Here is a 56,860-nt window from a genome sequence, read left to right on the forward strand (position 1 = left end):
CCCGCGCCCCCCCCCGCCCCGCCCCCGGGGGTGGTGGAAGCGCTGACCGGGGCGGTTGGGGGCCGTGTGGTGGCGCGGCGCCCCGGGGGGTGCGCGGCCCGCCCCCCCCGCCGGTGCCCCACGCGACCGCCCAATCGGACAGCGTGGCCCCCGGGGGTTGGAAATTCCGCTCCGGGGGCCCCGTCCGGCCCTCACTCCGCGTACCGTCGGGGACACGGGAGGGTGGCATGTCGACGGTGGCGATTACCGGGATCATCGAGGCGCACGCTGTCGACGTCTGGCGTCTGCTGACCGACCTGCCCGGCCGCGCGGCCCGGCTGACCGCAGCCGGCCCGATCAAGGTGCTCACCCCGGGTTCGTTCGGGCCGGGCACCTCCTGGCGCGAGGAACGGGTCCAGCCGGGCGGCGCCACGCTGACCGAGGAGTTCCTGGTGGTCGAGGCGCTCGCACCGCAGCGACTGGTGCTCTGCTCCTCCGGCACCGGCGCCGACTACCGCATCACCTGGAGCCTGCGGCCGGTCCGCCGCCGCCGTCGGGGTTGCACAGCGGTCACAGTGACCCACGAGGCGGTGCCGACCGCTCCGTACGGTCGGGTGGTGGCGCTGCTGCTCGGCGGGCTGGCCGCGCGGGCGGTCGAGGCGGCGCTCTGGCGTGATCTCGCCGACCTCGCCGTCGCGGCCGGTGCCGCCGGCTCCGTCGAAGCCGCCTGAGCGCCGGGCGGTCAGCCTTCGCCGTGACCTGAACGGGGTCCGGCCCTCTCCGCTGGGTAGGGTGCCGGGCGGAGGTGCGGCATGAGGTTCCCGAGAGGCCGGCGACGGCTCGCGATCGCGGTCGCGGCGCTGCTCGCGACGGCAGCCGTCGCGGTCATCGTCCACCGGGTCCTCGCACCGGCAGAGGTGAGCACCGTGGCGCGGGCCGACTATCCGGCCCCGGCCCAACCGGCCGCCGGAGTGATCGGTCGGTTGCCGGTCGCCCCGTTGATCGTCGACGGGAGACTGCGGGTGTACGCCGCACACCGTCAGGTCTACGCTGACCGGCCGGTCGACGGCCGGTACCGGACCAGCCCGTTCTGGTCGTACCGGCGGTGGCCGGCGGAGCTGACCGGGGTGGTCGCCAGCGGTCGTACCGTGGTCAGCCGTTGGTCCGACGGGCAGCTCGTCGCACTCGACGCCCGGACCGGCGGGGTGCTCTGGCGAGCCGACGGCCCGGAGCCTGTCGAGAGCACGGCGCCGGTACGTCGTACCTGGGCGGCGACCGTCTGGGATGCGCCCGGGCTCCAGCTCACCGACCTTCCCGACGGGCGGATCGTGCTGGTGGTGACCGGGGATGCCCAGGCGCGTGGGGTCGAGCTGAGCGGCGGTAGGGAGCTGTGGCGGGTCGAGTTGCCCGGCAGGTGCCGCAGCGATGTCGGCACCAGCGCCACCGGGCTGCTGATCGGTCTTGACACCTGCGCCGGGGCGGCCACTGTCGAGTTCCGGGAGGCTGCCACGGGCGAGGTGCGGGAGCGTTGGCGACCGCCGGGCGGCCCGGACGGGTTTGTGGTGACGCCACTCGGCTGTCGTACCGGCGGCTCGGACTGTCTGGGGTTGCGGACCGCCGGGCCGGGTGACGAGGGCGGCCAGGGCTGGTTGTTGACTGCGGGTTCGCCGGTCGCCGCTCCCGCGCTGGATCCGGCCGGCGTCGCGCTGGTCGGTGAGCAGTCCGTCGCCGTGCTCGACGGGGTCGTTGTGGGTCGATCGGCGCGTACGGGCACCGAGCTGTGGCGCTCCGCGGGCCTGGACGGGGCTCGGGTGCTGGCGGGGCAGCCTGGCCGGGTGCACCTGCTGACCGAGGCGAACGATCTGGTGACGCTGGATCCGGTGACCGGTAGGCAGTTGTCCCGATTCGCGCTCAATGTTGGGTCGGACGGGACCGGCTGGGCGCCGGGGGCGGTGACTGCCGAGGACGGCTTCGTCGCGATCGAGCGGCTCCGAAGGCCGGTCGACCCCACCGGCGATGACCGGCGCTACTTCTACACCGGCGAGACGGTGATCCTGGCCGCCACCTGATCGTGGCGTCTTCCGGCTCGGAACACCGAACCATTCCATTCCCTTTGTCATGAAAGGGTACGTTTTTCACGGTTCAGGTTCCCGGTGGAAGGGGTCGGCGCATGGCCAGGACAGCAGCCAACTACTTCGTGGGCGGGGCACTCGCCGCCACCGCGAGCCTGGCGTTGGCGGTGTCGCCGGTGCTGGCCGCCGGCCCCGCCTCGGCGCAGGGGTTCGGCGTCGTCCGGGCCGAGCCGTCGGCGGACACGGGCGTCACCTTCGAGATCCTGCCGGCGTCGCCGACACCGCCTCCGACTCAGCCGCCGCCCACGTCCACACCGACGGCACCGCCCCAGCCCACGCCGAGTCACGGCGGTGAGTTGCCGGTCACCGGGTCGGGCGGGTCGGCGCTGCTCCTCGCCGTCCTGGGCGCGGCTCTGATCGTCGCCGGTTGGTTCGCCGCCCGCCGCAACAGGCTGAGCTGACCGGCCGGTCGGAGACGGTGGTCGGGCTGGCCCGTTCGCGATCAACGGCCGGCCGGGGTGTGCTCCCTCGGGCGGCTGGTGCGAAGCCGAGGTCGACCGGACTGGCGGGACCGGCGGGCCAGCATGGCGAGGCCGACGACCAGCAGCAGCCCCACTGCTGTCGCCACCACGGTCCACCCGGAAAACATCCGGGAGACGACATTGCCCCGTTTCCCGACCTGACCAGCGTCGGGGAACGTGACCTGCGCGGCGATGCTCCGCTTCACCAGGCCGCTCTCCAGGTTCACCTCCGCCTTCCAGGGACCGTTCGGCAACGTGTTCGGGAGTCGGGCGATGACCTGCCCGGAGGCGCCCGGCGCCAGCGTGACGCCCTGCCCGACCGGAAACGGGCCGGCCCGACTGCCGGCCGGACCGTCGCTCAGGATGACCGCGCCGGTCAGGTCGATGGCACGGCCTCCGGTGTTGCTGACCTGGACGGTCAGCGACGGTTCGCCCTCGGGGCTGCGGGCCGGGCGTACCTCGCCGATCGAGAAGTCGGAGGCGGGTTCGCCACCGGGTCCGATGTCGAGGTACATCCGGACTCCGACCCGGTGGACCTGCGTGATCTCGCCACCGGCCCGCGGGGCTGAGGCGGTGGATGCCCAGACCACCCCGTACCGCTCGCCCTGCGAGGCGGTCGGCGGCACGGTGATTGTCGCTCGGACCCGGGTCTCTCCCCACGGTTCCAGCTCGACTGAGCGCTCGTCGAGGGTGACCCAGGAGGTCAGCTCGTTCTCGGCGCGACCATCGCCGAAGCGGAACGCCGCATCCTCCAGGGTCGCGGCCGCCGGATACACGTCGACCCGACGGGTCTGGTCGGTGCGATTGACGATCAGCAGTTGCCGCCTGATTGTGGTGCCCGGCGGTAGGTGGTCGACGATGTAGCGCAGCGCCCGGGGGTCGCTGCGGCGTTCGGTCGGGGCTTCCCACAACCGGATCCCGATGGTGCCGTCGTCGGATCCCGCTTCCGGTTCGACCGCGCCGGCCCGGGTCGACAGACCCGGACCGGCGAGGCAGAACAGGGCGAGGGCGACAGCGATGGTCGACCGCCCCCGGCGGCTATGCCACCGAATGTGTCACCGTGCCGGTGTAGACGCCCGCGATGCTGTCCAGCGGGACGTTGACGTCCAGGGTGGGGTTCCAGCTGGCGGTGTTGCCCCCGGTGCCGCCACTGTGGGTGAACGCGGTGAGCGGGGTGACGCTGGACAGCGGCTGGGCGTCGCCGGCGGCGGCCTGCCCCGGCGTGAAGGTGCCCGTGCCGGTGGTGGCCGTTGCCGGGCCGGACCAGTAGTCGATCTCCTCGGGGAGGACCGTCTCGGGCGGTGAGCCGCCGCCGGTCTGGAAGACGCTCGCGGTCACCGAGGCGACCCAGGAGGCGTCGGCGGCACCTCGCGAGTCGGTGACCGTCACGACGCCGAGCTGGCCGGTGATGACGCCACCGGGGGCACCGTCGCCGAGGTCGGCGGTGGCCGGCGCGACGATGTCGAGGGTGCCGGCGAGCACCTCGAAGGTGGTGTCGGTGGTGTCGGTGGGCGCGGCGGCGGCCGGCGCGGCGAGGAAGCCCACCATCGCCGCTGCGGCCGCCCAGGCCAGACAGATCTTGGCAGTACGCACTGTTCGTTACCCCGTTTTCTCGAAGTGAGCGGGCGTGACTCCTCGGCACGGCCGGCTACTTCGGAAGATAGGGCAGAAACAACGCAAAGTTGGACAAACGGCGCTTACTTCTCGCAGCTTGACGACCGAGGTGAGGTTCAGCAAGCTCGTCGGGCCTGGATTGGAGACGCGAGATGCGCGCTAGTCGTTCCGCCGTATGCCTGGCCATCGGCACGGTCGTCCCCCTGCTGATGGTCAGCGGCTGCACCGGTGACACGGCGAGACGATCGGCGGCGCCGACCAACCCGCCCGCACTCACCGGGCCGAGTCGGCCTTCGCCCACCACTGAGGCGCCCACGGGATGGTTTCCGCCCGGCCGGGTGCTGCTGGCCGGCCCGCTGGTGGAGCAGAAGGAAGCAACCATCGCAGATGTCGTTCCCAGCGGGGCCAGCTTCACCGTGTATTTCGTCTGCACCGGAGGAGGCCGGATCGCACTGGACGTGAAGACCGCGGCTCCGCTGCGATATCCCTGCGACGGGGTGCCCAACCTGTCGCAGGTCTTCGTCGACAAGGGCGTCTCGACCGACCTTGCCGTCGGAGTCGAGGGTGAGGCGCAGTGGCGACTGGCGGTCATCGACGGAGCGCCCTAGGGGCGTCGGCGGGCGGAGCAGTTGTGCTCCGCCCGCCCGCCCGCCGCTCGTTCCCTGCCTGTGAGTCGGTGCGCTACCGCCGGCGACGGTCAGGCCAGCGCGGCCTCGGCCGCAGCCAGGAACGCGTCGTTCTCGGCCGGGGTGCCGATGGTGACCCGGACCCCGTCCCCGGCGAACGGCCGCACGATCACCCCGCGCGCCTCGCACGCCTTGCCGAACGCCACGGCCCGCTCGCCCAGCGGCAGCCAGACGAAGTTGGCCTGGCTCGTCGGCACCTCGGGCACGAACTTGCGCAGCGCCTCGGTGACCCGGTCCCGATCGGCGACGACCAGGGCGCAGCGGCGCTCCATCTCCGCCACCTGGGTCAGCGCGGCGAGCGCCCCGGCCTGAGCTGCCGTGCTGCTGGAGAACGGGGTCGCCACCTTGCGGATGGCGGCGGCCACCACCGGCTGGGCAACGAGCCACCCCATCCGCAGCCCGGCGAGCCCCCACGCCTTCGACAGCGTGCGCAGCACCGCCACGTTCGGCCGGTCCAGGTAGTCGAGACCGTCCGGCACCTCCGCGTCGGTGACGAACTCCCGGTACGCCTCGTCGATGACCACCAGCACGTCGTCCGGCACCGCGTCGAGGAACCGGTCCAGTTCGGCGCGGCGTACCGCCGTACCGGTGGGGTTGTTCGGGTTGCAGACGAAGATCACTCGGGTCCGGTCGGTCACCGCCGCCGCCATCGCCGCCAGGTCGTGCCCGTGCCCGGCGTCGTTGGGCACCCGCACGCTGGTCGCGCCGCTGGTCGCCACGATGATCGGGTACGCCTCGAAGGACCGCCACGAGTAGAGCACCTCGTCGCCGGGCAGGCAGGTGGCACGCACCAGGTGCTCGGCCAGCGCCACCGAACCGCAGCCGGTGGCGATCCGGTCGGCGTCCACCCCGTACCGCTGGGCCAGCGCGTCGCGCAGCGCGACCACGCCCATGTCCGGGTAGCGGTGCGAGGTGGTGATGGCCTCGGTGACCGCCTCCACGACGCCGGGCAGAGGGCCGTACGGCACCTCGTTGCTGGCCAGCTTGATGGCCTCCGGCAGGCCCAACTCGCGGGCCAGGTCGGCGGGGCTGCGCCCCGGCACGTAGCTGGGCAGGGCGTCCAGGTCGACGCGGGTCAGCCGCAGCGCCGGCTGGTGACGTCCGGAGTCGGTCATGGGGTGTCTCCCGGGGGCTGGTTACGGTCGTTCGAGGGGACGGTGTCGGTGTGTTGGGGGACTTCGACGACCACCGTCTGTGCGCGCTTGTCGTGCAGCGCCTGGCGCAGGGGGTGGTCGAAGAGGGGGGAGAGGGCGTCGACCAGTTGCAGCACCAGGCCGAGCCCGGCGCAGTACCAGAGCAGTGTCGGCAGGCCCATCGTGCTCCAACGGCTCAGCGCCCGGCGGACGCCCAGCGGCTGGTCGGCGGCCATCGGCACCGCCCGGATCCGCATGACCCGCTTGCCGACCGTCTGCCCGCCGGAGGCCATCGTCGGCACCTCGTACGCCAGCCAGAGCGCGGTGGCGATCAGCAGGATCGCCACCAGCAGAGAATTCGCCTGCTCACTGGGGAGCGGAAGGCCGTCGGCGGAGGTGTCGCCGCGCGACGCGCGCCGGAAGACCTCCTGCCAGTACGGCGCCCACTCCTGCGCCCAGCGCCAGACGAACCAGCCGTTGACGACCACGTTCAGTGCGAGGACGAGACCGAAGTCGATCAGCCGGGCGACCAACCTACGGCCGTAGCCGGCCAACCTGAAGCCGTGCGGTCGCGGCTCCGGCGGACGTCCGGGCCAGCCGGGGTGACCGGCCGGGGGCGCCCAGCCGGGAGGGGCACCCGGTGGTGCCCAGCCCGACGGACCGCCCTGCGGGCCCCAGCCGGGAGGGCCGGCCTGTGGTCCCCAGCCCGGGCCGTGCCCCGGTTGCGGGCCGTACCCAGGAGGTGGGCCCTGCTGGGGCGACCAGCCCGGAGCGCCGGTCGCCGACTCGGGGGTCGTCGACGCCGCTGGCGCGGCCGGGGTGACCGGCGCGGGCGGCGGCTCGGCCGGCGGCGGACCGTCCGGCGGAGTCGCGTCGACGGGAATGGGCGCACCGAGCCAACCCTCGCCGTCCCAGTAACGCCGGGTCTCGGTGTCGGCGGGGTCGACGTACCAGCCGGGTTGCACACTCACGCCGTCGCTCCGCTTCGCTCGCTCACTGGGACACCTTAACGACGGCTGTTCCCTCGAACTCGGCATGGCGGTACCGCGGGGCGTACCCCTGGAGGTTTGGTCCGGGCGGCGGCGCGAAGCCGCCGGCGGTGGGTCGGGGCCCACCGGCCGGCGGCGTCGGGTACGACGGAGGTTGCGTCACGCTCGCAAGTGTTACAGGTTGCCGCGGGCTTCCTGCTCCCGCTCGATCGCCTGGAAGAGCGCCTTGAAGTTGCCCTTGCCGAAGCCCAGCGAGCCGTGCCGCTCGATCAGCTCGAAGAAGACAGTGGGACGGTCCTGCACCGGCTTGGTGAAGATCTGGAGCAGGTAGCCGTCCTCGTCCCGGTCGACCAGGATCTTGCGGGCCTTCAGCTCCTCGATCGGCACCCGCACCTTGCCGATCCGCTCACGCAGCTCGGGGTCGTCGTAGTACGAGTCCGGGGTGTCCAGGAACTCCAGGCCGGCAGCGCGCATCGCGTCGACGCTGGCAAGGATGTCGTTGGTGGCGACGGCGATGTGCTGCGCGCCCGGGCCCTGGTAGAACTCCAGGTACTCGTCGATCTGGGACTTCTTGCGGGCGATCGCCGGCTCGTTGAGCGGGAACTTCACCTTGCGGGTGCCGTTCGCCACGACCTTGCTCATCAGCGCCGAGTAGTCGGTGGCGATGTCGTCGCCCACGAACTCCGCCATGTTGGAGAAGCCCATCACCCGCTTGTAGAACTCGACCCACTCGTCCATCCGGCCCAGCTCCACGTTGCCGACCACGTGGTCGACGGCCTGGAAGAAGCGCTTCGGCTGGATGCCGGCGTCGATCATCGGCTGCCGGTCCACGATCGGGCCCCGGGCCACGAAGCCGGGCAGGAACGGGCCGGTGTAGCGGGACCGGTCGACCAGCGTGTGCCGGGTGTCGCCGTACGCGGCGATGGCGGCCATCCGGACGGTGCCGTGCTCGTCGGTCACGTCGTGCGGCTCGACGACGCTGGCGGCGCCCTGCGCGATGGCGTGCGCGTACGCGGCGTCCACGTTCGGGACCTCCAGCGCGATGTCGCTGATCCCGTCGCTGTGCCGGGCCACGTGCTCGGCGCCCTCGGCGTCCGGGCGCACCGCGCCGGTCAGCACGAACCGGGCCGAGCCGCTGGTCAGCACGTACTGGGCGTGGTCCCGGTAGCCCTGCTCGGGGCCGCGGTACGCCACGCAGGTCATGCCGAAGGCGGTGGAGTAGTAGTGGGCGGCCTGCTTGGCGTTGCCGACCAGGAAGTGCACGTGGTCGAGGCCCCGGACCGGGAACGGGTCGTGGCTGATGTCGTGGTCGACAGCGCCGACGAGCCGGTCGACGTCGACGTCCTCGGTCGACTTGGGTCGGTCGATCGCCTGGGTCATGGTGGGCTCCCTCGCGTACCGGCCGGCCTTGTGGGCCGCCGTGGTCGGTTCTTGAGGCGAGGATCGCTGGCCCGGCATCGAGTGGGCAACTGTTGGCAGAAATGCTGGTCAGGTTGCGCATTCGGTATGGTCGTCACTCATGAATGGTGAGCAGAATGTACAGCTCGACGCGCTTGACGTGCGCTTGATCGAACTGCTCGCCGAGGAGCCGCGGATCGGGGTGCTGGAGTGCTCCCGGCGGCTCGGGGTGGCCCGGGGCACCGTGCAGGCGAGGCTGGACAAGCTCGTCGAGCGGCAGGTCATCAAGGGCTTCGGCCCCGAGATCGCGCCGGCCGCGATCGGGTTCGGGGTGACCAGCTTCGTCACCCTGGAGATCACTCAGCGGCACGGTCACGACCCGGTCACCGCTCACCTCGCCGCCATCCCCGAGGTGCTGGAGGCGCACACCATCACCGGCTCCAGCGACCTGCTCTGCCGGATCGTGGCCCGGTCGAACACCGACCTGCAACGGGTCATCGACCAGATCGTCTCGTCCGCCGGCATCACCCGGGCCTCGACGATCATCGCGCTGGCCGAGCAGATCCCCTACCGCACGCTTCCGCTGGTGCGCAGCGCTGTTCGGCTGGACGGAAGGGCGCTGTAACACCTCCGAGCGCAGAAAGCGCGGCGACACGGCGGCGCGGGCGTACGGAAGATCCGTGATCGTGGCTACGGTGTGCGGGTGGCGAAGGGGAGCGTGCGCGGTGGGCTGCTGCTTGGCCTCGCCGTGGTCGTCGCGCTCGCCGCGACCGGCGTGTGGAACCCGTTCCCCGGCCTGTGGGACTGGGTGGACCGCAGCGAACCCATCTCCGAGCCCGACGTGGTCTGGCAGCAACGGGTCGGCGGCACTCCGCGCAGCGTGACCATCGCCGGCGACGCCGTGGTGGTCGAGCAGCGGACCCGGGTCGAGGCTCGCAGCCTGGCCACCGGTGCCCAGCTCTGGGAGCGCAAGGCGGACTGGGCGGCGGTCGCGGGCGGCGACCGGGATCCGGTCGTGGCCGTGGGCAAGCTCCTGGTCAAGGGGTACGAGCTGCTCGACCCGACGACCGGGGTGACCCGTCGGCGTGACGATGACGCGGTGGCCGTCTGGACGTACCGCAACCTGCTCCTCGACGCCAGCTGCACGGACGCCACCGACTGCACCCTGAGCGCCTGGGACCCGCGTGGCACGACGCCGCTCTGGACGGCCTTCCTGCCCGGGGTGCACAGCGGCCTGCTCGCCGACAATCCGGGTCTGCGCGGCACCCGCCGGCTCACCGCCACCCGGATCGACGACGGCGTGGCCGGGGCGGAAGCCGCACCTCCGCTGCTGGGCTTCCCGGTCGACGGTCGGGTCCACGTGGTCGACACCGCCACCGGTCGGGTGCTGCAGAACGTCGAGCCCGGCCGGGAGGAGCGGCTCTCCGTGGTGGGCGGCCGGCTGTTGCGCATCTCCGCCCGATCCCAGGACGGCACCTGCTACTTCGCCATCTCCGCCCGGGACTCGGCGACCGGGCAGGAGGCCTGGCAGCGGGCCGGCATCAACCTGCGCACCGCCGACTCCGCCGGCTGCGTGCAACGCGAGGACCCGCAGGGTGCGCGGAACGTGCTGATCGGCGTCGCACCGGACGGCCGCGAGACCGTCATCGACGGGTACGACGGCCGGCTGCTCTGGGTCGGTGAGCCGGGCACCAAGCTGATCGCGGTGGACGACCGTTCGGCGGTGTTCCGGGCCGCCGACAAACGCTCCGTCATCGCCCGTGAGCTGGGCACCGAGAAGGTGCTCTGGACGCGGCAGGCCAGCGGCAAGGCCGGGGCCGCGCTCACCCCGTACGCGGCGGTGGTGGCCGACGAGAAGCCGTCCCGGCTGGCGGCACTGGACCCGCGCACCGGCCGGGAGTTGGCCGTTCTGCGTACCTCGGCGAACGCCCTCGCCGTCGGGTCACAGGGCATGATCATCGGTGAGGGGCGGGAGATCGGGTACGTCCGCTTCGGCGCGTCCGGAAACTCGCCCGCCCGACCTCCCAACGATGGTGGGAATCCCGGGCCGGGCGGCCCCGGCCCCGGCGGGCCGGACAACGACGACGACTGCGGGCCGAAGCGGGAACTCTGCCCCGACCCGGGTGGCGGCAAGGACGGCTGAGCGGGCCGTCCGCCTCATGATCCGGATGGCGGTCGGGCCCGGCGCGCCCGGTGGATGAGAGCGGCGTCCCAGGACCCGCCCGGCGGGTGGGAGTGATCGACCGGTCTGCCCTAGGCTTGCCGCTCATGAGCAGTGCCGCCGCATTCTCGTACGCCCCTCTGCTGCCGACCGGTCCCGACCAGACGGACTATCGCCTGGTCACCGACGAGGGCGTGGACGTCGTACACGGCCCGGGAGGCCGTCGGTTCCTCACTGTGGAACCGGCAGCGCTCACCGCGCTGACCGCCGAGGCGATGCACGACATCGCGCACTTCCTGCGCCCCGCGCACCTGGCGCAGCTCCGGGCGATCATCGACGACCCGGCCGCCTCGCCGAACGACAGGTTCGTCGCGCTGGACCTGCTGCGCAACGCCAACATCGCCGCCGGCGGTGTCCTGCCCATGTGTCAGGACACCGGCACCGCCATCGTGATGGGCAAACGTGGTCGGCACGTGCTGACCGACGGTGCCGACGCGGAGGCCATTTCCCGGGGCGTCTACCAGGCGTACACCAAGCTCAATCTGCGCTACTCCCAGCTCGCCCCGCTGACCATGTGGGACGAGCGGAACACCGGCAGCAACCTGCCCGCCCAGGTGGACCTGTACGCCGAGGACCCGGACGGGCACCCCGACGCGTACAAGTTCCTGTTCATGGCCAAGGGCGGTGGCTCGGCCAACAAGTCGTACCTCTACCAGGAGACGAAGGCACTGCTCAATCCGACGCGGATGATGCAGTTCCTGGAGGAGAAGCTGCGGCTGATCGGCACCGCGGCCTGCCCGCCGTACCACCTGGCCGTCGTCATCGGCGGCACCTCCGCCGAGTACGCGCTGAAGACCGCGAAGTACGCCAGCGCCAAGTATCTCGACGCGCTGCCGACCGCCGGCTCGATGAGCGCGCACGGCTTCCGCGACCTGGAGCTGGAGGCGGAGGTGCTGGAGCTGACCCGCAACTTCGGCATCGGCGCGCAGTTCGGTGGGCGGTACTTCTGCCACGACGTACGGGTGGTCCGGTTGCCCCGGCACGGCGCGTCCTGCCCGGTGGCGATCGCCGTCTCCTGCTCGGCGGACCGCCAGGCCGTCGCCAAGATCACCCCGTCGGGTGTGTGGCTGGAGCGGCTCGAAACCGACCCGGCGCGGTTCCTGCCCGACATCACCGACGATGCGCTCGACGCCGAGCTGGTCGTCCGGGTCGACCTGAACCGGCCGATGGACGAGATCCGCGCGGAGCTGTCGAAGTACCCGGTGAAGACGCGCCTCTCGCTCTCCGGGCCGCTCGTGGTCGCCCGGGACATCGCCCACGCCAAGATCGCCGAGCGGTTGGACGCCGGGGAGCCGATGCCGCAGTACCTGCGTGACCACGCGGTCTACTACGCCGGCCCGGCGAAGACCCCCGAGGGGTACGCGTCCGGATCGTTCGGCCCGACCACGGCCGGCCGGATGGACGCCTACGTGGAGAAGTTCCAGGCCGCCGGCGGCTCCCAGGTGATGCTGGCCAAGGGCAACCGGTCGGGTCAGGTGACCCGCTCCTGCCAGCAGCACGGTGGCTTCTACCTCGGCTCGATCGGCGGCCCCGCAGCCCGCCTCGCCCAGGACTGCATCAAGCACGTCGAGGTCCTCGAATACGCGGAGCTGGGCATGGAGGCGGTCTGGAAGATCGAGGTGGAGGACTTCCCCGCGTTCATCGTGGTCGACGACAAGGGCAACGACTTCTTCGCCGAGGTCACCAAGCCGGTGCTCACCGTCGGCCGCCGCTGACCCGACAGGTACGCGAACGGGCGCCGGGCGAACTCGCCCGGCGCCCGTTCTGTCGCCCGTGCTCTGCCGACATCGGTACGCCCGCCCCGCTGGGGTGGGACGGGCGCACCGCCCCCGTCGGATGCCGTCACCGACAACCCACAGTGAGTGTGCTGAGCACCGCTGTTGATCCGCTATCAGATCGCTATCGCCTGACCGAAGCGAACTGTCACACCGGGACTACGCTGCTGGAAGTTGCACAGTGAAGCGGGGGAGTAGATGCGTTTCGGGATCCTGGGGCCCCTGCGGGTGGGCGGTGGCGAGTCCACTGTCACCGCAGGACGCGACCGGATCGTGCTCGCCACGCTGCTGTTGCGGGCCGGCCGCCTCGTGCCGGTCGACGAGTTGGTGGACGCCGTGTGGGAGGACAATCCCCCAGCCACCGCCCGGGCTCAGTTGCAGACCTGCGTGTCGCGGTTGCGCCGCCGGTTCACCGAGCTGGGGCTGGCACCGGAAACCATCATCACCGATCCCGTCGGGTACGGCGTCCGGACCGCCCCGGGTGTCCTGGACGCCGAGGTTTTCGGGCGTACGGTCGAGGCGGCCCGCACCGCCGTCGCGGCCGGCCGGGAGGACAAGGCGAGTGAGCTGTTCCGGGCGGCCCTGGCGCTCTGGCGAGGGCCGGCGCTCGGCGGCATCCCCAGCCGCAGCGTCCGCCGCCGCGCACAGGCGCTCGACGAGCAGCGCCTCACCGCCCTGGAGGAGTGCGTCGACGTCGAGATGCGCCTCGGGCGGGCCGCCGAACTGATCGAGGAGCTTGCCGAGACCGTCGACCAGCATCCCCTGCGGGAGCGTCTGCGTGGCCAACTGATGCTCGCCCTGTCCTCGGTCGGTCGGCAGGCCGACGCGCTCGCCGTCTACCGTGAGGGCCGGCGGTTGTACGCCGACGAGCTGGGTATCGAACCCGGTGCCGAGCTTCAGGAACTGCACCAACGCGTACTCGCCGGTGACCTGGCACTCGGCGGCTCGGAGGAGCGGACCTTCACCCCGGTCCGGGCACTGCCCCGGGCGATCGACGATTTCATCGGACGGCAGGAGACGCTCGCCCGGCTGGTGAAGGAGATCGAGGAAGACGACGCCCGGATCCAGCTCGTCGACGGCATGGCGGGCAGCGGGAAGACGACGCTGGCCGTGCACGTCGCCACCGCGCTCGCGGACCGTTACCCCGACGCGCATCTCTTCATCGACCTGCACGGACACAGCGATCGGGAGCCGATCCCGCCCGCCGTCGCCCTTGCCACGCTGCTTCGTCAGCTCGGTGTTCCGGGTGACCGGATCCCCGCCGACACCGACGAACGTGCCGCCCTGTGGCGGAGCAGAATGTCCGGACGCCGGGCGATCGTGGTGCTCGACAACGCCGCGAGCGCCGCTCAGGTCGCACCGCTGCTGCCCAGCGGTCGGGACAGCCTCACCCTGGTCACGAGCCGCCGCCGGCTCACCGGTCTGGACGGTGGCAAGCCGTCGTCGCTGGCCGTGCTCGACTCGGAGGAGGCGGTGGAACTGCTCGGACGGGTGGTTGGCACCGACCGGGTCGACGCCGAGCCGGAGGCGGCCATCGAGGTGATCACCCGCTGCGGGCACCTGCCGCTGGCCATCCGGCTGGCGGGTGCCCGACTCGCGCACCGGCCTCGGTGGCGGGTCCGCGACCTGGCGGACCGGCTCGCCACCGGACGGGACACCCTGACCGAGTTGTCGGCCGGCGAACGCTCCGTCGGGCAGGCCTTCGCTCTGTCGTACGCACAGCTCGACGTCGACCAACAGCGGATGTTCCGGCTGTTGGCGCTGCATCCCGGGGGCTTCTTCGACGATCGGGCGGCGGCGGCGGTCGCCGACCTGCCGCTGCCGGACGCCCAGGACCTACTGGACAGTCTCGTCGACGCGCACCTCGTCGACGAGCCCGAGGCCGGCCGTTTCCGCTTCCACGACCTGATGCGCGAGTACGCCCGGCAGTTGCTGGGGACCAGCGAGACCGCGGCGAGCCGGACGGCCGCCACCGTCCGACTCCTTGATCACTACCTGCACGTGGCCCACGCCATCTCCAGTCGAATGGAGCCGGTGGCCAGCCGATCCGCCCTGGTGCTGCCGGAACCTCCCCGAGCCGATCTGGTGCGGGCGTCCGTCTCGGATGGTGCCGCCTGGTTCGACGCCAACCGCGCGGCGCTTCCGGCGCTGGTGCGGATGGCCGCCGACGAGGGGCACCTGGAACGCTGCTGGCAGCTGGCCCGCACAGCCTGGTTCTATCTGTTCAGGCACGGCCACCTGGACGAGCTGGTGGACACCCACACCGTCGCGCTGGGCGCCGCCGAGCAGCTCGGCGACGCGGGAGCCATCGCCACAGTGCGCAACTACCTCTCCTCGGGCTACTTCCGGCTCGGGCGGTACCCGGAGGCCATTGAGCTGATGGAGGTCGCGCTCCGACTGCGTCAACGGCTCGGCGACCGGCGTGGTGAGGCGACGGTCCGCCGGAATCTGGCCGTCGCGTACGGCGCGAACTGGCAGCTAGCTCCCGCCATGACCCACTCCGCCGTGGCACTGTCGCTTGTCTCCGGCGGTGACCAGCCGGCGGAGGTCATCGCGATGCTCAACAATCAGGCGTTTCTGCTGCTGGCATCGGGTCGCTACGCGGAGGCCCGGCTGGCCTCGCGGCGGCAGTTGCGCCTGGCCCGCGAGATCGGCGACATGAACAGCCTGTGCAACGCCCTCGGTCACCTTGGGGCGGTGCGGGCCCGGCTCGGCGACTATTCGGGAGCGCGCCGGTTCCTGCGGCTCGCGTTGACGTTCAAGCGCCGGCAGGGCAACCGCTTCGGCGAGGGCGAGGTCCTCAACGAGCTGGGCACCATCGAGCGGATCATGGGCCGGCCGGAGGCCGCCGCGACGCTGCACCGCGAGGCGCTCGCTGCGGTGACGAAGTCCGGGGACCGCATTGCCGCCAGCATGTCGCGAAACCTGCTGGCCCGCGCTCTCCTCGACCAGGGGGACGTGGCCAGCGCGCTGGACCTGCACCGGCGGGTGCTCGCCGATGCCATCCGGATGGACGCCCGGCACGAACAGGCCGGTGCGCTGGACGGTATCGCCCGCTGCTTGCGGGAGACCGACCCGGCGGCGGCCCGGTCGCACTGGCTCCGGGCGCTGTCCCTGTTCCGCCAGATCGAGTCGCCGGAGCAGCACGAGGTGGAACGGCTGCTGGCCGAGTTGGGCTGACGGATCATCTGCGAGTCGGCCACGGGCGCGGCAGGATGGTACGCGTGACGACTCCAGAGGCGACCGGTTACCGCATCGAACGCGACTCGATGGGCGAGGTGGAGGTGCCCGCCGAGGCGCTGTGGCGGGCACAGACCCAACGCGCGGTGCAGAATTTCCCGATCTCCGGCCGGGGTATCGAACCGGCCCAGATCAAGGCGCTCGCGCAGATCAAGGGCGCGGCGGCCCAGGTCAACGGCGAGTTGGGCGTGATCGACGCCAACGTGGCCGCCGCGATCGCCGCCGCCGCCGCGCACGTGGCCGACGGTGGTTACGACGACCAGTTCCCGGTGGACGTGTTCCAGACCGGCTCGGGGACCTCGTCGAACATGAACACCAACGAGGTGATCGCGACCCTGGCCACCCGGGAACTGGGCTCACCGGTGCACCCCAACGACCACGTCAACGCCTCCCAGTCGAGCAACGACGTCTTCCCGTCCTCGATCCACCTGGCGGCCACCCAGTTCATCGTCGAGGATCTGCTGCCGTCGCTGGCCCACCTCGCGTCGGCGTTGGAGGCAAAGGCCGCCGAGTTCGAGACGGTGGTCAAGGCCGGGCGTACCCACCTGATGGACGCCACCCCGGTCACACTCGGCCAGGAGTTCGGCGGGTACGCAGCTCAGGTCCGCTACGGCATCGAACGGTTGGAGGGCTCCTTGCCCCGACTGGCCGAGCTGCCCCTGGGTGGCACCGCCGTCGGAACCGGGATCAACACCCCGCTCGGCTTCGCCGCCGCCGTGATCGACAAGCTGCGCGAGTCGACCGGGCTGCCGCTGAGCGAGGCGCGTAACCACTTCGAGGCGCAGGGCGCGCGAGACGCGCTTGTGGAAACCTCGGGGCAGCTGCGGACCGTGGCGATCGGCCTCTACAAGATCGCCAACGACATCCGCTGGATGGGCTCCGGTCCCCGCGCCGGTCTGCGCGAGCTACGCATCCCGGACCTCCAGCCCGGCTCGTCGATCATGCCGGGCAAGGTCAACCCGGTCGTCGCCGAGGCGATGCGGCAGGTCTGCGCCCAAGTCGTCGGCAACGACGCGACGGTCGGCTTCGCCGGCTCACAGGGCGACTTCGAGCTGAACGTGATGCTCCCGGTGATGGGCCGCAACCTGCTGGAGTCGATCCGGCTGCTCTCCGCGGTGAGCCGGCTCTTCGCCGACCGGCTGGTGGTCGGCCTGGTCGCGGACGCCGAGGTCTGTCTGGCGTACGCCGAGGGCTCACCGTCGATCGTCACCCCACTCAACCGCTACCTGGGGTACGACGAAGCCGCGTCGATCGCCAAGGAGGCGTTGGCCAAGCAGGCATCGATCCGCGAGGTGGTCATCTCCCGGGGCCACGTCGACTCCGGCAAGCTCACCGAGACCCAACTGGACGAGACGTTGGACCTGCTCCGGATGACCCACCCCTGACCCGTTCTGGCCTGCTCAGTACAGGTGTAGCGGTCTCGCCCAGCCGAGGAAGCGGGTGAAGAGCGCCGCAGGGTCGGGGCCGTCGTGCGGGTTGAGTAGGTACAGGTCGTGAGCCGCCTCGTGCAGCACCGTGCACAGGTAGATGCTCAGCCCGATCCGGTCGTGCGCGTACTCCTGCCGCAGAGCAAGTCGGGCGATGGGGCACGGCCAGGGCGCGGCGCAGACCCGGCAGAGCCAGAGTGGGCGCAGCGGCAGGTGCGGCCGGCAGGAGCGTGTGGTGAGCCCGCCCAGGGCCGCTCCGGGGCATGGTGGGGTCCTCCTTTGGAGCTGAATCGTTCGTGACATCACCCCCCGGCTCGCGCCGGCCGGCGTCGCGCTGGCCGCGCCGATGGTGCCGCGCTGCGCCGACTGCGCTGACCGCTCTGCGCTGCGTTGCTCGTGTCAAGATCGCGCTCGATCCTGGATGTAGTGGCCTTCGTGCGCGAGGAGACCACTGTTTCCAGGATCGAGCGCGATCTTGGTGGATGGTCGGCTTCGGTGGGGTTGGGACCGCCCGGCACGGGGGAGCGGGCGGTCCCGTGCGGCGCCGGCAGATCCCGGGGGACGGGGAGCGGTGCCGCACTTCACAGTCTGGTGATCAGGCGACTACGGTCGGAAGGGTTTGGCCGCGTCGTCATAGTCGCCCTGTTCTGGGTGGCACCGCCGCTGGCGGCCGGCTGGAAATGGTCGTCGGCGGGGTGGAGGGCGGGCACGGCATGGCCGATGGACAGATGACGGCGGCGGCGTTCCTGGTAGCGGAGCTGCGCCGGGCGCGGACTCGGCGCGGCTGGAGTCAGGACGAGCTGGCCAAGGCGGTCAACTACTCGGCGTCGATGGTCAGCGCCGTCGAGCTGGGCCAGCAGGTGCCCACCGCCAAGTACCTGGAACTCGTCGACCGGGCCCTCGACACCGGCGGCCTCTTCGGCCGCATGTCCACCGAACTGGTCAGCCTGGACAAGGCTCAGGTCTGGCTGCGCGGTTGGCGTGCGATCCTCGCGGAGGCGCGGGCGCTGCGATGGTTCGACCCGCTTCACGTCCCTGGCCTGCTGCAAACCGAAGACTATGCTCGCGCGATCTTCGAGTCGGACCGACTGCTCGATGCCGATGAGGTCGAGCGTCGGCTGACGGACCGAATGGACAGCCAGCGGGTCCTCTACGGGGATCGCCCGCCGCATGTGGTCGCGGTGCTTGACGAGTCGGTGCTGAGGCGACGCGTCGGCGGTCGGAAGGTCATGTGCGAGCAGTCTCTGCACCTGGCGCGCTTGGCGACCGAGCATCCGCGGGTTCAGCTCCATGTGGTGCCTCGCTCGGCCGAGGAGTATCCCGGCCTGAACGGGCCATTCATCCTTGCCACCGTGAACGACCATAGCGATCTTGCCTACCTCGGTGGCCAGATCGGCGGCCAGGAACTCGATCTACCTGCGGATCTGTTGCGTCTACAACGGACCTGGGAAGCTACCCTCGGGCAGGCGTTGCCACCGCAGGAGTCGATCGAGTTGCTGAGGGAAGTGGCAGAGTCGTGGAGTTGACCCGAGCCCGGTGGCGTAAGAGCAGCCGGAGTGGTTCCAACGACCAGTGCGTCGAGGTGGCTACGAATCTTGGGGAGGTGGTCGGGGTGCGAGACAGCAAGGACTCGGACGGGCCCGTGCTCGTTGTCGACGCGTACTCCTGGCGGCTCTTCGTGGTCGCGCCCCCGCGCTGACGCGACCGCCTGGCCCGCGACGGCGGTCGGGTTCTCCGCGCAACTGGCCCTGATAAACGGGTCGACGGGGACTTGAGCGGGACGGATGATCCGGGCTATGGGTGACGATGGCGTGGGTGTGCCGGCGGGGACCGAGCGGCTGCGGTTGCGGCGGCTGACGATTGCCGACGTGGACGCGCTGGTCGAGTTGGACAGCGACCCCGAGGTGATGCGTTTTCTCACCGGTGGCGTCGCGACCCCGCCGGCCACCGTGCGGGAAGAGCAGTTGCCGAGGCTGCTGGCCCAGTACGACAGGCATCCCGGGCTGGGCCGGTGGGCAGCGCACGATCGGGCGTCCGGCGAGTTCCTGGGTTGGTTCGCGTTGGACCCGTCGGCGGACGGCACCGAGGCCGAGTTGGGCTATCGGCTGCGCCGCCCGACGTGGGGGCGGGGGCTGGCCACCGAGGGGGCACGGGCGCTGGTCCGGTACGCCTTCGACACCGTCGGGGTGCGCCGGGTCTGGGCCGAGACGATGACTGTCAACGAACGCTCCCGGCGGGTGATGGTGAAGGCCGGGTTGCACTACGTGCGGACCTTCCACCTCCAGTGGGATCACCCGATTCCGGGCACCGAGCAGGGCGAGGTGGAGTACGAGGTGCGGGCCGAGGAGTGGGCGACCATCGGTCAGGAGCGGCCGGCGGCCCGGCGGGCGCGGTAGGCGGTCACCGCGGCGCGGTTGCCGCAGCCGGCCTCGCAGAACCGCCGGGAGCGGTTGCGGGACAGGTCGACGACGACGTTGTCGCAGTCCGGGTATTCGCAGATCCGCAATCGGCTCAACTCGCCGCTACGGACCAGGTCGGCCATCGCCATGGCGGCCTCGACCGCGATCCGGGTCGCCAGCGGCGCGTCGCGGGGAACGGCGTGCAGGTGGTACGGCTCGTCGTCGTGCTCGATGAGCTGAGGCAGCGCCTTGTGTTCCAGCAGCAGGCCGTTGACCACAGCGACGATCTCGGGTGGTTCGGCGTGCCAGATGCGGCGCAGTTGGGGCCGCAGCTCCCGTACGGCGCGCAGCTCGGCCTCGGTGTGCTCGTGCCGGCCACTGTAGGAGTGGCGGATGAAGAACGCGTCCAGCGCCGCGATGTCGGGCAGCAACTCACCGTCCCGACCTGCGGTGTTGACCAGCGCCGCTGCGGCGATCAGCGAACATTCGGTGTCATGAGCGAATAGCAACTTGACTCCTGTCACGGCTCCCGCCTAGCGTCATCAGCACAAGGATAGTTTGCTCATGACACGGTGCCCATTGCGAGGAGCGCGACATGCACTCTCGACCTGCTGCCGGCGTCGGGTTGGCGCTGCTCGCCGCAGTCACCTTCGCCACCTCCGGAACCTTCGCCCGGTCGCTCATCGAGGCCGGCTGGTCAGCCGAGTCCGCTGTGATCGCCCGCGTCGGCGTGGCCGCCCTGGTGCTGGCGATCCCCGCCCTGCTGTCGCTGCGGGGCAAATGGGACGTGCTGCGAAGCAACGCCGCGACCATCGGGCTGTTCGGGCTCCTCGGGGTGGCGGTGGCCCAGGTGTGCTACTTCAACGCCGTGCGCTACCTGCCGGTCGGTGTCGCGCTGCTGCTGGAATACCTGGGCATCATCCTCGTCGTGGCCTGGATGTGGCTGCGGCACGGGCAGCCGCCCCGCCGACTCACCATCGCCGGGTCGGTGGCCGCGCTGGCCGGGCTGGCGTTCGTGCTCGACATCGCCGGCACCGCCGACTTCCACCCGGTGGGCGTGCTCTGGGGGCTCGGCGCGGCATTCGGCCTGGCCGGATACTTCGTGCTCGCCGGCCGCGTCGACCCCCGGCTGCCCTCGGTCGCCCTGGCCAGCGGTGGGATGGCAGTCGGTGCCGCCGTGCTGTTGCTCATCGGGCTGACCGGCCTGCTGCCACTGCACGCCACCTTCGGTGAGGTCACCTTCGCCGGGCAGCCCACCAACTGGTTGGTGCCAATCGCCGGGCTGTCGCTGGTGGCCGCCGTCATCGCGTACCTCGCCGGCATCGCCGGCACCCGGATCCTCGGGCCCCGCCTGTCGTCGTTCGTCGGGCTGACCGAGGTGCTCTTCGCAGTGCTGATCGCGTGGTTGTTCCTGAACGAGCTGCCCACCGGCTGGCAGTTGTTCGGCGGTGCGCTGATCGTCGCCGGCGTTGCCCTGGTACGCCTCGACGAACTGCGGGGGTCGCCCTCGACGCCCGCGCCGGTCACGCCCGAGCCCGAGCTGGCGCTTGACGGTCGGTGAGGGTCCGCGGTCGATGTGCTCCCGATGGCCGGCCCTTGCCGGCAGGCATTGAGTGCTGCGGGCCGAGTGCTCCCGACGGTCGGCGGTGGCGCCTCGCCGGGCCGGCCCGCGGTCGGTGTGGCTGAACCGACTCGGCCTGCCTCGCCCGTCCGGCTGCCCACCCGACGCCGAAGTATCCGGCATGGCCGAGCTGCCGGCCGCGCTCGCGAAACTGGGTGTCGACGCGGTAGGCGTGTAGGTCGAGCCGGCGGGCGTAAGTGTCTGTGCGGCCTGTGTCTGTGCGACCTGCGTCTGTGCAGCCTGTCTGTGTGGCCGGGGTGCGGCCCGAACTGGCGTGATTCACGGCCATAACGGGCGTTCATCTGGCGCGATGCGGATCGGTGTTGTGTGATGGCTGGCACGTCCCTCAACGAGAGGATCCGATGTGGTGAGCAAGCGCTTCACCGCCCGTACGGTCGCGACCGCGGCTGTGCTGGCACTTACGGCTACGGGGTTGGGTGTGCCGGCCAACGCCGCGCCGAGCGATTCCCGGACCTTCACCGTCGTCGCCGAGGATGGCGTCGCCATCGACACGGCCGTTGCCGCGATCCGGGCGGCTGGCGGCACTGTGGTGTCCCGGTCCGATGAGGTCGGCATGTTCCAGGTCAGCAGCGACCGGGCCGACTTCGCGGCCAGGGCGACCGCCGCGCCGACGTTGATCGGTGCCGCCGAGCAGAAGGCCATCGGCCGCAAGCCGAAGCTGGACCGGGTCGAGCAGGAGCACCTGCTGGCCGCTGCCGGTGCTCGTGCCGGTGCTGCCGGTGCTGCCAAGAAGGGCGCCAAGCTCGATCCGCTCGACGACAAGCTCTGGGGCCTGGAGATGATCCGGGCCGACAAGGCCCGCAAGATCGAGCCGGGCGACCGTCGGGTGACCGTCGGCGTGCTGGACACCGGCGTCGACGCCAGCAACCCGGACATCGCGCCGAACTTCAACTGGTCGCTGTCGCGCAACTTCGCGCCTGACCTGACCGACGTGGACGGCCCCTGCGAGGTGCCGAGCTGCCTCGACCCGGTCGGCACCGACGACGGCGGGCACGGCACCCACGTGGCCGGCACCATCGGCGCCGCGGCCAACGGCTTCGGACTCTCCGGCGTCGCCCCGAACGTCTCGCTGGTCGAGCTCAAGGGCGGCCAGGACTCCGGCTACTTCTTCCTCGACCCGGTCGTCAACGCTCTGGTCTACGCCGGCCGCTCCGGGATCGACGTGGTCAACATGTCGTTCTATGTCGACCCGTGGCTCTACAACTGCACCGCCAACCCGGCCGACTCCCCCGAGGACCAGGCCGAGCAGCGGGCCATCATCAAGGCGATGAAGCGGGCGCTGGTCTTCGCGCACAACAAGGGCGTGACCCTCGTCGGTGCGCTCGGCAACAACAACGAGGACCTGGGTGCACCGCGCACCGATGTCTCGAGCCCCGACTACGGCGCCGACCCGTACCCCCGACCGATCGACAACGAGAGCTGCTGGGACCTCCCCACCGAGGGCCCGCACGTGATCGGCGTGTCGTCGGTCGGCCCGTCCGGCAAGAAGTCGGACTTCTCCAACTACGGCACCGAGCAGATCTCGGTCGCCGCGCCGGGAGGCTGGTTCCGGGACGGCTTCGGCACCGACACCTTCCGTACCGACGCCAACATGATCCTCTCCTCGTACCCGAAGCACGTGCTTCAGGAGGAAGGATCGGTCGACGCCGACGGCAACATCGTCCCCGGCTTCGAGAACTCGGTCTTCAAGCAGTGCAAGGCCAACGGTGAGTGCGGCTACTACACGTACCTCCAGGGCACCTCGATGGCGTCCCCGCACGCCGCCGGTGTCGCCGCGCTGATCGTCAGCCGGTACGGCAAGGCGCAGGGTCGGAATGGTTTCGGGATGTCGCCGGACCAGGTCGAGCAGCACCTCTACCGCACGGCCGCCGAGCACGCGTGCCCGGAGCCGCGCCTCCAGCAGTACCGCAACGAGGGCCGGGACGAGACCTACGACGCGTACTGCGCCGGTGGGCTCAACTTCAACGGCTTCTACGGCTACGGGATCGTCGACGCCTACGCGGCGGTGAAGACCCCGCTCAAGCCGAACGCCCGCCCGTAGCGCACATCGCACTGCGGTGGCCCAACTGCCACCGTGCCCCGGGGCCCGGTCGACACGTCGTCGACCGGGCCTCGGGTCGTCCATGCCTGTTGTCACCGACCTTCGCCCGACGCCGTTCATGATTGACTCGGTTTGCTGGAAGGTGCGGTGTTGGTGCCTGGAGGATGGCGCGGTTTCCAGGAACCTGAGTTGATCCCGATCATCTGGACGATCCCTGTCGCCAGCCGCGGCTGACCAGCGCGTCGCGTACCTCTCGAAGCACCGCTGGGAACTCACCGTGCAGCCGTCGGCTGGTCACGTGCAGAACCAGCCAACCCGCGCCGACCAGTTGATTCAGCCGACGGCGATCGCGGTGCAGTTGCTCCACGCCGGAGTGCCACTTTCCGTCGTACTCCACCGCCACCCGATATTGCGGCCAGGCCAGATCGGGATGCAGAACAAGTCCGGTGGGCAGGCGCACCGGATGTTGAACCGCCGGGCGCGGCAGCCCGCCCAACACCAACCGGACGCGCAGCTGGGATTCTGGCGGAGACTCGGCTCCACCGTCGGCCAGGTCAAACACCCAGCGCGCTCGTCGGCCACCGGGGCGGTCAGCGTTGCGGGCAGCCATGGTACTGAGCGCGTCGCGGTCGGCAAGCCCTTGACCAAGTAGCGAGTCGACGATGGCGACCGCCCGGACCGGGTCGAGCCAGACAGCCGTCTCCCAGGCGGCCCGCCCGGGATCTGATCGGGGGATCGGGAGGTCTCGCTCCCTGGTCCTGGGCGGACTGGCCGCCGCCCATTCATCGCCCCGGCCGGCCACCACCAAGCCCTCTGCTCCGACGGACACGGCGGCCGGGCGGGACAGCTGCCGTGCTGGGCGTGGTGACCTTCCGCCGGCAGGTGGGTGGCCCACTCCCGTAGGTCGCGCTGCATCACGTGGACTTCCCGCGCTCGGCGGTCGTCCTGCGACCGGCATTCGTCCTGCGTCTGGCGGTCGTCCTGCGTCTGGCGGTCGTCCTGCGTCTGGCCGGTTTCCTGGGGTCGACGGACAGCTCGCCTCTGGCTGTCGACCTGCGTCTGGTGGTCGTCTTGTGCCTGCCGGTCGTCGCGTGGTTGACGCCGTCGGCTCAGCGGTCTCGCTCGCCGTGAGCGGGGTGATGGTGTTGACGTGCACGCGGAGGCCGCGCTGTGAGCCGACCCGTAACGATCGGGGTACGAGGACGTGCACGTCGTCGGTGAAGCTCGCGGCGTGTTGGACGCCGTGCAGGTAGGCGGCCGACGGACCGCCGACCACCACGCCGGGCGGTAGCCGGAGGAGGGCGGCGCGACACGCGAGGGCGTGGTCCCGATCCAACCGCGCATCGGCGTAGATGTCGTGGCGCAACCGCACCCAGGCAGAGTTGCGCAACTGATGTTCGGTGAGCAGGCCGCCTCGGACAGCGTCGGAGCCGCGGAAGACCTGCCAGGTCAGGGCATCGGGGCGATGTGGACGTGGGGGCATGCCACGCAGCCTGCCGACCACCGACTGGCCACCGAAACCCCTGTGGACAACCGGGCCCGCGGGTGCCGCCGGCCCTGTGGACAACGACGAATCCGCCAGGCAATCGTGCTATGGCACCGGCCAGGGCGGCCGACCAATCGGCATCCGGGCCGCCGAGGGGCAGTGATCCACTCGCGTTCCTTGAAGTCGGGCGGTCGCTGGCTCTGGGACACCGCGACTTCCGTGAACCCGAGTTGATCAAGCCGGGACGGGGCGCGCGGTGGGGCGGCGCGGCGCGCGGCGGGGGCGGTGAGGGCGCGCGGCGGGGGCGGTGAGGGCGCGCGGCGGTCGGGGGTCAGCTGAGGGCGGTGGCGATCGCGCGGGCGGCGGCCAGCACCTCAGGGCCGATGGAGTCGACGTCCAGCGGGGCGAGCGCGACCACGCCGACGCTGGCCTCCAGGCCGGGTACGCCGAGCACCGGTGCGGCGACCCCGTACGCCCCGGCCTGCAACTCTCCGCTGCTACTGAGCGGCTCGGCCAACCCGGCGCGACCGGCAAGGATCGCCCGTCCGGCCGCCCCTCGCTCCAGCGGGTGTCGTGCTCCGGCCCGGTACGCGACGTGGAACGACGTCCAGCTCGGCTCGACCACGGCCAGGGCGACGCCCTCGCCACCTTCGACGACGGTCAGGTGCGCGGTCGCGCCGGCCTGCTCGGCGAGGCGGCGTAACGCGGGCAGCGCACCCTCGGCGAGCAGCGGCTGGGCCCTGCGGGCCAGATGCAGCAACCCGGCACCGAGACGCAGCCGACCGTCTCCGTCGCGACGCAGCATGCCGTGCCCGGTCAGCGCAGTGACCAGTCGGTAGACGGCGGCCCGGCCGATGCCGAGCCGATTCGCGGCCTCGGTGACGGTCAGACCGCCGGGGACCTCGGCGACCAGGTGTAGCAGCCGCAACCCCCGGTCCAGCGTCTGCGACGTCTCCCCGCCCCGCCCCGCAACCACATCGGCCGACCCTATGCCAGCCTCGGGCCGCCCGAGGGCGGCGTCGGCCGGCCGCACGCCAGCCTCGGGCCGTCCGTGGGCCGGGTCGGCCGGCCGCACGCCAGCCTCGGGCCGCCCGTGGGCCGCGTCGGCCGAGCTGGAGGCCCGTCCGCGGGCGGCGCCGGACCGCCCTTCACCTGCGCCGGCCGAGCCGAAGGTCGCGTCGGTCGGCACGGAAGCCCGGTGGAGGGCCGGGTCGGCGGGGGTGGTGGGGTTGGCTGGCGGGTCACCGGAGCCACCGGAGCGTGCGGTCGCATCCACGCCTGGCAGCGTACGACCCGGCACCGGCGGACCCGGACAGGCACGGACAGCTACCCTTGTACGGTGACGCTACGCCTGTATGACACCGCCACCCGATCGGTGCGGGACTTCGTCCCGCGGGAAGCCGGCAAGGTGGGGGTCTACCTGTGTGGTCTCACCCTTCAGGCTCCGCCGCACATCGGTCACCTTCGCTCCGGCGTCAACTATGACGTCCTGCGGCGTTGGCTGTTGGCCGCCGGCTACGAGGTCACCTTCATTCGCAACCTGACCGACATCGACGACAAGATCCTGGTCAAGGCCGGCGAGCAGGGTCGTCCGTTCTGGTCGATCGCGTACGCCAACGAGCTGCTGCTGGCCGAGTCGTACCGGTCGTTGAACGTGCTGGCGCCCACCTACGAGCCGCGCGCCACCGGGCACATCCCCGAGATGCATGAGCTGATCACGAAGTTGATCGCCGACGGGCACGCGTACCCGGCGAGTGACGGTTCCGGCGACGTCTACTTCGACGTGGCGTCCTGGCCGGCGTACGGGTCGCTGTCGGGTCAGTCTCCGGACGCCATGCAGTCCGCTGGGGACGCCCCGGATCGGGGCAAGCGGGATCCGCGCGACTTCGCGCTGTGGAAGGGTGCCAAACCGGACGAGCCGGCGGACGCGTACTGGCCTTCACCGTGGGGTCTGGGCCGTCCGGGTTGGCACATCGAGTGCTCGGCGATGTGCTGGCGCTACCTCGGCCCGGAGTTCGACATTCACGGCGGTGGTCTGGATCTGACGTTCCCGCACCACGAGAACGAGATCGCCCAGTCCCAGGCGGCCGGGTTGCCGTTCGCCCGCTACTGGGTGCACCACGGGCTGTTGAGCATCGGCGGGGCCAAGATGGGCAAGTCCGCCGGCAACGCGCTGGGCCTGGCGTACGTGGACTCGCTCGGGGTGCGGCCGGTGGAGCTGCGCTACTACTACGCCGCCGCGCACTACCGCTCGGTGATCGACTACTCGGAGGATTCGCTGCGCGACGCGGCCACCGCGTACCGGCGGATCGAGGGTTTCGTGCAGCGGGCCGCCGAGCGGGTCGGTGCCGGGCAGGTCGGTGAGCTGCCCGCCGGCTTCGTCGCGGCGATGGACGACGACCTCAACACGTCCGCCGCGCTGGCCGTGCTGCAACAGCACATTCGGGACGGCAACACCGCGCTGAGCGTCGGCGACGATGTGACCGTCCGCACCACGCTGGCCGTGGTGCGGGCAATGCTGGATATTCTCGGGATCGACCCCCTCGACCCGGCCTGGACCGGCGGCGGCCGATCGGACGATCTTCGTGCCGTGGTGGACTCCCTGATCGCGCTGGCCCTGGAGCAGCGTGCGCAGGCGCGGGGCCGCAAGGACTGGGCTGCCGCGGACGCCGTGCGTGACCAGCTCAAGCTGGCCGGCGTGGTGGTCGAGGACACCCCCCAGGGCCCCCGTTGGACTATTGGAGAGCAGGACTGATGGCCGGCAACTCGCAGCGCCGTGGCCGGCGACTGACGTCGAAGGCAGGCGCCCCCAAGGGCACCGGCGGCAAGAACAAGGACTCGTTGGCCGGGCGGGGTCGCACCCTGCCCGCGGACGAGCGGCCGTGGCACAAGGGCTACTCGGGCACCGAGAAGCTGCCCCAGCGCACCGCCTGGAAGCAGGACAAGGAGCGCCGCGCGGCGGCCGAGGAGGGGCGCGCCCCCAAGATCGGTCAGCCCGGCTCCAAGGACACCACCTGGGGCAGGGGCGGCGGTCGGGGCGTACCGGTGGGCCGGGGTGCTGCCACCGGCGGACGGGGCGGCAAGCCCACTGGGCGGTCCGGCCCCCGGGTCGCGCCGGGGCGCAAGTCCAACCCGTCCAAGGACACCCCGGAGCTGTTGGTCGGGCGTAACCCGGTGCTGGAGGCGCTGCGCGCCAACGTGCCGGCGACGGCGCTCTACACGGCCCAGGGCATCGACATGGACGACCGGGTCAACGAGATCATCCGGACCGCCGCCGACCGGGGCATCGCCAACCTGGAGATCAGCCGCGCCGAGTTGGACCGGATGACCGGCGGGGTGCTGCACCAGGGCGTCGGCCTGCAGGTGCCGCCCTTCGCGTACCAGCCGTTCGAGGACATGGTCGCCGCTGCCCTGGAGCAGCAGGCCCCGCTGCTGGTCGCGCTGGACGGTGTCACCGACCCGCGCAACCTGGGCGCCGTGATCCGTTCGGCTGCCGCGTTCGGCGCGCAGGGTGTCTTCGTACCCGAGCGTCGTGCCGCCGGGATCACCGCGACCGCCTGGCGGACCAGCGCCGGCGCGGCCGCTCGGGTGCCGGTCGCGCAGGTGACCAACCTGACCCGGTCGCTGAAGGCGTGCCGGGACGCCGGCTTCATGGTCGTCGGCCTGGACGCCGACGGCGACACCGACCTCTACAACCTGGAGGCCGCGGTCGGTCCGCTGGTGGTGGTGGTCGGTTCCGAGGGGCGCGGTCTTTCCCGCCTGGTCGGGGAGACCTGCGACCTGACCGTCAGCATCCCGATGATCTCCGAGGTCGAGTCGCTCAACGCCAGTGTGGCGGCGGCGGTCGCCCTGGCCGAGGTCGCCCGCCGGCGCTCCGTCGAGCTGTAGCGCACGTCGAACGAAGGCCCCCTCCCGCCGATCGCGGGAGGGGGCCTTCGTCGTCAGGCGCCGAGGCGGGCTGAAGAACCGTTTTCGGTACGACGAAGGGGCGGCCCGCCGAAGCGGACCGCCCCTGTCGGTACGGCGTTACGTCAGATCCGGCCACCGGTGGCGGCGTGGAAGACGTGGCTGCGACCGGCAACCGGCTTGACGAACACGGTGTCACCCATGTTCGGCATGTTGCGCCGGTCGGTGCGGACGACGAAGCGCTCCGAGTTGCCACCCAGAGCGGCGTGGCCGTAGACGTTGGCGTCCGAGCCGAGGTCCTCGACCAGCTCGACAACCACCGGCATGCCGCCCTCGGTCGGGCTGACCAGCTCGCAGTCCTCCGGACGGAAGCCCACGGTGACCTTGCCGTCGCCACCCTCGGCGCGGGCCGCCTCGACCTGCTCGCGGGTGAGCGGGATCTGCAGCTCGGCGAACTCGGCGCCCCGCTCGTTCAGCGGAACGGTCTTGATGTTCATGGCGGGCGAGCCCATGAAGCCGGCGACGAACACGTTGGCCGGGGTGTCGTAGAGCGCCCGCGGGGTGTCCACCTGCTGGAGAACACCGTCGAGCAGCACCGCGACCCGGTGACCCATGGTCATGGCCTCGACCTGGTCGTGCGTGACGTAGACAGTGGTGACGCCCAGCTTGGCCTGCAGGGACGCGATCTGGGTACGGGTCTGCACGCGGAGCTTGGCGTCGAGGTTCGACAGCGGCTCGTCCATGAGGAAGACCTGCGGCTCGCGGACGATCGCCCGGCCCATCGCGACACGCTGACGCTGACCACCGGAGAGCGCCTTCGGCTTACGGCTGAGGTACTCCTCCAGCTGGAGCAGCCCGGCCGCCTCCTTGACCCGCCGGTCGATCTCCGACTTGGAGGTCTTGCGAAGCTTGAGGGCGAACGCCATGTTCTCGTACACCGTCATGTGCGGGTAGAGGGCGTAGTTCTGGAAGACCATCGCGATGTCGCGGGCCTTCGGGGGAAGGTGAGTGACGTCACGCTGGTCGATGTAGATCGAACCGGCGTCCACGTCCTCCAGGCCGGCGAGCATCCGCAGGCTGGTGGACTTACCGCAACCGGAGGGGCCGACCAGGACGAGGAACTCCCCGTCGCCGATCTCAAGGTCCAGCTCGTTGACGGCGGGACGCTCTTGGCCCGGGTAGACCCGGGATGCCTTGGAATAGGTGACCGTAGCCATGGTGAAGCGCTTCCTTTCACCGGCAGGAACGTGCCGGACGATCCGAGTGAAGGAGCAACCGGCACGTGTCCGTGCCGGTCATCGGACGGCGCTCGGTCGCGGGGGCGCCCGGTCGTCGTCCGTGTGTGAACCGTAAACGCGTTTCCCCGTGCTGCCAAGGTGGGGGGTCGCCCAGCCCACCAGTCGGGCTACGCATTCCGGTCACTCGGGCACGGTCAGACATCAATCGACGCCGTGGCAAACGAGTCTGCGTCGGGTTGTTGACGATTCCCGTGCTCGGGAGGCCTCGCGATCGGGATTACCGGAGATCAGTCGCTATGCTGACCTCGACGCGCGCGCCCCTGTAGCTCAGCTGGCCAGAGCACTCGCCTTGTAAGCGAGATGTCGCCGGTTCGATCCCGGCCGGGGGCTCCAATTACATCAGACCTTTCCGATCGGCGCTGCTGTGCCTCTGCCGGTTGCCCCCAGAGGGGCAACCGGACCTCGACCAAGTTCGCTATCGTGCCTCCGGCCCGCCATCAGGCGGCGGTCAACGGGGGAATCACAATGAGACAGGGCACCACTCTGCTTGTGCTGGCTCTGACCAGTGGTCTGTTCTTTGCTGCCGGCTGCACTCCGACGACTGAGCCCACGTCCACCGACGAACCGGTTCAGGCCACCGCCACCGCCACCGCCACGGCCGCGCCGTCCCCGACGCCCGACGTCCGCGCTGAGCTGGTCGCGGCATTGCAGCGGTCGCATGGGGCTGCCCACCGGTACGCAGTGCGCGGCAACCTGCCCGAAGGGCAGAACGTCAACGGCACGGGTGCCTTCGACCCGAAGAAGCGCCGTTTCCAGACCACGGTCTCGGTCACCGGCGGGAAGTACCCGTCGGCGGGGAGCCGGATCGTGATTGGCAACGACAGTTACGTGCGGCCGTCCGACGAGAAGGACTGGGTGCACGTCGATCTGAAGCGAGTGAAGCGCGACGACCCCTTCCTCCGCTTCGACTGGGTCGACCCGACCGGCCTGAAGGCGTTCACCTCGTCGATCGCCTCGGTGGACCGCGTCGACCCGCACACCTACACGGGCCGTTTCGACCCCACCGGCAAGGACGCCACATCGTTCCTCCCCGTGGGTGCACCGAGCATCGTCTCGATCGGCATACGTCTGTCGCCGTTCACGATCACCACCAACGACAAGGGTTGGGTCACCTCGATCAAGGTGGAGCTGAGCCCCAGCGAAGGCCCGAAACTGACGCTGACCACCACCATGAAAGATCACGGAAGGTCCTTGAAGATCAACGCGCCGGCACGCGCTGGTGAGGCCGCCGACTTCTACTACCGCAAGTGACAGCTCGGCCGTACTGGTCCGATCGGACGACGCGGTGCCCGGCGGTAACCTGGGGCCGGAGCAGCGCGGAGCGGGTCGGGGGCAGATGAGTCGGGCGGTGGAGGAGTCGAACCGGGCGATGCTGCGCGCCCGGGACGCGATGGACCGGGCGTACGCCGAGCCTCTGGACATCCCCGCGTTGGCCCGGATCGCGCACGTCTCGCAGGCGCACTTCATCCGTACCTTCCGGGCCACCTTCGGTGAGACCCCGCACCGCTACCTGCAACGCCGCCGGGTGGAGCGGGCGATGTCGTTGCTGAGGGAGACCGACCGGGACGTCACGGACATCTGTTACGCCGTCGGCTTTGGCAGCCTGGGCACGTTCAGCCGGACATTCCGGCAGATCGTCGGGGAGTCGCCCTCGGATTTCCGGCGTCAGCGCGTCGCGCCGGCCAACGTGCCGTCGTGCTTCACCAAAGCCTGGACCCGACCAAGCAGTTTTGGATAAGCAGCAGGTCAGAGGCTGCGTCTAGCGTCATGGGCATGACGATGAACGCGATCAGCCGCTCCCAGATCTACGTCCTCGACCAGGACGCCGCGCTTGACTTCTACGTCAACAAGCTCGGCATGGAGGTCAACACCGACCAGGACCTCGGCTTCATGCGCTGGCTCACTGTCAACCTGCCCGGCGACCCGGAGCGCGAGATCCTGTTGGAGAAGCCCGGCCCGCCCGCGCTGGACCCGGCCACCGCCGAGCAGGTCCGGGAGCTGCTCACCAAGGGTGCCCTCGGCGGGTACCTCTTCATGACCACTGACGACGCCCGCAAGACGCACGAGGATCTTGTGGCGAAGGGCGTCGAGATCACGGACGAGCCGACCGAGCGCCCGTACGGGATCGACTTCGGCATCCGGGACCCGTTCGGCAACCGGATCCGCATCGGCCAGATGTTCCCCCGGGCGTAGCGGGCGTGCGATCAGCCGGGCCGCGGCGCTAGGACCGGGAGGTACGGGGTCGCACTCGTACCTCCCGGTGTGTTGAGGTGGGGATCATGGTGACCCGACTGCTGTACCTGACCCGACACGCCGAGCAGGATCTCTCCGAGCCGAGTGGGCCGGACGCCGGCGAACCGGATACCGGCCTGTCGGAGCGCGGCCGGCGGCAGGCCACCCTGCTGGGCGAACGCCTGGGGGCCCGGCGGTTCGCCGCCGTCCACCACGGGCCGCTGCGCCGGGCCGCGCAGACCGCCGAGCTGGTCGCCAAGTCGCTGCCCGACGTTCCGGTGTACGAGACGGAGTTGGCCGGCGACCACCTCCCACACGACACGGACCCGGCTGGGCTGCCGCCCGCGTACGCCGAGTTCCTGACGCAGTTCTCGGCGGCTGAGCGGGCCGACGGGCCGCGAGTGACGGCGGACGCGGTGCGACGGTTCGCCGGCCCGGTCGCCGAGGGTCCCGCCGGCGGCGAACCGGTCCGCGAGCTGGTCGTGACGCACAGTTTCCTGATCGCCTGGCTGGTGCGGCACGCCCTCGACGCGCCGGAGTGGCGCTGGCTGGGCTTGAACGCGCACAACGCGGGGCTGACCGTCATCCGGTACAGCGCGGCCGGCCCGCCGAATCTGATCGCCGTCAACGACGTGGCCCACCTGCCGCCGGAGCTGCGGGGCACCGGCCTGCCCCCGGACTATCTGACGTAGGACGCGGTGGTCCGCAGCAGCAGCTTGACCACCGCCTGGGTGGCAGGCGGTGGCGGCCCGTCGGTCGGGCAGTCGACGTACGCGGTGTCGTTGCTGGCCACGGTGAGGCGGTAGTTCATCACGTCCGCGCAGTTGGTCGCGGTGGTGGGTCGCTGCGCCTCGCTGACGAGCCGGGGGTCGGCGGTCAGGCCCGCGAGGGTGGCCTGATCGGCAGGTGAGAGCCGGCCGTTGCGCCGACTGCCGGCCCGGTCCGTCACGGTCCACCTACCGTCCGGCTCGACCGCGATGGAGTCACCGCGCCCGGCGAAGCCGCCGGAGATTCGCAACGTCACTCGGGGGGCCGCAGCGCTGGCCCCGGCGCTTGCCGTGGGGGCGGCGGTCGGGGGCGGAGCGCCGGTGGTCGGAGTGGACAGGTTCGTGCCGGGGCTGGTCGGCGGCTGGTCAGGGATGCTCCCGGCCCGGTCAGCGCTGGTGCAGCCGGTCAGGAGCGCGCCCAGTAGGGCGAACGTGACGCCGGCTGTCGAGGCGGGTCTCATGTCCGTCGGACGTGCTGGGGCAGGTACTGGTTCCCTCGTCAAGCCACTCATCCGAACGGTCAATCTAGATGCCTGACATCGGTTCAGGCCTTCTCTTTTCTTCTACACATAGCTATATGTACATGCGTGACTACCTCCGTCACATCCTTCTCCTCTCAGGAGCGCACGTGAAAAGAGCTCTTGCCGCCGTCAGCGCAGTGCTGCTCACCAGCGGCCTGCTGACCTGCGTCGTCACCCCGGCGCACGCGGCCCCGCCCACCTCTCCCGCGCCGGACGCCTCCGCCGCGGCCCGAGCGGCAACCGTCCTACGAGCGAACCCCGGCGCCGTCCAGGGTTCGAGCGCCGAGTCCTACCAGGTGCGCAGCACCAAGGTGGACCCCAGCGGCGCGGCCCACACCCGCTACACCAGGACCTACCAGGGCCTGCGGGTGTACGGCGGTGACTTCGTCATCCACACCGCGCCGAACGGCACGTACGCCGGCAGTTCGGTCGGGTTGGCCGCGCCGCTGACCCTCGCCACCTCGGCCAGGACCACCGCGGCGGCCGCGAAGAAGGCCGCCAGCGCCCGGTTCGCCGGTAAGGCCGAGGCGGTGGGCACGCCGGAACTGTTCGTGGACGCCAGTTCCGGGCAGGGTCGACTGGCCTGGGAGACCGTGGTCAGCGGTTGGCAGCCCGACGGACAGACCCCGTCCCGGCTGCACGTGATCAGCGACGCCACCACCGGCGCGACAGTCGGGTCGTACGACGAGATCGAGTCGGTCACCGGCAGCGGCCAGGGCATCTACACCGGCGCGGTCAGCATCGACACGACGCTCTCCGGCAGCACGTACCAGATGATCGACCCGGTGCGCGGCAACGGCCGCACCTGTGACATGAACAACGGCACGTCGAGCTGCACCACCTTCACCGACGCCGACAACGCCTGGGGCACCGGAGCCACCTCCAGTCGGCAGTCCGCCGCGGTGGACGCGCACTTCGGCGCCGCCAAGACGTTCGACTACTTCAAGAACACGCACGGCCGTAACGGCATCTTCGGCAACGGCAGCGGCGTGCCGAGCCGGGTGCACTACGGCAACAACTACGTCAACGCCTTCTGGGACGGCGCCCAGATGACCTACGGTGACGGCTCGGGCAACTCCCGCCCCCTGGTCTCGCTGGACGTGGCTGGGCACGAGATGAGCCACGGTGTCACCGAGGCGCTGGCCGGCCTGGTCTACTCCGGCGAATCCGGCGGCCTCAACGAGGCCACCAGCGACATCTTCGGCAACATGGTGGAGTTCTACGCCGCCGCGCCGAGCGACCCGGGCGACTACCAGGTCGGTGAGAAGATCAACATCAACAACAACGGCACGCCGCTGCGCTACATGTACAACCCGTCGCTGGACGGCTCGTCCGACAGTTGCTGGTCCACCAGCACCAAGAACAAGGACGTGCACTACTCCTCCGGCGTGGCCAACCACTTCTTCTTCAACCTGGCCGAGGGCACCGGCGCTACCTCGTACGGCACCTCCCCGGTCTGCGGTTCCGCCCCCGCGGTGACCGGCATCGGCCGGGCCAAGGCCGAGAAGATCTGGTACCGGGCGCTTGACGTCTACTTCACCTCCAACACGTCGTACGTCAGCACCAGCAACCCGGCGAACACCGCCCGCGCCTACAGCCTGCGGGCGGCCACCGACCTGTATGGCAGCTGCTCCACCGAGTACAAGGCCGTGCAGGCAGCCTGGACCGCGGTGAACGTGGCCGGCAGCGACTCCGCCTGCTCGACCGGCAACGACTTCTCGGTGTCGCTCTCGCCGACCGCCGGTTCGGTCAACCCGGGCAGCTCCGCCGCCACCACCGTGTCGACCGCCACCACGAGTGGCTCGGCGCAGACGGTGACGTTCTCCGCGTCCGGCCTGCCCAGCGGGGCGAGCGCCGCGTTCAGCCCCGCCTCCGTGACCTCCGGCGGCTCGTCCACCCTCACCATCAGCACCTCGGCGAGCACCCCGGCCGGCACCTACTCGATCACCGTGAACGGAGCGGGCGCGGTCACCCGCAGCGCCACCTACACGTTGACCGTGAACGGCACCGGTGGCGGCTGCACCGCGCCGGGTCAGAAGCTGGCCAACCCGGGCTTCGAATCCGGGGCCACCGGCTGGTCGGCCAGCTCCGGGGTGATCACCAGCTCCAGCAGCCAGGCAGCCCGCACCGGGTCGTGGAAGGCGTGGCTGAACGGGTACGGCAGCACCCGTACCGAGACGCTCGCCCAGTCGGTGAGCCTGCCGGCCGGCTGCGCGTCGTACGCCCTCAGCTTCTGGTTGCACATCGACTCCGCCGAGACCACCAGCAGCGTCGCCTACGACAAGCTCACCGTGCAGGTGCTCAACTCGAGCGGAACCGTTCTGGCCACCCTGGCGACCTACTCGAACCTGAACAAGGCCACCGGCTACAGCCAGAAGTCCTTCTCGCTGGCGTCGTACGCCGGTCAGACCGTCAGCCTGAAGTTCACGGGCGTGGAGGACTCCTCGCTCCAGACGTCGTTCGTGGTCGACGACACCGCGATCAACGTCTCCTGACCTGACGGCTCACGCGCGGGCCCGACGGCCACCCCTCACGGTGGTCGTCGGGCTCGCGTCGTTATGGTCGCGGCAGCGGGGCGACGACGCTGGCGGGCAGATCGGTGGCGCCGCACAGGTGACGCCGGGAAGGGGCCGATGTGTCGGACGCGGAGTTGACAGTCGAGGTGACCGGGCCGGTCGCCACCGTGGTGATGCACAACCCGGCCCGGCGCAACGCCATGACCGCGGCCATGTGGCGTCAGCTCCCCGAACTGCTCGACCGGCTGGAGCCCGACCCGGCCGTACGGTCGTTGGTGCTCACCGGTGCCGGCGACGCCTTCTGCGCGGGCGCGGACCTCGGTGACCTGGCCGAGTTGCTGGACGCCGGTGACGCCAGCATCGCGGTCGCCGCCGAGGAACGGCTGGCCCGGTTCGCCAAGCCGACGATCGCGGCCATCCGGGGTGCCTGCGTCGGCGGTGGGGCACAACTCGCGGTTGCCTGCGATCTGCGGATCGCCGCCGACGACGCCCGTTTCGGCGTACCGCCGGCCCGGCTCGGGCTTGTCTATCCGGCGCCGACGACACGCCGGCTGGCCCGGCTCGTTGGCCCGTCCGCCGCCAAGCACCTGCTGTTCACCGCCGAGCTGATCGACGCCGAGCGCGCCCTGCGGATCGGCCTGGTCGACGAACTGCTACCGGTCGACCGGCTCGCCGCACGGGTGGACGAGCTGACCGCGACGATCGCCATGCGGTCCCCGCTGAGCATCGCCGCCGCCAAGGAGATCATCGACGATCGCGCCGAGCCCGCGCGGATCGCCTGGTGGCACCGAAAGGTGACGACGACCGGCGAGGCCCGGGAAGGGGTCGCGGCGGTGACCGAGCGGCGTACGCCCCGCTTCGCCTGGCAGCCACCGACCGACGCCTGAGTCGGCAGGGTTTCCGCCGCCGCCGTCGATGGGTAGATCCCGCTCCACGCGGTGATCGGGGGACCACTATGGACGAGACGGCGACGAATCCGGACCGGAACGACCGGCGACTTCGTCTGATTCTTGGTTTCGTGCTGCTGCCCGCAGTGGTCGGCGCGCTCGCGGTCGGTGTCGCGATGGGTGGCCAGAACACCGGCATCTTCGATGGTGACCCGCCGGGCTGGGCCAGCAACCTGGGACTCGCCCTGGTGATCCTCGGAGTCATCGTCGAGGTGGCCGCAGCCGTCTGGGTCGTACGCACCGGCCGCTACCGATCGGCACGACACTCGCCCCTGGTCGGGCTCAGTTGGTCGCGCCGTCGTCGGCTGGATCGGCAGGTTCGACGCGACGCACCGGAGGCCGATGAAGACCCGGGTCTGCTCGTGGAAACCGCCAAACAGTTCGTCAATCAACGGTACTTTGCGGTGCTGTGTGCCGGTCTGCTGATGACTAGCGTCGGTCAGGTCTTCGTGGGGTTCGCGCCGTTCCACGCGATGATCGGCGGGTTGCTGCTGGTGCTCTGGGTGGTGCTGATCGTGTCGATCGTCCGCAACGCCCGTCGGGGCGAGGCGTTCCTGCGCGCCCACCCGGATCTGCGCGGACGGTAGCCGCAACCTGCTCCCACCCATCGCAACATCTCGATCCCGGGTATCCGCGACCCAGGTCGGTACGGCAGGCTGTCCGTCGTGCAGCGTGATCAGTTGCTTGCGGGCCGCTACCGGCTCCTCGAGCGCCTCGGCAGTGGCGGCATGTCGGCGGTGCATCGGGCGTACGACGAGGTGCTCGAACGGGACGTGGCGGTGAAGGTGCTGGTCGCCTCGGACACCGACGCCCGGCAGCGGATCCGGGGCGAGGCCAAGGCCGCGGCTCGGCTGTCGCACCCGCACGTCACCAGCGTCTACGACTACGGCGAGTCGGTGGTGGACGGTGCCGAGGTCCCGTTCGTGGTGATGGAGTTGCTCGGCGGTCCCACAGTGGAGCGCCGGCTGGTGGTCGGGCCGTTGCCCCCGCGCGCCGGTCTGCGGGTGTGTGCCGAGGTGGCTTCGGCGCTCGCCGCAGCGCACGACCAGGGGCTGGTGCACCGCGACATCAAGCCGGCCAACGTGATGCTCACGCCGACCGGTGCGAAGGTGCTCGACTTCGGGATCGCGGCAGCCGTCGGCGCGCCGGAGATCGACTTCGAGGGGCGGCTGATGGGCACGCCGGCGTACCTGGCGCCGGAGCGGTTGCAGGCTGGCGAGGTGCGGCCGGCCAGCGACGTGTACGCCCTCGGCCTGCTGCTGTACCGGGTGCTCACCGGCCGGTTGCCGTGGCCCGCCGAGGCGCAGACCCGGATGGTCCGTTCGCACACGCCCGTCGAACCGGACCCGCTGCCCGCGATCGACGGCGTGCCGCCCGAGGTGCACCGGCTCTACCGCTGGTGCCTGGCCGCCGACCCCGCCGATCGGCCACCGGCCACCGACGCGGCCCGCATACTGCTCGCCGCCGCCAGCGGGGCCGCCCCCGAGGCGGCTGCCGTCGCCGCCCAACCGGCGGCCGACGTAACCAAGCAGACCGGCCCTACCAGCACCGAGCAGACCAGCACCGAGCAGACCAGCACCGAGCAGACCAGCACCGAACAGAACGACACCGAGCAGGCCGGCACTGAGCAGACCAGCCCCGAGCTGGCCGGCACGGAGCAGACCGGCACCGGGCCGACCAGAGCCAGGCCCGAGGGTGCCCGAACGACGGGTGACTCGGCGGTGCGGACGAGGCGCGGGCCGTGGCGTCGGGGGCGAGCCATTCTGACGGTCGGCGGGGCTGTGATCGCCGCCGTGGCGCTCGCCGGGCCGCTCGGTGACTTCAGCAATCGACAGGGACAGAGCGCCGCGCCGACCAGCAGCGGCCCCGGCACCACCACGGTGGGGATGCCCCGCACCGAGGACCCGACCGACGTGGCCGATGCCGGACCGGTCGTCGTACCGACGACCAGGAGGAGCTCGCCCGCCACCCGGACCAGCTCTCCGGCCGGTCCGGGCGTGACAGCGGTCCCGGGCCCGACGACCACCACCGCCGGACCGCCCCCGACCTCGGCCGCGCCGACCCCGACACCTGGCGTCGGCGTACCGGTCGACGCGCTCGGCGGGACGGTCACCGCTCGCTGCGTGGGAAAGTCGGTCGAGGTGCTCAGCGTGGTGCTCGCACCCGGTTTCCGGGCCGAGGGGTACGACCCGGGGCCGGCACAGCAGATCGTGGTCGAGCTGACCTCCCCGGAGCACCGCAGCGAGATCAGGGTTCAGTGCCCCAGCGGCCAGTTGAGGCCGAAGGTCAAGGAACGCGCCGCCTGATCGGGGGCCGGCGGGTGCCGCGCCCGGGTCGTACCCGGGACGCGGCCCCCCGTTCCCGCCGGCCGGTCCGTCACCGCCCGGCCAACGCCGCCCAGCCCGGGTTCACCGGCTCCCGGCGCAGCGGCATGCCCGCCTCCGCCGGCGTCCGGTCCCCCTTGCGCTGGTTGCAGGCGTAGCAGGCGGCGGTGGTGTTCCGCCAGGTGTTCCGGCCGCCGCGCGAGCGGGGCAGGATGTGGTCGATGGTGGAGGCCGGGCCGCCGCAGTACGCGCAGCACCTGTCGTCGCGGCGCAGCACACCGGCCCGCGACCAGGCCGGCCCGGAGCTGAACCTCCACCGGGTGACGACGAAGCGGACCAGCCGCACCACCCGGGGCATCGGGAAGACCCCGATCACCCGGTCGGGCTCGGCCTCGTGGATCTCGGCCACCCGACGGCAGAGCATGCGGACGGCGTGTTGGACGGTGACCCGGTGCAGCGGGCCGAGATCGGCGTTGATGACGAGGACGGCATCCACCGGGACTCCTTTCCGAATGGTGACGGACAGCAGGAAGCCGCCCGGTCCGGTTGTCGGACGGGGCGGCTCAGCGCGTCAGGACACGCGTCAGTCGGGCCGGCCCGCCCGGGGACCTTCCGCTCGGCAACCGTCACCGGGCAGCGTCGACAGCACGATGCTGATGTGCCACATCGTCATGAGCTGCTCCCGCGGTGGTGGTTGACCTTGCGCGCTCACGGTAGGTCGACCCGGGAGACACGGGCAACGTATTTCGATCGGCCGGCCCCGTCGGGACGCCGCTGGCGGCGGGTGCGGGGAACCGCTTTGGCCGAGACCTGGGCGGTGGTCAGCGGTCGGTTCAGCCGCAGTGCCATCCGTGCGGTGAGTTCGCTGTCCAGCAGCGGCCGGTTGACCTCACCGGCGACGGACAGCGCGGGCCCGGAGACCGACCGCCAGATCGCCGCCAGCCCGGCGCCGAGGCCCACCAGGGCCACTGTGGCCCGGGTGGTCGGTGAGCCGGCGGCCGCGGCGGCACTCACCCCGACGACCGCGAAGAGCACGAGCAGCAGGGGTACGAGCACCGGCCAGAAGATGCCTCGGGCCGCCTGCGCCACCAGTCGCCGGTCTCGAATGATCAGGTTCCGGGCGATCACCGCGTAGTCCTCCTCGTCGAGCAGGTCGCGCGGGTGCAGGCCGCCGGTGAGCACGTCGCGCCAGAGGTCGCCCTGGCCGCGCAGCGCCCGGCTGAGGGTGGCGGGCGTCGGCTCGGTCGGATCCCCGTGACCGGCGCGGTCGACAGCGCTCGCCCAGGCGGCCAGTGAGCGGCGCACCACAGCGGCCGAGTACGGCGGCAGCACGCTGGCCAACTCGTCCAGCCACCGGCTGATCTGGACCTGCCGGCCGCCGAACTGCCGCAGCAACTGCGTGACGTCGCCGGCTCGGACGGTGTCGGCCACTGACCGGCCCAGTCGGTAGGCCAGCCCGACCCGGTGGTTGGCGGCCATCGCCCAGCGCAGCACCTCAACGTTGAGGTCGTCGAGGGCGAGCAGCAGCGGCACCGGGTCGGCGGGGTCGGGCTGGCCCAGGTCGGGGAGCAGGGCGCGGGCGGCCGACGTGTCGGGTACCGGCCCGGTGTGCCGGGTGAGGTCGGCGATCTGGGCCAGGGCGACGTCCACCCCGTCGAGGTACATCCGCATCCGACGGTGGGCGGACATCTCGGTGAGGTTGGAGAGTTTGGCCGGCGGTACGGCCGGGCGGGCCTCGACGAAGGCGCTGGGCTCCGCGTGCTGCCCGTGGTGGTAGGCGTCCGCCATCCACCAGCCCAGCCGGAGCGCGGTGACGATGCAGGCGCGCTCGTCGCGGATCAGCGGGTACGCGTCGTCGCGGCCGATCTCGTCCGTCGACGAGCCGTTCTCCGCGCCGGCGCGGTGCAGTGGTGACATCTCCCGCTGCCCTCCCGCCCGGCCGATCGACGGTTGATCATTCGAGCGTACGGCAGCGTACCGTGGCTTATGTCATGTTTTGTCGATTTGGCTTCGTGCGGCCGGCCAGCAGACCACGCGGTCGGATCGAGAGCACCGGCTCGGCCGCGCCACCCTCGGCGCGCAGGATGTGGTTCGCGGCGATGATCCCGGTCGCGGCCGAGCGTTCCATCAACGCGCTCGGGAAGTCCGTGGCGATGCCGTCACCCGCCAGGTAGAGGCCGGTCGCGTCGGTGCGTACCCCCGGTCGCCAGGCGTGGCTGCCCGGCGTGAAAGCCGGCGCCTGCGCCTCCACCCGGGCCCGCAGCTCGCGGACCCGCAGGTCGCCGGCCTCCGGCCAGAGCGCGACCAGCTCGCGGCGCATCCGCTCGGCCAGCTCCTCGGCCGGCACGCCGGGCTCGCAGGCGTACGCGTGCAGCTCGACGACGGAGCCGCCGGTCTGCTGCGCCCAGCGCCGCGACTCGTTCTCCAGCCGGTGGTAGAGCGTCACCGAGTCCAGAGTGGGCTGCCGGGACACGCCGCTGAACACCGCCCGTTCGGCGGACACGTCCCCGTCACACCAGTACCGCGCCACCGCGTACGGCGGGCCGGGGGTGCCGAAGGCCGGCATCCGTGCCGCCAGCTCGGGTGCCTGCTCGGCCAGGTCCGGAGAGGCCGCCACCAGCGCGGCGAGCGCAGGCGGGTCGACGGCGAGCACGACGTGACCCGCCGGATGGCTGCCGCCGTCGGTGGTCGTCACCCGCCACCCCTCGGCGTCGCGGTGCACCCCGGTGGCGGCGCAGCCGGTGAGGACCCGGCCGCCGTGCTTCTCCACGTGCCGGGTCAGCGGCTCCCAGATCGCCGTGGCGTAGTCCTCGTCGGGGCAGTCGAAGGCCAGCCCCTCCGGGTTGCCGAGCAGATAGAAGTGGAACTGGGCGACCATCTCGGCGGCCGACATCTCCGCCTCATGGTTGAAGAACGAGTGCGAGAAGACCTCGAACAGCATCGCCCGAGCCCGGTCCGGCAGCCGCAGCGACGCCAGCAACTCGTCGGCTGTGGTGTCGTCCAGGTCCGCGTAGGTGCGCACCGGGTCATAGCTGAGCAGCGGCAGCGCCGCGTCCCGGTCCATCAGTCGCAGGTCGGCCAGGCGCAGGCTGGGGCTGCGCAGCAGCAGCGCCAGCAGGTTCGCCGGTGGCGCGGGCGGCAACCTGCCGAACTCCTCGGTCGGCCACTGCTCGCTGAGAATCGGGTAGCCCGGAATCGGCTTGAGGAAACCCAGGTCATTGTCGATCCGGCGGAGGATGGACCGCCAGTTGTAGTACTGCCGGAAGAACGCGTGGAAGCCGTGCTCGTTCTGCTGGCTGCCGTCGGCGAGCGCCTCCGGCCAGGCACCCAGCCGACCACCGAGGGTGGGTGCCGCCTCCAGCACCGTGACCGCCACACCCCGCTCGGCCAACACCACCGCCGCCGACATCCCGGCGATGCCGCCACCCACCACCAGCGCCGTGGTCGGTCGCGGCACCCGGTCGGCGCCACCGCCGCCCGGGTCCACCTGGTGCTGCCGTACGCCGATCAGCCGACCTACCACTTGCGACAGCGCCATGGGCCCAGTCTGCCCCACCTCGGCTCAGTCGGCTGGCAAGCAACGGCGGGGACGGTCGGAGGTCGGCCAGACGTACTCCAGGTTCTCCGGCACGTCGTCGCCGAACAGTGGGCGGTAGTGCGCCGGGTCCTTGCGCAGCAGCGACGAGCGGTGACTGAGGTGCAGGTCGTCGCGGCCCAGCCACGGCGGCAGCTCACCCGCCCGGGCCAGCTCGTCCTGGGTGCGTACGACGCCCGCCCCGCAGGCGTCGGCGAGGTCGACGGTCATGGTGGTGGCGCAGGTGTCGGCCCGCCCCGGTTCGGTCCAGACCGCGCACATGTCCAGCCCGTAGCGGACGAGCGCCTCCTCGTACCCGGCCCACATCTTCACGGCCGGGTGGTTGCGCCAGCCGTACCCGAGTCGGGTGAGCCCGCGCAGCACCTGGATGGCCTCCACCCGCTGCTTGCCGAGCCGCTTCTGGTCCAGCGTGCGGGCGCTGGCCAGGAAGCCCGGGTACGGGAGGAACGTCTGCATGCCGCTGCTCTACCCGTCGCCGGGGCGGACATACCTGGCCGCGGAATGATCCGGACGGGGTCGCCCAGGGTGGCAGTGCTGATTACGATCCGGGCATGGCGGAGCCGTGGCGGGACCGGGCGCGACGGGCGGTCGAGTGGAACTGGCGACTGCGGTCCGTCGGTGATCCGCGCCCGCACTACGTGATCTGTGGCAGGGACGCGCTCGCCTACTACGTGGCCCGGGCGATGCTCGAATCCGAGCTGCCGGTCGGTGGGGCCCGGGTGACAGTCGTGGTGCCGGAGCGTTACCGCAGCAACGGGCCGGACGTGGCCGGGCTGCGCGGGGTCCGGGTGGTCCGCTCGGACCGGCTGGACGTGGCCACCTTCGAGGCCGCCGGTCTGGCCGGCGCGACCGGGCTGGCCCTGTTGCACCAGGACGACGTGGGCAACCTGCACGCCGCGCTCTGCGCCCAGGCCGTCGACCAGCGGGTCCGCCAGGTGCTGCGGATGTTCAACGGCACCCTCGCCGACGGCGTGCGCAAGCTGCTCAAGGCCCCGGTCGAGGTGCTCTCCGACGCCGAGATGGCCGCGCCGGCCTTCGTGGCCGCCGCGCTCAACGAGGTCGACCCGAGTTCCTTCCAACATCGGGACAAGACGCTGCGGGTGGCGCGTCGGGCCGACGTCCGACCGCAGGACGTGGTCTGCGCGTTGGCGCACCTCAGCGAGGCGCGGGGGGTGGAGCTGCTGCCGGCCGAGCAGGCCGGCGCGGACCTGGTGCTCGCCGAGGCGACCGGTCAGCCGCCGGGCACGGAGGTCGCCGCCCGTCGGCTGGTCCGGGCCCGCCGCCGGCGTCGCCCGGTCACTGTGGTGCTGGGAGCGGTACGCGGCTTCGCCACCCGCAAGATCGGCATCGCGGTGATGCTGGTGCTCGCGGTGATCGCTGTGCTCGGGGCCCTGATCTCCCGCGCCGAGGACGTGTCGCCGTTGGAGGCGCTGTACCTGACGCTGGTCACCACGCTCAGCGGGGCCGACCCGGACACTGCCAAGGCGGCGGACGCGCAGATCATGCAGGTGGTGCTCAACCTGGCCGGGTTGGCGCTGATCCCACTGATCACCGCCGTCGTGGTGGACGGCATCGTCAACGCCCGACTGGCCCTGCACACCGGCCGCCTGCAACCCTCGCGGGTCGGGCACGTGGTGGTGATCGGTCTGGGCAACGTCGGCACCCGGGTGATGGCGCAGCTACGCGAGTACGACGTCGAAGTGGTGGCGATCGACAAGGATCCGGAGCCGCGCGGCGCCGCCCTGGCCCGCCAACTGGAGGTGCCGCTGATCGTCGGCGACGCCGCGTTGCCGGAGACACTCGCCTCCGCCTCGGTGGCCGACTGTCAGGCGCTGGTGGTGGCGTCCACCGACGACGTGGCCAACCTGGAGGCGGCCCTCGCCGCCCGCGACCTCCGCGCCGACCTGCGCGTGGTGCTGCGGCTCTTCGACGGTGACTTCGCCGAACGGGTGGAGGAGACCTTCGCACTCGGGGTGTCCCGCTCGGTCTCCTACCTGGCCGCCCCGGCCTTCATCGGGGCGCTCACCGAACGCGCCGTGATCCGCACCATCCCGGTCGACCGGCACGCGCTCCCGGTCGCCGAGGTGCCGGTCGCCGCCGGCTCCGAGCTGGACGGTCGACCGCTGGACGCGGTCAACCGGGACGGGCAGGTCCGGTTGATCGCCCGCACCCCGGCCGGCGGCGCCAGGACCATCTGGTGGAAGGACCTCGACCCCCGCCAGGTGATCTTCGCCGGCGACCGGCTGACCGTCGTCGCCCGGCGGCGCGGGCTGGACTGGCTGACGCGCCAGTGCGCCCCGCCGGCCCACCCGGAGCCGGTCACCCGACCGGCCGGGTCGGTCCACGGCGGAGCGCACACCCCGGCGGCGGCGTCTCCCCCCGTGCCGGGGCAGACGGGCCCGGGGGGTGGCGCGGCACATCCCGTCCCTCCGGGTGGAGATGCGCCCTCGACGACCAACGGTGTTCAACCTGACGAACGTGAGCTGACCCGCCGGCATGACGGGCCCGGCGAGGTGAGCTGACAGCACCCGACGCAGCAGGAACCGGGCGGCACTGAGCGACAATCCATGGCATGCGTTTCCGCATCCTGGGTCCGACCCAGGTCGTGCTGGCCGACGGGCGAGAGGTCCCCGTGGGCGGGCCTCGGCTGCGTGCCCTGCTGGCGCTGCTTCTGCTCAACGCGGGACGGGTCGTCTCCGCCGACCGACTGATCGACGGCCTGTACGGCGAGCACCCGCCCCGAGGTGCGGCCAACGCGCTCCAGTCCCAGGTGTCGCGACTGCGTCAGGCACTGCCCGCCGGGCACGACCCGGTTGAGTTCCACCCGGCCGGTTACCGCCTGGCGGTGGATCCCGACGACGTCGACGCGTACCGCTTTGAACGGCTCGCCGAGGAGGGACGCCGCGCGCTCGTCGACGGCGACTGGCCCCGCGCGGCGGCGGCGTTGCGTGAGGCGCTGGAGCTGTGGCGTGGTCCCGCCCTGGCCGATGCCATCGGCGCAGCCGGCGCGCCCGCTCAAGCGGCCCGGCTGGAGGAACTGCGGCTGGCCGCCATCGAAAATCGGGTCGAGGCGGATCTGGCGCTGGGCGCACAGAGCGCCCTGATCGCGGAGCTGCGGGAAGTGGTCGTCGCGCATCCGCTGCGGGAGCGGCTACGTGGCCAGCTCATGCGCGCCCTGGCGGCGCTGGGCCGGCCGGCCGAGGCGCTGGCCGAGTTCGAGGATGCCCGGCACACGTTGGCCGAGCAGCTCGGCGTCGACCCGTCGGCGGATTTGGCCGCGGTCCACCTGGCGGTGCTGCGTGGGGCGGAACGCGGGTCGGCCGAACCGGTGCTGCCGAGTCAACTCACCACCTTCGTCGGGCGCGAGGAGGAGCTCAAGCGCGTCGGCGACCTGCTCGGAGAGCGGCGGCTGGTCACCCTCACCGGCCCCGGGGGCGCGGGCAAGACGCGCCTGGCGATCGAGGCCGCTGGCCGGGTCGACGGGGAGGTCCGTTTCGTCGAGTTGGCCGGGCTGGCTGACGGTTCGGACGTTCCGCAGGCGGTGCTGAGTGCGCTCGGCCTACGCGACGCGGGCCTGCGTGCCCCGGCCGAGCCGGGCTGGCAGACCACCGACCGGTTGGTCGAGGCGCTGGCCGAGCGGCGGCTGCTGCTGGTCCTCGACAACTGCGAGCACGTCCTCGTCGACGCGGCCCAGCTGGCGGCCCGGTTGCTGAGCGCGTGCCCGGCGTTGCGCGTCCTGGCCACCAGTCGGGAGCCGCTGGGGTTGGCCGGTGAGGCGCTGTGCCCGCTGTCCGGGCTCAGCCTGCCACCGCTCGGCGCGTCCGTGCTGGACGCCGACGACTACGCGGCGGTCGGCCTCTTCGCCCAACGGGCCGCCGACGTCGCGCCCGACTTCACCGTCACGCCGGCCAACGTCGAGATGGTGCTGCGGATCTGCCGCAGCCTGGACGGCCTGCCGCTGGCGATCGAGTTGGCCGCAGCGCGGCTGCGGGCGTTGCCCGTCGCCGAGGTGGCCGCCCGTCTCGACGACCGGTTCCGGCTGTTGTCGACGGGCAACCGGGCCGCGTCGCCGCGACACCGCACCCTGCGGGCCGTGGTCGAGTGGAGTTGGGATCTGCTCGACGACGCCGAACGGCACGTGGCCCGACGGCTGACCGTCTTCGCCGGTGGGGCCACGCTGGAGGCGGCCGAGCGGGTCTGTGGCCTGCCCACCGCCGAGTTCGTCGACGCGCTCACCGGTCTGGTCGACAAGTCCTTCGTGGAGATGACGGGTGGCCGGTACCGGATGCTCGAAACGGTGCGGGCCTTCTGTGCGGAGCGTCTCGCCGAGGCCGGCGAGGCCGACCAACTGCGTCGCGCGCACACCGCGTACTTCCTGGAGTTCGCCTGGACCGCCAGCGACCACCTCCGCTGCGCGGAGCAACTGCACTGGCTGCGACGCCTCGACGCGGAGCGGGACAACCTGCACGCGGCGTTGCGTCGGGCCACCGCGGCCGGTGACGCGTCCGACGCGGCTGGAATGGTCGCGGCCCTGTCGTTCTACTGGTGGCTGCGCGGCATGCGCGGGGAAGGGGCGCGGCTCGCCGCGGACGTCCTCGAACTGCTCGGCACCGAGGCGCCGCCGGGGCTGGGCGAGGAGTTCGCCCTCTGCGTCTACAACGCCTCGCTCGCTGGCTCCGGGTCTCTGCCGTCGCTCGGGACGCAGCGGTCCGTGATCCGCAGCCTCGACCGGCCGCCGCGACAGCCCTTCCTGCTGTACCTGTCGGGGATCTCGACGGGACCGCCCTCCGGCGGTGCCGAGGATGTCGACGAGCTGATGGGGGAGCTGCGACGGCTGGTCGGCCCGGACCCGTGGATCAACGCGCTCGGCGCGATGGGCAGCGGCTCGGCGCTGATGTGGAGCGACCAACGGGACCGCGCCCGGGCCGCGCTGGCCACAGCGCTCGACGGCTTCCGCGGCACCGGGGACCGGTGGGGCACCATGATCACGCTCGGTGCGCTCGGCGAACTGGCCGCCTGGCAGGGCGATCCGGAGACCGCGGGCGCCCACATGGATGAGGCCATGGGACTGGTCAAGGCGCTCGGGTCGGCCGTCGACCAGGCCGACATGCTGCGTACCCGGGGCGAGATAAGGCTGCGCGCCGGTGACCTCGCGGGGGCGCACGAGGACTTCGCCGGTGCGCTGCTCCTCGCGCAGCGCAGCGGTGCGCCCGAGTTCGTGGCCAGCGCCCGGCTCGGCCTCGCCCAGGTGGCCCGGGTGCGCGGGGACCTGGTTGCCGCGAGGCGGTTCTGCGAGGAGGCGCTGACCGGCGGGCTCACCGGCTGGTACGTCGGCGAGGCAGCCCGTGCGGAGATCGTTCTCGTCCTGAAGGAGATCACCGAGGCGGAGAAGGCCGGTGCGCCGCTGTCAGCGGGCGGTGCGTGACCCGTCAGCGTCGGGCCGCACCGTGGGGGCATGACGACATTCGAGGTGGTCGCCGAGGGTCTGGGCAAGCGGTACGGCCCGACCAGGGCGCTCGACACGTTCGACCTGACAGTGCCGCCCGGCACGGTCCACGGACTGCTGGGACCGAACGGCGCGGGCAAGACGACTGCCGTACGGATCCTCACCACCCTGCTGCGCTTCGACACGGGAAGGGCCACGGTGGCCGGGTACGACGTGCTGCGCCATCCGGACGAAGTGCGCGCCCGGATCGGGCTGACCGGGCAGTACGCCGCGGTCGACGAGATCCTCAGCGGCCGGCAGAACCTGGAGCTGTTCGGCCGGCTGTTCCGGCTCGGCCGACGGGAGGCCCGCCGACGCGCCGATGAACTGCTGGAGCGGTTCGGGCTGGACGAGGCGGCGAGCCGGTCCGCCGGTGAGTACTCGGGTGGGATGCGTCGCCGGTTGGACCTCGCCGCCAGTCTGATCCGTACGCCGCGGGTGTTGTTCCTGGACGAGCCGACGACCGGCCTGGACCCGCGCAGCCGCAACCAGGTGTGGGACCTGGTCCGAGGTCTCGTGGCGGACGGGACCACGGTCGTGCTCACCACGCAGTACCTGGAGGAGGCCGATCAGCTCGCCGACCGGATCTCGGTGATCGACGCCGGCCGGGTGGTGGCCGAGGGATCACCGGACCAACTGAAGGCGATGACCGGCGGCGACCGGATCGAGGTGGTGGTCCGCGACGCGGCCGAGCTGAGCAAGGCGGTCCGCCTCGTCGCGCGGATCTGCGGCGCGGAGCCCGAACTCGACCCGGAGGTTCGACGGCTCAGCGTGCCGGTGGTCGATCGCGTCGCCGGCCTGGTCGACGTGGTTCGCGCGCTGGACGACGCCGGGATCGCTGTCGAGGACATCGGCCTGCGGCGCGCGACGTTGGACGAGGCATTCCTGCACCTGACCGGGCACCGGCCGGATGAGGCCCGCGAGCCGGTCGGGGCCGGACGAACTGTGGAGATGGCATGACCACGGCGATCGTCGACGGTTGGACGATGATCAGGCGGAACATGACCCACGTGGTTCGCGCGCCGGAGGAGCTGATCCTCTACTTCTCGCTGCCGATCATGTTCGTGCTGGTCTTCGGGTACGTGTTCGGCAGCGGCATGCAGGTGCCGGGTGGCGGCGACTACCGCGAGTTCCTGCTGCCCGGGGTCTTCGTGATGACGATGCTCTACGGGTTGGGGGCCACAGCGACCGGCGTGGCGCTGGACCTCAGCCGGGGTGTGGTCGACCGGTTCCGGTCGATGCCGATGGCACGGTCCGCCCTGATGACCGGTCGCAGCGCGGCCGACCTGCTGCGCGCCCTGCTGGAGATGTCCACCCTCCTGGTGTGTGGCCTGCTCGTCGGATGGCAGTGGCGCGAGGGTGTGGGCAGGGCGTTGCTCGCCGTCGGGCTCCTCCTGCTGCTGCGAGTCGCCATCACCTGGATGGGGATCTACCTGGCGCTTCTGGTCCGCAACCCGGACACCGTCGGCGTCATCGTCTTTCCGGCGGCGTTTCCGCTGACCGCGATCTCCAACGTCTTCGTGTCACCCGAGCTGATGCCGTCGGTCATCGGGACGATCTCGGAGTGGAATCCGTTGTCGGCCACCGTCGCGGCGATCCGCGAACTGTTCGGCAACCCGGGCCTGGGTGGTGACTCCTGGCCGGCGGAGCACGCGATGCTGTTGGCGGTGCTGTGGCCGGTGCTGCTGATCGCGACGTTCGCCCCGCTGGCCGTGCGCCGCTACCAACGGTTGAGCCGCTGACTCCGACCGTCTGCCCGGGTCAGCGGCGGACCCGCAGGGCGTGGAAGGCGGCACCCACGGCGAGCACACCGAAGCCGGCGATCACGCTGCTCAGCGGCAGGTTGACAGCGAGCAGCAGGCACCCGACCAGCCCGAGAACGGCGAGCACCCGGACCGGCAACCGCCGGTCCGGGTCCCGCCCCAGGGTGAGCGCAGACGCGTTGGTGATCGCGTAGTAGACCAGCACCGTGCAGCTGGAGAAGCCGATCGCGTCGCGTACGTCACCGAGCAGCACCACCACGATCACCACGGCGGCCACCGCCAGTTCGGCGCGGTGCGGCACCTGGTGCACCGGGTGCACCGCGGCCAGCGCACCGGGCAGATCACGGCGGCGGGCCATGGCGAGGGTGGTCCGACCGACCCCGGCGACCAGTGACAGCAGCACCCCGACGACCGCGATGGTGGCACCGGCGCGGACCACCCACGCCAGGCCGGGCAGCCCGGCGGCGGTCACCACGTCGACCAGGGGCGCGGCGGATCCGGCCAGCCGGTCGGCGCCGAGCACGCCGAGGGTGACCGCCGCCAGCACCAGGTAGATCACGAGCACCACCCCGAGCGCCAGCGGCACCGCGCGCGGAATGGTCCGTTGCGGGTCGCGGACCTCCTCGCCCAGCGTGGCGATCCGGGCGTACCCGGCGAAGGCGAAGAACAGCAACCCGGCGGCGGTGAGCACGCCCCGCGCCGAGCCGCCGGGCTCGCCGAGCCGGCCCAGATGCACCGGCCCACCGACCAGGCCGACGACGGTGACCACTGCCAGCACCGCCAGCACCAGCGCCACCAACGCCCTGGTCACGGTGGCGGTCTTGCCGATGCCGCGAAGGTTCACAGCGGTCACCGCGAGCACCGCGCCGACGGCTACCAATCGGGCCTGGCCCGGCCAGAGGTACGCCCCGACGGTCAACGCCATCGCCGCGCAGCTCGCCGTCTTGCCGACCACGAAGCCCCAACCGGCCAGGAACCCGGCGAACGGCCCGAGACGCTCCCGGCCGTAGACGTAGGTGCCGCCGGACTCCGGGTACTGGGCCGCCAGCCGCGCCGAACTGGTCGCGTTGCAGAAGGCCACGAAGCCGGCCAGCGCCAGCGCGGGCAGCAGGCCGGCACCGCCGGCCGCCGCCACCGCCGGGCCGAAGACCACGAAGACGCCCGCGCCCAGCATCGAGCCCAACCCGATGACAACCGCATCGGGTACGCCCAGCCGCCGCGCCAGTTGATCCATGAATCAGAACCTAGGGGTACGAGGTGAACGGCCGGTCCCACGCGCGTAACCGGCCGGGGAGCGGCAGATCGTCCCAGGGCACCCGGTGCAGCAGCCGGTCCAGGAGCAGGCCCAGCAGCAGCCCGGCGACCGAATCGGTCAGCCAGTGCCAGCCGAGGTAGGTGGTGGTGGTGAGGACGACCAGCGGCGGTACGACGCGGATCACGGTGACGAGCCGGCTCGGGAGTTGCCGGCCGAAAGTGCGGGCCAGTGGGGCGAGCAGCAGCGCGATGACCCCGTACCAGACGATCGCGTTGGCGACGTGGCCCGACGGGTAGGACTGGGCGAACCGCACCGGCAGGTCGTCGTGGAACAGCGGCAGGGTCTGCTCGGGTGTCAGGAACGGCTCCTTGACGCTGGCGCTCGGTGCCGCCCGCGCGGTCCAGACCTTCAGCGGACCGATCGTGAAGGTGGTGATCACGAACCCGACCACCGGCAGCAGGATCGGCCGCACCGAACGCAGCCGGACGGCCAGCAGCACGCCCAGCCCGACGCCGATCAGGGTCAGCGGGGTGCCCTGGCCGAGGAAGTTCAGCACCCGGGCGATCCAGTACGCGGCGGTCGGCCGGTGCCCGTCGGCCCAGTCGGCGACCGCCCGGTCCAATCCGAAGAGCTGGTCGGCGGCGAGCGCCACCGTCAACCCGACCAGACCGACCAGCAGGAGCGCGTCGAACCACCAGCCGGCCGGGCGAACGGGCCGTAGCCGCAGGTCACGTCGTACCGCTGTGGGTTTGAGCACGCGACCACGCTACCGGCCCGGCGCGAGGCCGGGGTGTGCGGCGCTGTGGGCCCAACCACGATCAGAGGCGGATGAGGGGGACGACCAGTCATGCTTGTGCCCGTGCGGATCACGTCTGCTCTCGTGGACCCGGCGCTGCTCGACCTGCCCTGGTCGACACCGCTGGAGGAGTGGCCTGCCCAGCACCTGGTTGCGCTGCCGCAGGGCATCTCCCGGCACATCGTCCGTTTCGTCCGGTTGGGCGACTACGTGTACGCGTTCAAGGAAACCCGCGAGCGGATCGCCGAGCGGGAGTACGACCTGCTCCGGGCCCTGGAGCGGATCGACTTCCCCTCCGTCGAGGCGGTCGCGGTCGTCGCCGACCGGCAGACCGAGGACGGGGAGCCGCTCGAATCGGTGCTGATCACCCGGCACCTGCAGTTCTCGCTGCCGTACCGGGCGCTCTTCTCGCACACCCTCCGCCCGGAGACGATGAGCCGGCTGCTCGACGCGCTCGCCGCCCTGATCGTGCGGATGCACCTGACCGGCTTCTTCTGGGGCGACTGCTCGCTGTCGAACACGCTGTTCCGGCGGGACGCGGGGGCCTTCGCCGCCTACCTGGTGGACGCGGAGACAGGCGCCCTGCACAACGCGCTCTCCAACGGTCAGCGCGGTGAGGACCTGGAGATCGCCCGGGTGAACATCTTCGGTGAGGCGCTGGACCTGCAGGCCGCTGGCCTGCTGCACGAGTCCATCGACCCGGAGGTGGTGTGCGAGGAGGTCGTGCAGCGCTACGAGCGGCTCTGGCACGAGATCACCTATGAGCAGGCGATCGAGCGGGAGGCCCGGCGCGACATCGAGGGCCGGATCCGCCGCCTCAACGAGCTGGGCTTCGACGTCGCCGAGGTGGCCATGTCGACCATCGACGGTGGGCGTTTCCTGGTTCGGCCGAAGGTCGTCGATGCCGGCTACCACACCCGGCGGCTGCTTCGGCTGACCGGGCTGGACGCCGAGGAGAACCAGGCCCGCAAGCTGCTCAACGACCTGGACGCCTACCGTGCCGAGAGCGACCTGATCGACGAGCAGCAGGCGGCCCACCGCTGGCTCACCGAGGTCTTCGAGCCGGTGGTCCGGGCCGTTCCCGCGCACCTGCGTCGGAAGCTGGAGCCGCAGGAACTGTTCGCCCAGATCATCGAGCACAAGTGGCTGCTCTCCGAGCAGGCCGGCCGGGACGTCGGGATGCGCCACGCGGTCCAGTCGTACCTGTCCGATGTGCTGGTGCACCGCCCCGACGAGCAGGCCGTCCTCGGCGTCGACGTCCCCAGCCTCAGCTAGGGCACCAGCCCGGTTGTCCGCGGCCCGTTGGCGCCGGCGCGGCCATGTCACTCCACCCAGGAGCCTGCGCGCAGCACCCGCACCACGTTGAGGTCGTCGTCGAGCACCACCAGGTCGGCGCGGAGGCCCACCTGGAGGGACCCGACCCGGTCACCCAGGCCGATGGCCCGCGCCGGGGTGGTGGCCACCATCCGTGCGGCGTCGGCGATCGGGATTCCGGCGTTCACGGCGTGCCGCAGCGCGGCGTCCATGGTCAGCGTGCTGCCGGCGATCGCGCCGTCGCGGGCGAGTCGGGCCACCCCGTCAGCGACGGTGACGGCCTGGCCGCCCAGCTCGTACTCGCCGTCGGGCATGCCGGAGGCGGCCATCGCGTCGGTGACCAGCGCGACGCGGTCCGGGCCGGCGGTCGTGGTGACGAAGGTCAGCATGCCGTCGTGCAGGTGGATCCCGTCGGCGACCAGCTCGCAGATCACGGTGGGCGCGTCGAGCAGGGCCACCACCGGCCCCGGCTCACGGTGGTGCACCGGCCGCATGCCGTTGAACAGGTGGGTGCCGACGCTCGCGCCGGCGGCGACCGCGGCGCGGGTCTGCTCGTACGTGGCGTCGGTGTGACCCACCGCCGCCACCACCCGCTGGGCGGTGAGCAGCTTGATCGCCTCCAGCGCGCCGTCGCGCTCCGGGGCGAGGGTGACCATCCGGATCGCACCCCGGCCCAGTTCGATCAGCTCGGCCAGCTCGTCGGTCGACGGGTCGCGGAGGTACTCCGGGTTCTGTGCGCCGCAGCGGGTGGCCGACAGGTACGGCCCCTCGAAGTGGACTCCCGCCAACACGCCTTCCTCGACCAACGGGGCGAACGCCTCGGTGGCCGTCCGCATCAGCGGAAAGGGCGAGCTGACCAGGCTGGCCAGCAGCGTGGTGGTGCCGTGGGCGAGGTGGAAGTCGGCCGCCGCGCGGGCCTCGTCGGCGTCACCGGTGGTGAAGGTGTGCCCGCCACCGCCGTGCGTGTGCATGTCCACGAAGCCGGGCACGATCCAGTGCCCGTCGCGCACCGACGGATACTCGGCCACCGCTGTGATCCGATCACCGTCCCACTCGACGCAGCCCTGTCGGACGACTCCGGTCGGGGTCACCACTCGGCCGTTCACCCGTACGGTCATCGCTTCTCCTGTTGGTCACGGACACCCACGGCGTCCAGGGCGAGCAGGGCGGCACCGAGGCAACCGGCCTCGTCGCCGAGGGCTGCCGCGACCAGTTGCGGCTCCCGGTGGAAGGTCATCCGTTCGTGCAGCGCCACCCGCAGCGGGGTCAGCAGCCGGCCCCCGGCCTGGGCCAGGCCGCCGCCGAGCACTATCGTCGCCACGTCGAACAGCGCCTGCCCGCTGGCGAGGCCATCGGCGAGCGCTTCGACCGCCTCCTGCCAGACCTGGCCGGCGAGCGGTTCGCCGGCCGTCGCCCGGTCGGCCACCTCGGCCGCGGTCACCGGGGCGTCGGCGGTGTCGCCGGCGAGTTCGGCGTAGCGGCGGCCGATCGCGGCGGCCGACGCGATCGCCTCCAGGCAGCCGGGGCGGCCGCAGCCGCAGCGCGGACCGTCGGGCCGGACCAAAATGTGGCCGATCTCCCCGGCGGCGCCGTGGGCCCCCACCGCGGCCGCGCCGTCGACGACGTGCGCGGCGGCGATGCCGGTGCCGATGGCCACGAACAGCACGTGCCCGGTGCCGCGTCCGGCGCCGAGTCGGGCCTCGGCGAGACCACCGGCACGCACGTCGTGGCCGAGCGCCGTCGGCAGACCGAGCCGCTGCACGCTCAGGTCCCGCAGGGGTACGTCCCGGAAGCCCACGTTCGCCGACCAGACCGCGACGCCGCGTGCCTCGTCCACCACCCCGGGCACGGCGATGCCCACCGCGATCGGGGTGAGCCCGTCGGCGCGGGCCTTGTCGGCCAGCCCACCGGCCACGTCCAGGATGGTGCCGACAACGGCGGCCGGGCCGCGTGCGGCGTCGGTGGGGTGCCGTTCGGTGCTCACCACGACGCCGTCCGGCCGGACCAGGGCGCATTTCATGCCGGTGCCGCCGACGTCCAGCGCAACGACCACGCGGTCGTCGCTCACGCCAACACCACGGACCGGGTCAGGTGGCGGGGCGCGTCCGGGTCGAGGCCCCGGCTGGTGGCCAGCGCGACCGCGAAGCGTTGGGCCAGGATCAGGTCGGCCATCGGGTCGACCGGGGTACGGCCGGCAGACCAACTGCCCAGCACTGTGCGCCAGCCGTGCGTGCGGCTGTGCACGAAGGCCGCGCCGGTGGCCGCCACATCCTCGGGCAGCCCGTCGGGCAGCTCACCGAACGCCCAGACCAGCCGGCCCGGCGCGGCGACCGAGATGGGACCGTGCCGGTAGTCCATCGCCGGGTACGCCTCGGCCCAGAAGGTGGCCGCCTCGCGGCACTTCAGCGCCGCCTCCTGGGCCAGCCCGACCGTCCATCCCCGACCGAGGAAGGTGACCTGCTCGATGGTGGCCGGGTCGATCGGCAGCGGTGATCGCACCGCCACCTCGGCGTCGGCGGCGAGCGCTGTTACCGGGTCGCCGAGCTGGGCCCGGAGCAGGGCCAGCGCGGTGGTCGCGAAGCGGGTCTGCACGACCGACCGTTCGTCGGCGAAGGGCAGGGCGACGGTGGCGGTGGCCAGCTCGACCGCTGGGGACGCGGGGTCGCCGACGATCACTGTGGTGGGTGTTTGTCCGCGCAGCGCGGCGAGCAGCTCCAGCACCTCGGTGGTGGTGCCGGAGCGGGTGATCGCGATCAGCCGGTCGTAGCGGCGGCCGGCGGGGAACTCGGACGCCTGGAACGCGTCGGTCTCACCCTGGCCGGCCTGCTCGCGGCGGGCCGCGTACGCCATCGCCATGAACCACGACGTGCCGCAACCGACGACGGCGACCCGCTCCCCGGGGCGCGGCAGGTCACCGCGCACGACCTCGGCCAGCCGGGCTGCCTCCCGCCAGCAGTCGGGTTGGCTCGCGATCTCCGCGTCCACATACGCCATGGGAAACTCCTCGCAGGGCCGATCGGTGCGCAATACGGCTCGTTAGACCCGCATTTCGCGCGTTATTCTGCGCGAACGCGGGTGACCATGGCAACCGGCGGGCCGATCGCGCAGGTCAGTCTTTTGCGCCAGCCTAGTTTCGCGCACTAGTGTGCACGCAATCAATCACCGTCCGTGCAGTTGCTGGGAGGGCCCCCGCGGTGGACCGGTACGCCAGATGGAACGCCCTGCTCGAAATGCTGACCGACAACGGCCGGGTCAGCGTCGAGGCGGCAGCCGAGCGGCTGGACGTCTCCCAGGCCACCATCCGGCGTGACTTCGACCAGCTCGCGCAGCAACAAATGATCACGAGGACCCGGGGCGGCGCGGTCGCCAACGGCGTGTCGTACGACCTGCCGCTGCGCTACAAGACCGCCAAGCACTCGGCCGAGAAGCAGCGGATCGGGGCTGCCGCCGCCGCGCTCGTCACGCCGGGCACCGTGGTCGGCCTGAACGGCGGCACCACCAGCACCGAGGTGGCGAGG

At 71.6% G+C, this 56,860-nt stretch carries 51 protein-coding genes and 1 tRNA gene (1 of these 52 cut by a window edge); 32 read left to right on the forward strand and 20 right to left on the reverse strand.

The features are described from left to right. Positions 1–227 precede the first annotated feature (227 nt). The 3 genes from AB0B48_RS00585 (at position 228) to AB0B48_RS00595 (ending at position 2,512) form a co-directional block, all read left to right on the forward strand. Entirely contained in the window at positions 228–710 is a 483-nt protein-coding gene (locus tag AB0B48_RS00585; RefSeq protein WP_357193814.1) for an SRPBCC family protein, read from the forward strand. Between the two features lie 81 nt (positions 711–791). Then, positions 792–2,048 (forward strand): PQQ-binding-like beta-propeller repeat protein, encoded by a 1,257-nt coding sequence (locus tag AB0B48_RS00590; protein ID WP_357193817.1) that lies wholly within the window; start codon positions 792–794, stop codon positions 2,046–2,048. Between the two features lie 101 nt (positions 2,049–2,149). Next, entirely contained in the window at positions 2,150–2,512 is a 363-nt protein-coding gene (locus tag AB0B48_RS00595; RefSeq protein ID WP_357193819.1) for an LPXTG cell wall anchor domain-containing protein, read from the forward strand. Between the two features lie 41 nt (positions 2,513–2,553). Here AB0B48_RS00595 and AB0B48_RS00600 read toward each other — a convergent pair whose 3' ends face one another. Together AB0B48_RS00600 and AB0B48_RS00605 are read right to left on the reverse strand one after the other, a co-directional pair. Further along, positions 2,554–3,483 carry a hypothetical protein gene (locus AB0B48_RS00600; RefSeq protein WP_357193822.1) on the reverse strand — a complete coding sequence of 310 codons (930 nt, stop codon included), beginning with the start codon at positions 3,481–3,483 and terminating at the stop codon, positions 2,554–2,556. A 127-nt stretch (positions 3,484–3,610) separates the two neighbouring features. Then, complete coding sequence (locus AB0B48_RS00605) at positions 3,611–4,165, reverse strand: hypothetical protein (RefSeq protein WP_357193825.1); 555 nt, start codon at positions 4,163–4,165, stop codon at positions 3,611–3,613. Between the two features lie 173 nt (positions 4,166–4,338). On the opposite strand from AB0B48_RS00605, the gene AB0B48_RS00610 reads away from it, so the two are divergent. Continuing rightward, a complete protein-coding gene (locus AB0B48_RS00610) occupies positions 4,339–4,794 on the forward strand; it encodes a hypothetical protein (RefSeq protein WP_357193828.1) in 456 nt (151 codons plus the stop codon). An 89-nt stretch (positions 4,795–4,883) separates the two neighbouring features. Here AB0B48_RS00610 and hisC read toward each other — a convergent pair whose 3' ends face one another. From hisC to hppD, 3 genes are all read right to left on the reverse strand, one after another. Further along, complete coding sequence (gene hisC / locus AB0B48_RS00615) at positions 4,884–5,987, reverse strand: histidinol-phosphate transaminase (protein ID WP_355005917.1); 1,104 nt, start codon at positions 5,985–5,987, stop codon at positions 4,884–4,886. Beyond that, complete coding sequence (locus AB0B48_RS00620) at positions 5,984–6,976, reverse strand: RDD family protein (RefSeq protein WP_357193831.1); 993 nt, start codon at positions 6,974–6,976, stop codon at positions 5,984–5,986. Before AB0B48_RS00620 ends, hisC begins: the two co-directional genes overlap by 4 nt. Positions 6,977–7,168: 192 nt before the next feature. Then, positions 7,169–8,374: a 4-hydroxyphenylpyruvate dioxygenase gene (gene hppD, locus AB0B48_RS00625; RefSeq protein WP_357193834.1), complete on the reverse strand. Its 1,206-nt coding sequence runs from the start codon at positions 8,372–8,374 to the stop codon at positions 7,169–7,171. 139 nt (positions 8,375–8,513) lie between these two features. Between hppD and AB0B48_RS00630 the strand changes: the two genes are divergently transcribed. The 5 genes from AB0B48_RS00630 (at position 8,514) to AB0B48_RS00650 (ending at position 17,013) form a co-directional block, all read left to right on the forward strand. Beyond that, the gene (locus tag AB0B48_RS00630) at positions 8,514–9,017 is read left to right on the forward strand and encodes an Lrp/AsnC family transcriptional regulator (protein ID WP_355005914.1); all 504 of its coding nucleotides are present in this window, start codon (positions 8,514–8,516) and stop codon (positions 9,015–9,017) included. Between the two features lie 105 nt (positions 9,018–9,122). Continuing rightward, positions 9,123–10,535, forward strand: a complete 1,413-nt coding sequence (locus AB0B48_RS00635; protein WP_357194061.1) for a PQQ-binding-like beta-propeller repeat protein — start codon at positions 9,123–9,125, stop codon at positions 10,533–10,535. A gap of 125 nt (positions 10,536–10,660) precedes the next feature. Continuing rightward, complete coding sequence (locus tag AB0B48_RS00640) at positions 10,661–12,328, forward strand: fumarate hydratase (protein ID WP_357193838.1); 1,668 nt, start codon at positions 10,661–10,663, stop codon at positions 12,326–12,328. A gap of 258 nt (positions 12,329–12,586) precedes the next feature. Further along, a complete protein-coding gene (locus AB0B48_RS00645) occupies positions 12,587–15,568 on the forward strand; it encodes a BTAD domain-containing putative transcriptional regulator (RefSeq protein ID WP_357193841.1) in 2,982 nt (993 codons plus the stop codon). Between the two features lie 35 nt (positions 15,569–15,603). Next, on the forward strand, positions 15,604–17,013 hold the full coding sequence (locus AB0B48_RS00650; RefSeq protein WP_357193844.1) for a class II fumarate hydratase: 1,410 nt from the start codon (positions 15,604–15,606) through the stop codon (positions 17,011–17,013). A 15-nt stretch (positions 17,014–17,028) separates the two neighbouring features. On the opposite strand, the gene AB0B48_RS00655 is transcribed toward AB0B48_RS00650, so the two are convergent. Continuing rightward, entirely contained in the window at positions 17,029–17,358 is a 330-nt protein-coding gene (locus AB0B48_RS00655) for a hypothetical protein (RefSeq protein WP_357193847.1), read from the reverse strand. A gap of 410 nt (positions 17,359–17,768) precedes the next feature. On the opposite strand from AB0B48_RS00655, the gene AB0B48_RS00660 reads away from it, so the two are divergent. The 3 genes from AB0B48_RS00660 to AB0B48_RS00670 all read left to right on the forward strand — a co-directional run bounded on the left by AB0B48_RS00660 (position 17,769) and on the right by AB0B48_RS00670 (position 19,451). Then, on the forward strand, positions 17,769–18,581 hold the full coding sequence (locus AB0B48_RS00660; RefSeq protein WP_357193849.1) for a helix-turn-helix transcriptional regulator: 813 nt from the start codon (positions 17,769–17,771) through the stop codon (positions 18,579–18,581). Continuing rightward, positions 18,572–18,754 carry a DUF397 domain-containing protein gene (locus tag AB0B48_RS00665; RefSeq protein ID WP_354940258.1) on the forward strand — a complete coding sequence of 61 codons (183 nt, stop codon included), beginning with the start codon at positions 18,572–18,574 and terminating at the stop codon, positions 18,752–18,754. The genes AB0B48_RS00660 and AB0B48_RS00665 overlap by 10 nt, the downstream gene beginning before the upstream one ends. 97 nt (positions 18,755–18,851) lie before the next feature. Beyond that, positions 18,852–19,451 (forward strand): GNAT family N-acetyltransferase, encoded by a 600-nt coding sequence (locus tag AB0B48_RS00670; RefSeq protein ID WP_357193854.1) that lies wholly within the window; start codon positions 18,852–18,854, stop codon positions 19,449–19,451. Here the strand turns inward: AB0B48_RS00670 and AB0B48_RS00675 are convergent. After that, positions 19,418–19,963 (reverse strand): CGNR zinc finger domain-containing protein, encoded by a 546-nt coding sequence (locus AB0B48_RS00675; RefSeq protein ID WP_357193857.1) that lies wholly within the window; start codon positions 19,961–19,963, stop codon positions 19,418–19,420. The genes AB0B48_RS00670 and AB0B48_RS00675 overlap by 34 nt on opposite strands. An 86-nt stretch (positions 19,964–20,049) precedes the next feature. On the opposite strand from AB0B48_RS00675, the gene AB0B48_RS00680 reads away from it, so the two are divergent. Together AB0B48_RS00680 and AB0B48_RS00685 are read left to right on the forward strand one after the other, a co-directional pair. Continuing rightward, a complete protein-coding gene (locus AB0B48_RS00680; protein ID WP_357193860.1) occupies positions 20,050–21,015 on the forward strand; it encodes a DMT family transporter in 966 nt (321 codons plus the stop codon). 427 nt (positions 21,016–21,442) lie between these two features. After that, a complete protein-coding gene (locus AB0B48_RS00685) occupies positions 21,443–23,137 on the forward strand; it encodes a S8 family serine peptidase (RefSeq protein WP_357193863.1) in 1,695 nt (564 codons plus the stop codon). A 199-nt stretch (positions 23,138–23,336) separates the two neighbouring features. Here the strand turns inward: AB0B48_RS00685 and AB0B48_RS00690 are convergent, their stop codons facing one another. Further along, positions 23,337–23,699 (reverse strand): DUF559 domain-containing protein, encoded by a 363-nt coding sequence (locus AB0B48_RS00690; protein WP_357193865.1) that lies wholly within the window; start codon positions 23,697–23,699, stop codon positions 23,337–23,339. 356 nt (positions 23,700–24,055) lie between these two features. On the opposite strand from AB0B48_RS00690, the gene AB0B48_RS00695 reads away from it, so the two are divergent. Continuing rightward, on the forward strand, positions 24,056–24,268 hold the full coding sequence (locus AB0B48_RS00695; protein WP_357193868.1) for a hypothetical protein: 213 nt from the start codon (positions 24,056–24,058) through the stop codon (positions 24,266–24,268). A gap of 686 nt (positions 24,269–24,954) precedes the next feature. Here AB0B48_RS00695 and AB0B48_RS00700 read toward each other — a convergent pair. Continuing rightward, the gene (locus AB0B48_RS00700; RefSeq protein WP_357194064.1) at positions 24,955–25,614 is read right to left on the reverse strand and encodes a helix-turn-helix domain-containing protein; all 660 of its coding nucleotides are present in this window, start codon (positions 25,612–25,614) and stop codon (positions 24,955–24,957) included. 348 nt (positions 25,615–25,962) lie between these two features. Here AB0B48_RS00700 and cysS point away from each other — a divergent pair, with 348 nt between their 5' ends. Both cysS and rlmB read left to right on the forward strand, forming a co-directional pair. Continuing rightward, positions 25,963–27,378, forward strand: coding sequence for a cysteine--tRNA ligase (gene cysS / locus AB0B48_RS00705; protein WP_357193871.1), 1,416 nt, complete (start codon positions 25,963–25,965; stop codon positions 27,376–27,378). After that, positions 27,378–28,511 carry a 23S rRNA (guanosine(2251)-2'-O)-methyltransferase RlmB gene (rlmB, locus tag AB0B48_RS00710; RefSeq protein ID WP_357193874.1) on the forward strand — a complete coding sequence of 378 codons (1,134 nt, stop codon included), beginning with the start codon at positions 27,378–27,380 and terminating at the stop codon, positions 28,509–28,511. The genes cysS and rlmB overlap by 1 nt, the downstream gene beginning before the upstream one ends. Before the next feature lie 143 nt (positions 28,512–28,654). On the opposite strand, the gene ugpC is transcribed toward rlmB, so the two are convergent. Further along, positions 28,655–29,746, reverse strand: coding sequence for a sn-glycerol-3-phosphate ABC transporter ATP-binding protein UgpC (gene ugpC, locus AB0B48_RS00715; protein WP_091403085.1), 1,092 nt, complete (start codon positions 29,744–29,746; stop codon positions 28,655–28,657). A 337-nt stretch (positions 29,747–30,083) separates the two neighbouring features. Between ugpC and AB0B48_RS00720 the strand changes: the two genes are divergently transcribed. From AB0B48_RS00720 to AB0B48_RS00740, 5 genes are all read left to right on the forward strand, one after another. Beyond that, a tRNA-Thr gene (locus tag AB0B48_RS00720) sits at positions 30,084–30,160 on the forward strand. Between the two features lie 348 nt (positions 30,161–30,508). Then, positions 30,509–31,078 (forward strand): hypothetical protein, encoded by a 570-nt coding sequence (locus AB0B48_RS00725; protein WP_357193878.1) that lies wholly within the window; start codon positions 30,509–30,511, stop codon positions 31,076–31,078. 85 nt (positions 31,079–31,163) lie between these two features. Next, positions 31,164–31,565 (forward strand): AraC family transcriptional regulator, encoded by a 402-nt coding sequence (locus tag AB0B48_RS00730; protein ID WP_357194067.1) that lies wholly within the window; start codon positions 31,164–31,166, stop codon positions 31,563–31,565. Between the two features lie 35 nt (positions 31,566–31,600). Next, on the forward strand, positions 31,601–32,020 hold the full coding sequence (locus AB0B48_RS00735; protein WP_088952055.1) for a VOC family protein: 420 nt from the start codon (positions 31,601–31,603) through the stop codon (positions 32,018–32,020). A gap of 86 nt (positions 32,021–32,106) precedes the next feature. Continuing rightward, positions 32,107–32,751, forward strand: a complete 645-nt coding sequence (locus AB0B48_RS00740; RefSeq protein WP_357193881.1) for a histidine phosphatase family protein — start codon at positions 32,107–32,109, stop codon at positions 32,749–32,751. On the opposite strand, the gene AB0B48_RS00745 is transcribed toward AB0B48_RS00740, so the two are convergent. Next, positions 32,739–33,287 carry a hypothetical protein gene (locus AB0B48_RS00745; protein WP_357193884.1) on the reverse strand — a complete coding sequence of 183 codons (549 nt, stop codon included), beginning with the start codon at positions 33,285–33,287 and terminating at the stop codon, positions 32,739–32,741. The genes AB0B48_RS00740 and AB0B48_RS00745 overlap by 13 nt on opposite strands. A gap of 167 nt (positions 33,288–33,454) precedes the next feature. Between AB0B48_RS00745 and AB0B48_RS00750 the strand changes: the two genes are divergently transcribed. The 4 genes from AB0B48_RS00750 (at position 33,455) to AB0B48_RS00765 (ending at position 39,116) form a co-directional block, all read left to right on the forward strand. Continuing rightward, positions 33,455–35,842, forward strand: a complete 2,388-nt coding sequence (locus AB0B48_RS00750; RefSeq protein ID WP_357193887.1) for a M4 family metallopeptidase — start codon at positions 33,455–33,457, stop codon at positions 35,840–35,842. Positions 35,843–35,982: 140 nt separating this feature from the next. Then, a complete protein-coding gene (locus tag AB0B48_RS00755) occupies positions 35,983–36,750 on the forward strand; it encodes an enoyl-CoA hydratase/isomerase family protein (protein ID WP_357193890.1) in 768 nt (255 codons plus the stop codon). Between the two features lie 68 nt (positions 36,751–36,818). After that, positions 36,819–37,397: a hypothetical protein gene (locus AB0B48_RS00760; protein WP_357193893.1), complete on the forward strand. Its 579-nt coding sequence runs from the start codon at positions 36,819–36,821 to the stop codon at positions 37,395–37,397. Positions 37,398–37,475: 78 nt separating this feature from the next. Beyond that, positions 37,476–39,116: a protein kinase gene (locus AB0B48_RS00765; RefSeq protein WP_357193897.1), complete on the forward strand. Its 1,641-nt coding sequence runs from the start codon at positions 37,476–37,478 to the stop codon at positions 39,114–39,116. A 70-nt stretch (positions 39,117–39,186) separates the two neighbouring features. Here the strand turns inward: AB0B48_RS00765 and AB0B48_RS00770 are convergent, their stop codons facing one another. The 4 genes from AB0B48_RS00770 to AB0B48_RS00785 all read right to left on the reverse strand — a co-directional run bounded on the left by AB0B48_RS00770 (position 39,187) and on the right by AB0B48_RS00785 (position 43,185). Continuing rightward, complete coding sequence (locus AB0B48_RS00770; protein WP_357193900.1) at positions 39,187–39,630, reverse strand: HNH endonuclease; 444 nt, start codon at positions 39,628–39,630, stop codon at positions 39,187–39,189. A 212-nt stretch (positions 39,631–39,842) separates the two neighbouring features. Continuing rightward, complete coding sequence (locus tag AB0B48_RS00775; protein ID WP_357193903.1) at positions 39,843–41,051, reverse strand: hypothetical protein; 1,209 nt, start codon at positions 41,049–41,051, stop codon at positions 39,843–39,845. 67 nt (positions 41,052–41,118) lie between these two features. After that, positions 41,119–42,672 (reverse strand): FAD-dependent oxidoreductase, encoded by a 1,554-nt coding sequence (locus tag AB0B48_RS00780; protein ID WP_357193906.1) that lies wholly within the window; start codon positions 42,670–42,672, stop codon positions 41,119–41,121. 24 nt (positions 42,673–42,696) lie between these two features. Next, positions 42,697–43,185 (reverse strand): MSMEG_6728 family protein, encoded by a 489-nt coding sequence (locus AB0B48_RS00785; RefSeq protein ID WP_357193909.1) that lies wholly within the window; start codon positions 43,183–43,185, stop codon positions 42,697–42,699. A gap of 95 nt (positions 43,186–43,280) precedes the next feature. Here AB0B48_RS00785 and AB0B48_RS00790 point away from each other — a divergent pair, with 95 nt between their 5' ends. Genes AB0B48_RS00790 through AB0B48_RS00805 form a run of 4 tightly spaced genes read left to right on the forward strand, consistent with a single transcriptional unit; the run spans position 43,281 to position 49,956 of the window. After that, entirely contained in the window at positions 43,281–45,251 is a 1,971-nt protein-coding gene (locus AB0B48_RS00790; protein WP_357193912.1) for an NAD-binding protein, read from the forward strand. Positions 45,252–45,301: 50 nt separating this feature from the next. Then, a complete protein-coding gene (locus AB0B48_RS00795) occupies positions 45,302–48,154 on the forward strand; it encodes a BTAD domain-containing putative transcriptional regulator (RefSeq protein WP_357193914.1) in 2,853 nt (950 codons plus the stop codon). Positions 48,155–48,184: 30 nt separating this feature from the next. Beyond that, the gene (locus AB0B48_RS00800; protein WP_357193917.1) at positions 48,185–49,174 is read left to right on the forward strand and encodes an ATP-binding cassette domain-containing protein; all 990 of its coding nucleotides are present in this window, start codon (positions 48,185–48,187) and stop codon (positions 49,172–49,174) included. After that, positions 49,171–49,956 (forward strand): ABC transporter permease, encoded by a 786-nt coding sequence (locus AB0B48_RS00805; protein WP_357193920.1) that lies wholly within the window; start codon positions 49,171–49,173, stop codon positions 49,954–49,956. The genes AB0B48_RS00800 and AB0B48_RS00805 overlap by 4 nt, the downstream gene beginning before the upstream one ends. A 19-nt stretch (positions 49,957–49,975) precedes the next feature. Here the strand turns inward: AB0B48_RS00805 and AB0B48_RS00810 are convergent, their stop codons facing one another. Together AB0B48_RS00810 and AB0B48_RS00815 are read right to left on the reverse strand one after the other, a co-directional pair. Continuing rightward, on the reverse strand, positions 49,976–51,211 hold the full coding sequence (locus tag AB0B48_RS00810; RefSeq protein ID WP_357193923.1) for an APC family permease: 1,236 nt from the start codon (positions 51,209–51,211) through the stop codon (positions 49,976–49,978). 10 nt (positions 51,212–51,221) lie between these two features. Continuing rightward, positions 51,222–51,959, reverse strand: coding sequence for a phosphatase PAP2 family protein (locus AB0B48_RS00815; RefSeq protein WP_357194070.1), 738 nt, complete (start codon positions 51,957–51,959; stop codon positions 51,222–51,224). A 120-nt stretch (positions 51,960–52,079) separates the two neighbouring features. Between AB0B48_RS00815 and AB0B48_RS00820 the strand changes: the two genes are divergently transcribed. Continuing rightward, positions 52,080–53,303: a DUF4032 domain-containing protein gene (locus tag AB0B48_RS00820; RefSeq protein ID WP_357193926.1), complete on the forward strand. Its 1,224-nt coding sequence runs from the start codon at positions 52,080–52,082 to the stop codon at positions 53,301–53,303. A gap of 47 nt (positions 53,304–53,350) precedes the next feature. Here the strand turns inward: AB0B48_RS00820 and nagA are convergent, their stop codons facing one another. The 3 genes from nagA to AB0B48_RS00835 are packed head-to-tail and all read right to left on the reverse strand — an operon-like array spanning position 53,351 to position 56,336. Next, positions 53,351–54,460, reverse strand: coding sequence for an N-acetylglucosamine-6-phosphate deacetylase (gene nagA / locus AB0B48_RS00825; protein ID WP_357193929.1), 1,110 nt, complete (start codon positions 54,458–54,460; stop codon positions 53,351–53,353). Beyond that, entirely contained in the window at positions 54,457–55,410 is a 954-nt protein-coding gene (locus tag AB0B48_RS00830; RefSeq protein ID WP_357193932.1) for an ROK family protein, read from the reverse strand. The genes nagA and AB0B48_RS00830 overlap by 4 nt, the downstream gene beginning before the upstream one ends. After that, complete coding sequence (locus AB0B48_RS00835; RefSeq protein WP_357193935.1) at positions 55,407–56,336, reverse strand: sugar isomerase; 930 nt, start codon at positions 56,334–56,336, stop codon at positions 55,407–55,409. Before AB0B48_RS00835 ends, AB0B48_RS00830 begins: the two co-directional genes overlap by 4 nt. A 200-nt stretch (positions 56,337–56,536) precedes the next feature. Between AB0B48_RS00835 and AB0B48_RS00840 the strand changes: the two genes are divergently transcribed. After that, positions 56,537–56,860 carry the beginning of a DeoR/GlpR family DNA-binding transcription regulator gene (locus AB0B48_RS00840; protein ID WP_091403015.1) on the forward strand. It continues 462 nt past the right edge of the window, so the window shows 324 of its 786 coding nt (coding positions 1–324); it begins with the start codon at positions 56,537–56,539; its stop codon lies beyond the right edge, outside the window.

The organism is Micromonospora sp. NPDC049089 (assembly GCF_040648775.1).
Classification (GTDB): domain Bacteria; phylum Actinomycetota; class Actinomycetes; order Mycobacteriales; family Micromonosporaceae; genus Micromonospora.

Coding starts and splice junctions, on each gene's coding strand:
- AB0B48_RS00595 (WP_357193819.1), top strand. CDS start 2,150: ATGGCCAGGACAGCAGCCAACTACTTCGTGGGCGGGGCACTCGCCGCC.
- AB0B48_RS00780 (WP_357193906.1), bottom strand. CDS start 42,672: ATGGCGCTGTCGCAAGTGGTAGGTCGGCTGATCGGCGTACGGCAGCAC.
- AB0B48_RS00785 (WP_357193909.1), bottom strand. CDS start 43,185: ATGCAGACGTTCCTCCCGTACCCGGGCTTCCTGGCCAGCGCCCGCACG.
- AB0B48_RS00680 (WP_357193860.1), top strand. CDS start 20,050: ATGCACTCTCGACCTGCTGCCGGCGTCGGGTTGGCGCTGCTCGCCGCA.
- AB0B48_RS00670 (WP_357193854.1), top strand. CDS start 18,852: ATGGGTGACGATGGCGTGGGTGTGCCGGCGGGGACCGAGCGGCTGCGG.
- nagA (WP_357193929.1), bottom strand. CDS start 54,460: ATGACCGTACGGGTGAACGGCCGAGTGGTGACCCCGACCGGAGTCGTC.
- ugpC (WP_091403085.1), bottom strand. CDS start 29,746: ATGGCTACGGTCACCTATTCCAAGGCATCCCGGGTCTACCCGGGCCAA.
- AB0B48_RS00810 (WP_357193923.1), bottom strand. CDS start 51,211: ATGGATCAACTGGCGCGGCGGCTGGGCGTACCCGATGCGGTTGTCATC.
- AB0B48_RS00655 (WP_357193847.1), bottom strand. CDS start 17,358: ATGTCACGAACGATTCAGCTCCAAAGGAGGACCCCACCATGCCCCGGA.
- AB0B48_RS00805 (WP_357193920.1), top strand. CDS start 49,171: ATGACCACGGCGATCGTCGACGGTTGGACGATGATCAGGCGGAACATG.
- AB0B48_RS00585 (WP_357193814.1), top strand. CDS start 228: ATGTCGACGGTGGCGATTACCGGGATCATCGAGGCGCACGCTGTCGAC.
- AB0B48_RS00740 (WP_357193881.1), top strand. CDS start 32,107: ATGGTGACCCGACTGCTGTACCTGACCCGACACGCCGAGCAGGATCTC.
- AB0B48_RS00745 (WP_357193884.1), bottom strand. CDS start 33,287: ATGAGACCCGCCTCGACAGCCGGCGTCACGTTCGCCCTACTGGGCGCG.
- AB0B48_RS00820 (WP_357193926.1), top strand. CDS start 52,080: ATGCTTGTGCCCGTGCGGATCACGTCTGCTCTCGTGGACCCGGCGCTG.
- AB0B48_RS00735 (WP_088952055.1), top strand. CDS start 31,601: ATGACGATGAACGCGATCAGCCGCTCCCAGATCTACGTCCTCGACCAG.
- AB0B48_RS00660 (WP_357193849.1), top strand. CDS start 17,769: ATGGCCGATGGACAGATGACGGCGGCGGCGTTCCTGGTAGCGGAGCTG.
- AB0B48_RS00645 (WP_357193841.1), top strand. CDS start 12,587: ATGCGTTTCGGGATCCTGGGGCCCCTGCGGGTGGGCGGTGGCGAGTCC.
- AB0B48_RS00795 (WP_357193914.1), top strand. CDS start 45,302: ATGCGTTTCCGCATCCTGGGTCCGACCCAGGTCGTGCTGGCCGACGGG.
- hppD (WP_357193834.1), bottom strand. CDS start 8,374: ATGACCCAGGCGATCGACCGACCCAAGTCGACCGAGGACGTCGACGTC.
- AB0B48_RS00610 (WP_357193828.1), top strand. CDS start 4,339: ATGCGCGCTAGTCGTTCCGCCGTATGCCTGGCCATCGGCACGGTCGTC.
- AB0B48_RS00835 (WP_357193935.1), bottom strand. CDS start 56,336: ATGGCGTATGTGGACGCGGAGATCGCGAGCCAACCCGACTGCTGGCGG.
- rlmB (WP_357193874.1), top strand. CDS start 27,378: ATGGCCGGCAACTCGCAGCGCCGTGGCCGGCGACTGACGTCGAAGGCA.
- AB0B48_RS00800 (WP_357193917.1), top strand. CDS start 48,185: ATGACGACATTCGAGGTGGTCGCCGAGGGTCTGGGCAAGCGGTACGGC.
- AB0B48_RS00760 (WP_357193893.1), top strand. CDS start 36,819: ATGGACGAGACGGCGACGAATCCGGACCGGAACGACCGGCGACTTCGT.
- AB0B48_RS00775 (WP_357193903.1), bottom strand. CDS start 41,051: ATGTCACCACTGCACCGCGCCGGCGCGGAGAACGGCTCGTCGACGGAC.
- AB0B48_RS00790 (WP_357193912.1), top strand. CDS start 43,281: ATGGCGGAGCCGTGGCGGGACCGGGCGCGACGGGCGGTCGAGTGGAAC.
- AB0B48_RS00630 (WP_355005914.1), top strand. CDS start 8,514: ATGAATGGTGAGCAGAATGTACAGCTCGACGCGCTTGACGTGCGCTTG.
- AB0B48_RS00640 (WP_357193838.1), top strand. CDS start 10,661: ATGAGCAGTGCCGCCGCATTCTCGTACGCCCCTCTGCTGCCGACCGGT.
- AB0B48_RS00590 (WP_357193817.1), top strand. CDS start 792: ATGAGGTTCCCGAGAGGCCGGCGACGGCTCGCGATCGCGGTCGCGGCG.
- AB0B48_RS00650 (WP_357193844.1), top strand. CDS start 15,604: ATGGTACGCGTGACGACTCCAGAGGCGACCGGTTACCGCATCGAACGC.
- AB0B48_RS00730 (WP_357194067.1), top strand. CDS start 31,164: ATGAGTCGGGCGGTGGAGGAGTCGAACCGGGCGATGCTGCGCGCCCGG.
- hisC (WP_355005917.1), bottom strand. CDS start 5,987: ATGACCGACTCCGGACGTCACCAGCCGGCGCTGCGGCTGACCCGCGTC.